Source organism: Streptomyces sp. NPDC051286 (assembly GCF_044455345.1).
Classification (GTDB): Bacteria; Actinomycetota; Actinomycetes; order Streptomycetales; family Streptomycetaceae; genus Streptomyces.
This window is the reverse complement of sequence record NZ_JBITER010000034.1, coordinates 1-55,960: the sequence shown is the minus strand read 5'-3', so window position 1 is coordinate 55,960 and position 55,960 is coordinate 1. Positions and strand designations below refer to the sequence as shown.

General features: G+C 68.8%; 51 protein-coding genes and 9 pseudogenes. 26 read left to right on the top strand and 34 right to left on the bottom strand.

The annotated features are described in order from the left end of the window. Positions 1-256: 256 nt before the first annotated feature. The 5 genes and pseudogenes from ACIBB8_RS27830 to ACIBB8_RS27810 form a co-directional block, all read right to left on the bottom strand. On the bottom strand, positions 257-862 hold the full coding sequence (locus tag ACIBB8_RS27830; RefSeq protein ID WP_398956635.1) for a GPP34 family phosphoprotein: 606 nt from the start codon (positions 860-862) through the stop codon (positions 257-259). Further along, complete coding sequence (locus tag ACIBB8_RS27825) at positions 859-2,298, bottom strand: dihydrolipoyl dehydrogenase family protein (RefSeq protein ID WP_398956633.1); 1,440 nt, start codon at positions 2,296-2,298, stop codon at positions 859-861. Before ACIBB8_RS27825 ends, ACIBB8_RS27830 begins: the two co-directional genes overlap by 4 nt. Before the next feature lie 108 nt (positions 2,299-2,406). Continuing rightward, positions 2,407-2,853 (bottom strand): VOC family protein, encoded by a 447-nt coding sequence (locus ACIBB8_RS27820; RefSeq protein ID WP_398956631.1) that lies wholly within the window; start codon positions 2,851-2,853, stop codon positions 2,407-2,409. 627 nt (positions 2,854-3,480) lie between these two features. After that, positions 3,481-3,696 carry a hypothetical protein gene (locus ACIBB8_RS27815; protein WP_398956629.1) on the bottom strand — a complete coding sequence of 72 codons (216 nt, stop codon included), beginning with the start codon at positions 3,694-3,696 and terminating at the stop codon, positions 3,481-3,483. 99 nt (positions 3,697-3,795) lie between these two features. Further along, positions 3,796-4,223 (bottom strand): annotated as a pseudogene (locus tag ACIBB8_RS27810) (Ohr family peroxiredoxin). A 314-nt stretch (positions 4,224-4,537) separates the two neighbouring features. Here ACIBB8_RS27810 and ACIBB8_RS27805 point away from each other — a divergent pair. Then, a pseudogene (locus ACIBB8_RS27805) lies at positions 4,538-4,711 on the top strand (TrmB family transcriptional regulator); the annotation flags it as partial. Between the two features lie 570 nt (positions 4,712-5,281). Here ACIBB8_RS27805 and ACIBB8_RS27800 read toward each other — a convergent pair. From ACIBB8_RS27800 to ACIBB8_RS27790, 3 genes are all read right to left on the bottom strand, one after another. Further along, entirely contained in the window at positions 5,282-6,505 is a 1,224-nt protein-coding gene (locus ACIBB8_RS27800; protein WP_398956627.1) for a ParB/RepB/Spo0J family partition protein, read from the bottom strand. Further along, positions 6,502-7,761, bottom strand: coding sequence for a ParA family protein (locus tag ACIBB8_RS27795; protein WP_398956625.1), 1,260 nt, complete (start codon positions 7,759-7,761; stop codon positions 6,502-6,504). Before ACIBB8_RS27795 ends, ACIBB8_RS27800 begins: the two co-directional genes overlap by 4 nt. 483 nt (positions 7,762-8,244) lie before the next feature. Beyond that, positions 8,245-9,132, bottom strand: coding sequence for a hypothetical protein (locus ACIBB8_RS27790; protein WP_398956623.1), 888 nt, complete (start codon positions 9,130-9,132; stop codon positions 8,245-8,247). 149 nt (positions 9,133-9,281) lie between these two features. Between ACIBB8_RS27790 and ACIBB8_RS27785 the strand changes: the two genes are divergently transcribed. Continuing rightward, positions 9,282-9,467 (top strand): hypothetical protein, encoded by a 186-nt coding sequence (locus tag ACIBB8_RS27785; protein ID WP_398956661.1) that lies wholly within the window; start codon positions 9,282-9,284, stop codon positions 9,465-9,467. A 34-nt stretch (positions 9,468-9,501) separates the two neighbouring features. On the opposite strand, the pseudogene ACIBB8_RS27780 reads toward ACIBB8_RS27785, so the two are convergent. The 3 genes and pseudogenes from ACIBB8_RS27780 to ACIBB8_RS27770 form a co-directional block, all read right to left on the bottom strand. Beyond that, a pseudogene (locus ACIBB8_RS27780) lies at positions 9,502-9,693 on the bottom strand (transposase); the annotation flags it as partial. 50 nt (positions 9,694-9,743) lie between these two features. Continuing rightward, a complete protein-coding gene (locus ACIBB8_RS27775) occupies positions 9,744-10,022 on the bottom strand; it encodes a hypothetical protein (RefSeq protein WP_398956622.1) in 279 nt (92 codons plus the stop codon). A 13-nt stretch (positions 10,023-10,035) separates the two neighbouring features. Then, positions 10,036-10,527: pseudogene (locus tag ACIBB8_RS27770) on the bottom strand (IS110 family transposase); the annotation flags it as partial. 830 nt (positions 10,528-11,357) lie between these two features. On the opposite strand from ACIBB8_RS27770, the gene ACIBB8_RS27765 reads away from it, so the two are divergent. Beyond that, on the top strand, positions 11,358-11,483 hold the full coding sequence (locus tag ACIBB8_RS27765) for a hypothetical protein (RefSeq protein ID WP_398956621.1): 126 nt from the start codon (positions 11,358-11,360) through the stop codon (positions 11,481-11,483). Between the two features lie 299 nt (positions 11,484-11,782). Here the strand turns inward: ACIBB8_RS27765 and ACIBB8_RS27760 are convergent, their stop codons facing one another. The 4 genes from ACIBB8_RS27760 to ACIBB8_RS27745 form a co-directional block, all read right to left on the bottom strand. Further along, the gene (locus tag ACIBB8_RS27760; RefSeq protein ID WP_398956620.1) at positions 11,783-13,156 is read right to left on the bottom strand and encodes an MFS transporter; all 1,374 of its coding nucleotides are present in this window, start codon (positions 13,154-13,156) and stop codon (positions 11,783-11,785) included. Further along, entirely contained in the window at positions 13,153-13,797 is a 645-nt protein-coding gene (locus tag ACIBB8_RS27755) for an ArsR/SmtB family transcription factor (protein ID WP_398956618.1), read from the bottom strand. Before ACIBB8_RS27755 ends, ACIBB8_RS27760 begins: the two co-directional genes overlap by 4 nt. A gap of 260 nt (positions 13,798-14,057) precedes the next feature. After that, the gene (locus ACIBB8_RS27750; RefSeq protein WP_398956617.1) at positions 14,058-14,249 is read right to left on the bottom strand and encodes a Tn3 family transposase; all 192 of its coding nucleotides are present in this window, start codon (positions 14,247-14,249) and stop codon (positions 14,058-14,060) included. Between the two features lie 245 nt (positions 14,250-14,494). Next, a complete protein-coding gene (locus ACIBB8_RS27745) occupies positions 14,495-14,698 on the bottom strand; it encodes a hypothetical protein (RefSeq protein WP_398956616.1) in 204 nt (67 codons plus the stop codon). Between the two features lie 1,138 nt (positions 14,699-15,836). Here ACIBB8_RS27745 and ACIBB8_RS27740 point away from each other — a divergent pair. From ACIBB8_RS27740 to ACIBB8_RS27730, 3 genes are all read left to right on the top strand, one after another. Next, the gene (locus tag ACIBB8_RS27740; RefSeq protein ID WP_398956615.1) at positions 15,837-16,967 is read left to right on the top strand and encodes a bifunctional DNA primase/polymerase; all 1,131 of its coding nucleotides are present in this window, start codon (positions 15,837-15,839) and stop codon (positions 16,965-16,967) included. Continuing rightward, positions 16,964-18,538: a phage/plasmid primase, P4 family gene (locus ACIBB8_RS27735; RefSeq protein ID WP_398956613.1), complete on the top strand. Its 1,575-nt coding sequence runs from the start codon at positions 16,964-16,966 to the stop codon at positions 18,536-18,538. The genes ACIBB8_RS27740 and ACIBB8_RS27735 overlap by 4 nt, the downstream gene beginning before the upstream one ends. A gap of 198 nt (positions 18,539-18,736) precedes the next feature. Beyond that, positions 18,737-19,120 carry a DUF6009 family protein gene (locus ACIBB8_RS27730; RefSeq protein ID WP_398956612.1) on the top strand — a complete coding sequence of 128 codons (384 nt, stop codon included), beginning with the start codon at positions 18,737-18,739 and terminating at the stop codon, positions 19,118-19,120. 190 nt (positions 19,121-19,310) lie between these two features. Here the strand turns inward: ACIBB8_RS27730 and ACIBB8_RS27725 are convergent, their stop codons facing one another. Together ACIBB8_RS27725 and ACIBB8_RS27720 are read right to left on the bottom strand one after the other, a co-directional pair. Beyond that, positions 19,311-20,252, bottom strand: coding sequence for an alpha/beta fold hydrolase (locus tag ACIBB8_RS27725; RefSeq protein ID WP_398956659.1), 942 nt, complete (start codon positions 20,250-20,252; stop codon positions 19,311-19,313). Positions 20,253-20,340: 88 nt separating this feature from the next. After that, positions 20,341-20,562 (bottom strand): hypothetical protein, encoded by a 222-nt coding sequence (locus ACIBB8_RS27720; protein ID WP_398956610.1) that lies wholly within the window; start codon positions 20,560-20,562, stop codon positions 20,341-20,343. Positions 20,563-20,617: 55 nt separating this feature from the next. Here ACIBB8_RS27720 and ACIBB8_RS27715 point away from each other — a divergent pair, with 55 nt between their 5' ends. The 4 genes from ACIBB8_RS27715 to ACIBB8_RS27700 all read left to right on the top strand — a co-directional run bounded on the left by ACIBB8_RS27715 (position 20,618) and on the right by ACIBB8_RS27700 (position 23,799). Then, the gene (locus ACIBB8_RS27715; RefSeq protein ID WP_398956608.1) at positions 20,618-21,133 is read left to right on the top strand and encodes a Tn3 family transposase; all 516 of its coding nucleotides are present in this window, start codon (positions 20,618-20,620) and stop codon (positions 21,131-21,133) included. Positions 21,134-21,382: 249 nt separating this feature from the next. Beyond that, positions 21,383-22,072, top strand: coding sequence for a helix-turn-helix domain-containing protein (locus ACIBB8_RS27710; RefSeq protein WP_398956605.1), 690 nt, complete (start codon positions 21,383-21,385; stop codon positions 22,070-22,072). A 117-nt stretch (positions 22,073-22,189) separates the two neighbouring features. After that, positions 22,190-23,080 carry a hypothetical protein gene (locus ACIBB8_RS27705; RefSeq protein WP_398956603.1) on the top strand — a complete coding sequence of 297 codons (891 nt, stop codon included), beginning with the start codon at positions 22,190-22,192 and terminating at the stop codon, positions 23,078-23,080. A gap of 65 nt (positions 23,081-23,145) precedes the next feature. After that, positions 23,146-23,799: a site-specific integrase gene (locus ACIBB8_RS27700; protein WP_398956657.1), complete on the top strand. Its 654-nt coding sequence runs from the start codon at positions 23,146-23,148 to the stop codon at positions 23,797-23,799. A gap of 96 nt (positions 23,800-23,895) precedes the next feature. Here ACIBB8_RS27700 and ACIBB8_RS27695 read toward each other — a convergent pair whose 3' ends face one another. From ACIBB8_RS27695 to ACIBB8_RS27680, 4 genes and pseudogenes are all read right to left on the bottom strand, one after another. Further along, positions 23,896-24,270 (bottom strand): DUF6193 family natural product biosynthesis protein, encoded by a 375-nt coding sequence (locus tag ACIBB8_RS27695; RefSeq protein WP_398956602.1) that lies wholly within the window; start codon positions 24,268-24,270, stop codon positions 23,896-23,898. An 85-nt stretch (positions 24,271-24,355) separates the two neighbouring features. Continuing rightward, a pseudogene (locus ACIBB8_RS27690) lies at positions 24,356-24,679 on the bottom strand (helix-turn-helix domain-containing protein); the annotation flags it as partial. 63 nt (positions 24,680-24,742) lie between these two features. Continuing rightward, complete coding sequence (locus ACIBB8_RS27685) at positions 24,743-25,555, bottom strand: phytanoyl-CoA dioxygenase family protein (protein WP_398956599.1); 813 nt, start codon at positions 25,553-25,555, stop codon at positions 24,743-24,745. Positions 25,556-25,828: 273 nt separating this feature from the next. Beyond that, positions 25,829-26,098: pseudogene (locus tag ACIBB8_RS27680) on the bottom strand (Tn3 family transposase); the annotation flags it as partial. A 580-nt stretch (positions 26,099-26,678) separates the two neighbouring features. On the opposite strand from ACIBB8_RS27680, the gene ACIBB8_RS27675 reads away from it, so the two are divergent. The 3 genes and pseudogenes from ACIBB8_RS27675 to ACIBB8_RS27665 all read left to right on the top strand — a co-directional run. Beyond that, complete coding sequence (locus ACIBB8_RS27675) at positions 26,679-26,969, top strand: ATP-binding protein (RefSeq protein ID WP_398956598.1); 291 nt, start codon at positions 26,679-26,681, stop codon at positions 26,967-26,969. After that, positions 26,966-27,100, top strand: coding sequence for a hypothetical protein (locus ACIBB8_RS27670; protein WP_398956596.1), 135 nt, complete (start codon positions 26,966-26,968; stop codon positions 27,098-27,100). Before ACIBB8_RS27675 ends, ACIBB8_RS27670 begins: the two co-directional genes overlap by 4 nt. A 57-nt stretch (positions 27,101-27,157) precedes the next feature. Continuing rightward, positions 27,158-27,241: pseudogene (locus ACIBB8_RS27665) on the top strand (response regulator transcription factor); the annotation flags it as partial. Here ACIBB8_RS27665 and ACIBB8_RS27660 read toward each other — a convergent pair. After that, on the bottom strand, positions 27,212-27,457 hold the full coding sequence (locus ACIBB8_RS27660; RefSeq protein ID WP_398956594.1) for a hypothetical protein: 246 nt from the start codon (positions 27,455-27,457) through the stop codon (positions 27,212-27,214). The pseudogene ACIBB8_RS27665 and the gene ACIBB8_RS27660 sit on opposite strands and share 30 nt — an antisense overlap. A 73-nt stretch (positions 27,458-27,530) precedes the next feature. Here ACIBB8_RS27660 and ACIBB8_RS27655 point away from each other — a divergent pair, with 73 nt between their 5' ends. After that, the gene (locus ACIBB8_RS27655) at positions 27,531-28,517 is read left to right on the top strand and encodes a class I SAM-dependent methyltransferase (RefSeq protein ID WP_398956591.1); all 987 of its coding nucleotides are present in this window, start codon (positions 27,531-27,533) and stop codon (positions 28,515-28,517) included. 507 nt (positions 28,518-29,024) lie between these two features. On the opposite strand, the gene ACIBB8_RS27650 is transcribed toward ACIBB8_RS27655, so the two are convergent. Then, positions 29,025-29,495, bottom strand: coding sequence for an SsgA family sporulation/cell division regulator (locus tag ACIBB8_RS27650; protein WP_398956588.1), 471 nt, complete (start codon positions 29,493-29,495; stop codon positions 29,025-29,027). A gap of 320 nt (positions 29,496-29,815) precedes the next feature. Here ACIBB8_RS27650 and ACIBB8_RS27645 point away from each other — a divergent pair, with 320 nt between their 5' ends. After that, positions 29,816-30,622 (top strand): alpha/beta hydrolase, encoded by an 807-nt coding sequence (locus ACIBB8_RS27645; protein WP_398956586.1) that lies wholly within the window; start codon positions 29,816-29,818, stop codon positions 30,620-30,622. Positions 30,623-30,634: 12 nt separating this feature from the next. On the opposite strand, the gene ACIBB8_RS27640 is transcribed toward ACIBB8_RS27645, so the two are convergent. After that, positions 30,635-33,400: an AAA family ATPase gene (locus ACIBB8_RS27640; RefSeq protein ID WP_398956655.1), complete on the bottom strand. Its 2,766-nt coding sequence runs from the start codon at positions 33,398-33,400 to the stop codon at positions 30,635-30,637. 472 nt (positions 33,401-33,872) lie between these two features. Here ACIBB8_RS27640 and ACIBB8_RS27635 point away from each other — a divergent pair. From ACIBB8_RS27635 to ACIBB8_RS27595, 9 genes and pseudogenes are all read left to right on the top strand, one after another. Beyond that, positions 33,873-34,024: pseudogene (locus ACIBB8_RS27635) on the top strand (dehydrogenase); the annotation flags it as partial. A 203-nt stretch (positions 34,025-34,227) separates the two neighbouring features. Continuing rightward, on the top strand, positions 34,228-34,590 hold the full coding sequence (locus tag ACIBB8_RS27630; RefSeq protein WP_398956584.1) for a WhiB family transcriptional regulator: 363 nt from the start codon (positions 34,228-34,230) through the stop codon (positions 34,588-34,590). Between the two features lie 533 nt (positions 34,591-35,123). Further along, complete coding sequence (locus ACIBB8_RS27625) at positions 35,124-35,774, top strand: HAD-IA family hydrolase (RefSeq protein ID WP_398956582.1); 651 nt, start codon at positions 35,124-35,126, stop codon at positions 35,772-35,774. 81 nt (positions 35,775-35,855) lie between these two features. Beyond that, positions 35,856-36,266 carry a transposase gene (locus tag ACIBB8_RS27620; protein WP_398956580.1) on the top strand — a complete coding sequence of 137 codons (411 nt, stop codon included), beginning with the start codon at positions 35,856-35,858 and terminating at the stop codon, positions 36,264-36,266. Positions 36,267-36,952: 686 nt separating this feature from the next. Beyond that, positions 36,953-37,669 (top strand): annotated as a pseudogene (locus tag ACIBB8_RS27615) (reverse transcriptase N-terminal domain-containing protein); the annotation flags it as partial. A 110-nt stretch (positions 37,670-37,779) separates the two neighbouring features. Continuing rightward, entirely contained in the window at positions 37,780-38,127 is a 348-nt protein-coding gene (locus ACIBB8_RS27610) for a hypothetical protein (protein WP_398956578.1), read from the top strand. 132 nt (positions 38,128-38,259) lie between these two features. Then, entirely contained in the window at positions 38,260-40,008 is a 1,749-nt protein-coding gene (locus tag ACIBB8_RS27605) for a recombinase family protein (protein WP_398956576.1), read from the top strand. Next, on the top strand, positions 39,929-40,903 hold the full coding sequence (locus ACIBB8_RS27600) for a group II intron maturase-specific domain-containing protein (protein WP_398956574.1): 975 nt from the start codon (positions 39,929-39,931) through the stop codon (positions 40,901-40,903). Before ACIBB8_RS27605 ends, ACIBB8_RS27600 begins: the two co-directional genes overlap by 80 nt. Before the next feature lie 15 nt (positions 40,904-40,918). After that, on the top strand, positions 40,919-41,479 hold the full coding sequence (locus ACIBB8_RS27595; protein ID WP_398956572.1) for a transposase: 561 nt from the start codon (positions 40,919-40,921) through the stop codon (positions 41,477-41,479). A 178-nt stretch (positions 41,480-41,657) separates the two neighbouring features. On the opposite strand, the gene ACIBB8_RS27590 is transcribed toward ACIBB8_RS27595, so the two are convergent. From ACIBB8_RS27590 to ACIBB8_RS27565, 6 genes are all read right to left on the bottom strand, one after another. Next, positions 41,658-41,960 (bottom strand): hypothetical protein, encoded by a 303-nt coding sequence (locus ACIBB8_RS27590; RefSeq protein WP_398956570.1) that lies wholly within the window; start codon positions 41,958-41,960, stop codon positions 41,658-41,660. Positions 41,961-42,110: 150 nt separating this feature from the next. Then, complete coding sequence (locus ACIBB8_RS27585; RefSeq protein ID WP_398956569.1) at positions 42,111-44,903, bottom strand: ATP-binding protein; 2,793 nt, start codon at positions 44,901-44,903, stop codon at positions 42,111-42,113. A gap of 354 nt (positions 44,904-45,257) precedes the next feature. Continuing rightward, positions 45,258-45,752, bottom strand: coding sequence for a GMC oxidoreductase (locus ACIBB8_RS27580; protein WP_398956567.1), 495 nt, complete (start codon positions 45,750-45,752; stop codon positions 45,258-45,260). Positions 45,753-45,909: 157 nt separating this feature from the next. Further along, entirely contained in the window at positions 45,910-46,209 is a 300-nt protein-coding gene (locus ACIBB8_RS27575) for a hypothetical protein (RefSeq protein WP_398956565.1), read from the bottom strand. A gap of 342 nt (positions 46,210-46,551) precedes the next feature. Further along, a complete protein-coding gene (locus tag ACIBB8_RS27570) occupies positions 46,552-47,427 on the bottom strand; it encodes a helix-turn-helix domain-containing protein (RefSeq protein WP_398956563.1) in 876 nt (291 codons plus the stop codon). Between the two features lie 119 nt (positions 47,428-47,546). Next, positions 47,547-48,407, bottom strand: coding sequence for an alpha/beta fold hydrolase (locus ACIBB8_RS27565; RefSeq protein WP_398956561.1), 861 nt, complete (start codon positions 48,405-48,407; stop codon positions 47,547-47,549). Between the two features lie 190 nt (positions 48,408-48,597). Here ACIBB8_RS27565 and msrA point away from each other — a divergent pair, with 190 nt between their 5' ends. Further along, positions 48,598-49,113 carry a peptide-methionine (S)-S-oxide reductase MsrA gene (gene msrA, locus ACIBB8_RS27560; protein WP_189282452.1) on the top strand — a complete coding sequence of 172 codons (516 nt, stop codon included), beginning with the start codon at positions 48,598-48,600 and terminating at the stop codon, positions 49,111-49,113. Between the two features lie 204 nt (positions 49,114-49,317). Here the strand turns inward: msrA and ACIBB8_RS27555 are convergent, their stop codons facing one another. From ACIBB8_RS27555 to ACIBB8_RS27540, 4 genes are all read right to left on the bottom strand, one after another. After that, positions 49,318-49,812: a creatininase family protein gene (locus tag ACIBB8_RS27555; protein ID WP_398956652.1), complete on the bottom strand. Its 495-nt coding sequence runs from the start codon at positions 49,810-49,812 to the stop codon at positions 49,318-49,320. Continuing rightward, complete coding sequence (locus ACIBB8_RS27550) at positions 49,767-50,075, bottom strand: creatininase family protein (protein WP_398956559.1); 309 nt, start codon at positions 50,073-50,075, stop codon at positions 49,767-49,769. The genes ACIBB8_RS27555 and ACIBB8_RS27550 overlap by 46 nt, the downstream gene beginning before the upstream one ends. A 76-nt stretch (positions 50,076-50,151) precedes the next feature. Then, positions 50,152-51,222, bottom strand: coding sequence for an alpha/beta fold hydrolase (locus ACIBB8_RS27545; RefSeq protein WP_398956557.1), 1,071 nt, complete (start codon positions 51,220-51,222; stop codon positions 50,152-50,154). 460 nt (positions 51,223-51,682) lie between these two features. After that, positions 51,683-54,454 (bottom strand): AAA family ATPase, encoded by a 2,772-nt coding sequence (locus ACIBB8_RS27540; RefSeq protein ID WP_398956554.1) that lies wholly within the window; start codon positions 54,452-54,454, stop codon positions 51,683-51,685. Between the two features lie 934 nt (positions 54,455-55,388). On the opposite strand from ACIBB8_RS27540, the gene ACIBB8_RS27535 reads away from it, so the two are divergent. Beyond that, positions 55,389-55,868 (top strand): hypothetical protein, encoded by a 480-nt coding sequence (locus tag ACIBB8_RS27535; protein WP_398956552.1) that lies wholly within the window; start codon positions 55,389-55,391, stop codon positions 55,866-55,868. Positions 55,869-55,960: the final 92 nt, after the last annotated feature.

Genomic DNA, 55,960 nt, shown 5'->3' with positions numbered 1-55,960 from the left:
AAAGTCCCCCGCCTCGCCTCGTACGCAGCCACCGCCACGGCGAGAACCGAATGCGGCACACCGTTGCGCACGACGGCGTCCGCACGGTCCCGATGGCCCGCTCCGGCCAACACCCTCCTTCTTCCGTTAGGCAGGTGCGAGCACCTCACTCACATGTGTGGTGATCCCACCTACCCGGAACGATGTGTTCGGCTGTCAAACACTCTCACGTGTGATGCTGTCTGTACGCACGTCCTGGGCGCGTCCGCCGAGCGGTCTAGCCCCGCCACATGTTGTCGAACGCGGCGCTTTCGACGTCCCGTCGCAGCTGTGCGGCCTCCAGCTCCGTCACCGCGCCGCCGACAGCGGCCAGTACCGTCGTGACCGCGTCCCCGATGAGGTTCTCACCGGCCGGCGACGGCTCGTTCCCGAGCCCCAGAGCGGCCAGCAGAGCGGCGAGGACGGGCTCTCCAGACGCCCTGCGTTCCTCGGCACGGACATGTTCCGGCGAGTCGGCCGGTACGGCCCGCGCGGACCGCAGCCGGAACACATGCCCCCGAGGGTGCGCGACGAGCCCGGCCTTCTCCAGGTCCTCGACGTAGGCCGCGGCGAGTTCGCCGCCGCGCCGCCACAGCCAGCCCTCGACCGTCTCGTACCGCTCCCCCCGCCGAACGAGCGAGGCGAGGGCCTCGTCCAGCAGACGGTCGCCTGTCGCCACCCGCGGGCCGGGCACCATGCGGTCGCCGTCCAGGGTCAGCGCCCCGCTCTCCAGGAGATCGACCGCCTCGGCCCCCGCGAGCGCGAGGGACAGGCCGCCCTGCTCCACGGTCCGGTCGGGCGGCAGGCCCAGGGCGATGAGCGCGAGGTCTTGTGCGGTGGTCATGAGTCCCGCCTCGTCTCCAGCAGGCGCAGCCACACCTCACTGATGGTGGGGAAGGCTGGTACGGCGTGCCAGAGACGCTCGACCGGCACCTGCGCAGTGATGGCGACGGTGGCCGAGTACAGCAGTTCACCGACACCCGGTCCGACGAAGGTGGCGCCGACGACGACCTCACGGTCCCGGTCGATGAGGATCCGGGCCTTGCCCCGGTAGTCGGGACGGTACTGGAGGGCGCCGGCGAGGTGGCCGATCTCGTAGTCGACGACCTCGACGGAGCGACCGGTGCGCTCTGCCTCACGGACGGTCAGGCCCACGGAGGCGACCTCGGGGTCGGTGAAGACGACGCCCGGGACGGCCTCGATGTCGGCCGTGCCGGTATGCGCGGACCAGCGGCCGGTGTCGAGCTCCTCGCCTCGGGCCCGGGTGGCGATCACGGCGCCGGCGATCCGCGCCTGGTACTTGCCCTGGTGAGTGAAGAGTGCCCGGCGGTTGACGTCGCCGACGGCGTACAGCCAGTTCCCGGGGACGGCGGTAACGGTCAGGCTGTCATCGGTGGCGAGCCAGTCACCTGGGCTCAGTCCCACGGTGTCGAGCCCGATGTCCGCCGAGCGCGGGGCGCGGCCGGTGGCGAAGAGGATCTCGTCGGCGGTGAGTTCATCGCCGTCCGAGAGGGTGATCCGGACCTCGCCGTCGGACCCCCGCTTCGCAGCGACGACCGAGGTGTTGAACCGTACGTCCGCACCGGACTCCCGCAGGCGCTCGTTGACCAGCTCGCCCGCGAAGGGCTCCATGCGCGGCAGGAGCCCCTCCTCCCGGGCGAGCAGGGTCACCCGGCTGCCCAGGGCCTGCCAGGCGGTGGCCATCTCGACGCCCACCACACCGGCGCCGACGATCACCAGACGCCCAGGCACCGCCTGGGCGCTGGTCGCCTCCCGGCTGGTCCATGGCCGCAGGGTCTCGATCCCGGGCAGCGGGGGCAGGGCCGCGCGGCTGCCGGTGCACACGGCGACGGCGTGTCGGGCGCGCAGGCGGACGGTGTCGCCGTCGGAGGTCTCCACGGACACCTCGCGCTCCCCCGTCAGCCGTCCGTGGCCGCGCAGCAGGTCGATGCCGACCGACTTGATCCACTCGACCTGGCCGTCGTCCTTCCAGTCCGCGGACATGCGGTTGCGGTGCGCGAGGACGGCCTCTGCGTCCAACGGGCCCTTGACGGCGGGGTCGAGCCCGGGAACGTGTATGGCGTCGGCGCGGAGCAGGGCGGGGCGCAGCAGTGCCTTACTGGGTTCGCAGGCCCAGTACGAGCATTCGCCGCCGGCCAGTTCGCTCTCCACGATGACGGTGCTCAGGCCCGCGGCGGTGGTGCGGTCCGCAACATTCTCGCCGACCGGTCCTGCGCCGATCACTATGACGTCGTATGTGCGGATGTTCTCGGTCGTCATGTGTCCTCCGGTGAACGGGTGCCCATTGGATGGTGTCGGGTGGGTGTCGTGGCCTCCGGGGTGGGCGGTCCCGGCGCGGCAGGGGGTCGGTCGCGCCGGGACCGGGCCTCAGCGGCCGGGGGCGCGCTCGGTGACTTCCTGGAGGAACCACTCGTTGCCGTCGAGGTCCTTGAAGGCGGCGAAGGTGCCGTAGCTGGACCGCTCGGGGTGCAGACCGGGCACCCGGTGGGTGCCACCGGCGTGGTGGAAGGCGCCGGTCTCGTCGCGGAACGGGCCGGAGACCTCCACACCGCGGGACTTCAGCTCCTCCTGCGCCTTGACGATGTCGGTGACGGTCAGCTGGAGGCCGTGGAGCGTGCCCGCCTCCTGCTGGGTGAGGCCCTCGCCGAAGATGATCGAGCACTCGGAGCCGGGCGGGGTCACCTGCACGATCCGGTAGCCGTCGTTGATCGGGAAGTCGGCGTCGAGGCGCCAGCCGAGCTGCTCCACGTAGAAGCCCTTGGCGCCGTCCACATCGGACACCGGCAGAATGACGACTTCGAGCTTCATGTCCATGGCTGTGATCTCGCTTTCGATGGTTCCGATAGTTCGGTCATGGGGTGGGTCGGTGCGCGTCGGGTCTCACTGTCGGCCGCGGTCGACATGTCCCGCATCAGTCACCTGACTGTGTGTCCCGGCCAGGACCCGATGTCAGGCCCTTAAGCCATCCGGCTCGTCCGCGTTGACCCATTCGTTACGTGGCCACCAGCACCTGGCGGCCTTCGGATACGTGTGAATCTCGGGTGCTCCGCCCTCAACCAGGTGTGCACGCACGACAGTCCACGGCATTGACCAGATGTGCCATGCGGCTGCGGCCGCGCCCCGGGCGGAGACCTTCGACCGATCACGGAAGGACAGATCTTGAGAAGACTGAACACGTACACGCCGACCGTCGGACACGACCTCGGCAAGCCGACCGGCGAGCGGTGAATCGAGACCTTCGCCCCTGAGACGCCCGCGGCGCCGGTGCACCCCGACGCCGCGGGTGAGAGCGTGATGGCCACCGCCGTCGAAAGCACCCTCGCGCGTCACGGATGGCACCATCGACGGTCCCGTCGTGTGGCCCCGGTCGGCCCGGCACGAACCCGTGCGAGCCGACCTTTTCATGCGATCTCCGCTCGTACCGGCCCATCGGCCCGCCCGTCAGAGGAAGTTCGCGGTCGTCGGGCCGTAACCCGAGAACACCACGCTCTCCGCCCAGTTCCACACCTGTGTGTCGGCAGGCAGGTCAAGCTCCTCAGAGCTTGCCGCGCCCCGGGACGGCTGCGCGCCGGAGACGGGGGAAACGGCGGGAATACGGCCGGGGGCGGAGCGAAGATGCCCAGCGGTCCGTACATGTGTGTGCGTCATGGAGGTCATGTCCTGCCCTCGCTCCTCGGTCGGGGGGTGGCTGAGGGGGTAGCGGGTCCCATGCGAGGGGCGTGGAGGGGAGCACGGGACCCGCGGTCAGGGGGCGGCTCAGGCAGCGGTGCCGGCGTTGATGGTGACGGGGATGTTGTCGCGCGTGGCCTTGGAGTACGGGCAGATCTGGTGGGCGGCGTGGGCGAGTTCCTCGGCGGTGGCCTGGTCGACGCCGCCGAGGACGGGGCTGAGAACCGCCGAGAGGGAGAACTCGCCGTCGTCGCCGTGGGTCAGGGTGATCTCGGCCGTGATGGTGGTGCTGGTCAGCCGGACCTTGCGCAGGGTGGCGGCACGGCGGAGGGCGCCGAGGAAGCAGGCGGCCCAGCAGCGGCCAGCAGCTGCTCGGGGTTGGTCGCGGTGCCGGCGCCACCGAGCTCCTTCGGGAGAGCGAGACCGGTCTCCAGCAGACCGTCGGAGGAGCGGACGCGACCGCCGTTGCGGCCCTCTCCGTCGACGTCGACAACGGCGGTGTAGCTGACTGCCATGACTGATGCTCCCCATCTGGGTCGAAAGGACTTCGTGGCCTCCTGACCGGAACACTCCTCGTGTCACCGGTTGAGGTGGTGACTACATCATGGCAGTCATACGCGTCACCCGTCAAGATGGTGATGAATGTTTCCGTGGGTCCATGGGTGTGTCGCCGCAGGTGTGTTTCCGTGGGAGTCTCACCGCAGGTTGCAGGCCCTCTGTCGCCGTTGCGACATGTCCCAGCTGTCTTGCCGCCGTCCCCCTGCACCTCTAGGAGACGGGCGGCCTGGCCACCGACGACACCGAGACGCATCCATCGCTGCCACAGGCCGACGGCAAGCTGCTGTCCCTGCTGGTCGCGAGCGTCGCCGGCAACGCGATCGCCTCACAGATGGGCCCGAGCCGAAGAACTGTCCAGCGCCGCATCCAGAACCTGATGGAGCGTGCCGGCGCCGGGACATGCATGCAGCTGGCCTGGCAGGCCGCCCGGCGCGGCTGGCTGTGAGACGGCTGCGAGGTAACCGCCCTACTATTACGGCCCGTTATGGCAGCAAAAACCAAGCTGCTTGGCGGCGGCCGCCAGTCCGGCGGTGCTCCACCGGTCCACCACCTGCTCCTTCGTGGCTAGGGACCCCAGCTCGACGTGGTCGAGGTAGAGCGTCCCGCCGAAATGGTCGGTCGCATGCTGCACGATCCAGGCCTTCGGACGTGTTCCTGTGGAGCGAGCCGTCTTCGACGGGGCGCGTCGCACCTCACGTCCGCACAACCGGAGCAGGGACGGTGGGATTCATCCTGGCCCTGAAGGAGCGAGGAAGGACACATACTCGCGCCTCTGGAGAACCCCTTGAGCGCGAAGAACGCTCCGTCGGCGCCGGACCCACTTTCGGGAGAATCGTTCTGAGCGAAGAATCGAACTGTTCGATTCAAGGGAAGTTATCGATGGATATAACCGATATGGGCACCCAGGCAGGCGAAAACGCCTGCGGCCGGCACGAGATGGTGCTCGCGTCAGCCGCAGGCGCGGTATGAACAATCAACGATGAGCAATGAATGACGAGCGATCACTGATGAGTGATCACTGATCAGTGGGCGTCCGCGCCCCGACCCGCTCGCTCTGATGCTTGTTCAGGATGTTCAACATCCTGTCGAACTCGGTGTCACTCATTTTCCGGATGAGGTGCATCGCGAGGAGGGCACCGTCGTCGTACGGAAGCCGTCGAGCAGTCTTCGCTTCAGCCTTGTCCTGGTCGGCGTCGCCGGGCAAGCTGTCGGCGGCCCGGGGGTCGGGCACGGTCTCCGCCTGCTCGGCCGGTCCGTCCTGCGGCTCGCGCCGGTGAGTGCGGGTCGGCGGAACGATCGCCTGCGGCTGCCGAATGGGCACGACGCCATGGTCTTCCGCCTCCTCCCCCTCCCCCGCGTCGACGGCCCGGGAGGAGGCGGCGAAGGAGGCGGCGGAGGCGGAGCCCGTCGGCACGGTCTCTTCGTGGGACACGGTCTCTTCGTAGGGCGCAATCGGTTTGACCGACGCAGCCGTTGGGACCGGTGCAGCCGGTGTGGCGACCGGTGCAGGCGTCGACATCCGCCGCTCGGCTTCTTTGCTCGCCCGCTCGGCCTTGAGCTCCTGGAGGACGGCCTCCTGACGGTCCTGCGGTACCTTCGCGACCGAACGCAGAAGTTCGACGGGCTCTTCCCCGACGGCAGCTTGGAGCTCGGGACTCAGGTTGAGGAGAGCGAGACGCTGGGACACCCAACCCTGCGACTTCCGCAGCCGCTTGGCGAGCTTGACCTGCGATCCGTGAATGGCGAGCAGGCGTTGCAGTGCACGAGCCTCGTCCAACGGGTCGAGGTCGTGGCGATGAATGTTGGCGACAAGAGCGGACTCAAGGATGGCGTCGCCGTCACTCCCCTGCTCGTCGTCGACCATGACGTTGAGATGGGTGAGGCCCGCCTCGCGGGCGGCCGCCAGTCGGCTGCTGCCGTCCACGACCACATGGGTGGTGTCGGGTTCCAGATCGCTTGCACGCGCCGGATTGGCCTTGATGTAGGCGTCGCGGTTCATGACCGTGACGGCCTGCTTCTGGCCGTGTTCCTTGAGGCTGCCCACGAGCTCGGTCAGATCTCCCAGGGCGGTACGCGGGTTCTCGGGGTTGGGGCTGATGAGCTTGACCGGGAGTCGGGTCGGCGGGGCCATGCCTTCGGTCGGCACACCGGTGGCGGCACCGATCGCGGCTCGGCGAGCGCTGACGGGCCGGGCGCTGCCTCCGAAACGTCCGGCTCCCAGTTGGTCGGCCTTGCTCATGAGATCTCCCGGGCCAATGCGCGCATGGCGACGGCCTGCTGTGAGGCGGGCGCGTAACTCAGCAGAGGCTTCTTCATACGGACGGCTTCCTTCTGCTCCTTGAGGTCGTTGATGAGGCCGACGACCCTCGGATCCTTTATGTCGATCCATCCCTGCAGAGACGACGTAGCGATGTATCCACGTCGGCCGTCGTAGAGGTTGACGACGATGCCCAGGTAGTCGATGTCGAGGGCGAGGTCGTTACGGAGATCTTCCATCTGGTTCGTCAACAGGTCGTAGGCATCAGCGGAGCTGTCCTCGGCCTGGACAACGATGAGGGTTCCGGACTGGCCCGGTCCCTCGCTCTCGCGCCGACGCCCGTAGTAGGCAGCCGCGTCCATGCTGAGGCCCAGGCTGGGCGGGCAGTCCACGATGATGACGTCGTAATCGGCTTCGAGCGGCATCAAGGCCCGCTCCAGGGCCGCCTCACGAGCGCGCACCGCGGACAGGCGCACATCCAGAAGGAAGGCATCATGGCAGGCGGGCAGCAGGTGCAGCCGCCCTCCGAAGTTCTCCTCGTCGACAGAGACGATGAGGTCTCGCAACTCCCCCTTGGGGTCGCCCGCCATGTGATTGGTGAGGCTGTCGCCGTTCATCGCGAGTGGTGCCGCACCCAGTTGGTTGGTGAGGTGGCACTGGGGGTCGAAGTCGACGAGCAGTACCCGCAGTCCGTGTCCGGGCAACTTCTCGATGTCGAGTGGATCGTTGTCGGCTGCGTCGGCCTGGCCGTCACCAGCCCGGAGAGCGGCGGTCAGAGCCTTGGCCACACGCACGGGGTACAAGCAGGTGGGGTCCTCCGACAAGGCCTCCCCCACTCCTGCGGTGATGGCGGTCTTGCCCACGCCACCCTTCTGGTTGCAGACGACGATGCGGCGGGTGATGTCCGAACGCTGGATCTCGGGCGCCGGATTCGTGTCGAGCCACAATTGGACGGACCGGGCGAGACCTTGGATGAGGGAAACGCGCCGTTCTTCCGCCATCGTTCGGAACTCCTCCCACTGCCCCGGCGGCAAGAAGGTGGAGAAGGACTCGGCCCCAGCGGTGTCGACCGTGGCGGTGGCGGAGGCGAGATCGCACCAAGCGGCGATGCCCTGCTCGACAGCGGTCTGGATCTCGATGCCGAGTTGAGCGGTTCTGACCTTGAGGTTCTGCCGGAGCCATCCCGGCAGTTTGGAGACGACCTTGACCCGGTCGCTGGAGGTGGCTGGCATACTCATGACGCTACCTTACTAACGTCCTAGATCATTTGCTGCCTCGACACGTTAGTTAATTCTTCCTGGACTTGTGAAGAGGCCCTCCTCTACCTATTACGGCGTAATAGGTCGGCTGGGTTCAGTCGGCCGGGTTGGTCCCACTCTGTATGAAGCCATCCCGCCCGTCGGCGCCGGTTGGTGGCTCGCTACCGCTCCCCCACTCACGACGCCGATCGCATCCGACATCCGACCCACAGCAGCACGCTCGTACTGCCCGTGGGTGTCCAGGCTGGACCATGTCGAGCGCTCGGACCTATTACGGCGTAATAGGTCTGCCGTTCTGCCGTATGGCCATGCCGTGCGACAGACCATCTCGGACACGGAATCAAGCCTCGCGCTCCATCGCTCCGCAGGCCTGGTTCCTGCGCTCTGCCTATTACGGCGTAATAGGCAGAGCGCAGAGAGAGGAGGGGCAGCCGGAACCAACCATCCCGCGGGCTGGCGCAGTCACGTGCACGCGCCCGACACACCCGACACGCTCGACACCACAGAGTCGGTGGAACCGGGTTCATGGCGCGCGCCGCCCTCCCCGTGTTGGAGTTCCACCGCCGCGGCCAGAGCCAGCCGAGCCTCATCGGTAAGTCCGACGGGACGGGCGGTCCGCTTCTCCACTTTGGAGAGAGCCCGCAGGGCGGCATCGAGATAGCGACTGAGGCTGACCATTTGCAGCGGCGTCTGACAGTAGGGGAGTACCGCCTCGATCTCCTCCAGCCAGTAGTCGACATCGTCGTCCCGCTGCATGAACTCGCGCTGCTCCAGCAGCCGAGTGGCAACCGGCACCAGGAGCTCGTGCCGTCGCATTGCCGCTTCCCGTGCACGGCGTTCGGCGGCCTGCTCCAGGACAAGCCGCCGCTCAGCTTTGAGAACAGCCTCAGGCGTCCGGCGGACGGGGAGCGACTGGGGAGTCTCGTCGATGAGCTCGACGGCCTTCAGTCGCTTCGCCTTGTTGTAGGCACCGCTCGGTGCGCCCACCGCCATCACCGGAGCCAACTCGATCCACTGGGCACCCGCTCGGCGGGCGTCGTCCACCGCACGCACCTGGTGGACCTCAGTCTGCTCACGCAGGTACTCCCACAGCTGCACGCGCTTCAGCGCCGCAGCACGCTGGACTTCAGGCGGTTGCCTCCGCAGCGCCTGAACGTGCTTCTCCGCGTACAGCAGCGCACCGAACAATTCGTCATCGGCAGGCATCCGTTCCACGTCTGGGTCTTCAGCGTCCTCGTGCATCTGGCGCAGTTCACCAACGACGGCTGGAGCATCGAGGGAGCCGATCCGCATCGGCGCTTTGAGCAGCGGTTTCGTGGGGCGGCTCGCACTCCGCGCACGCTTCGTCATATCGACATCCTGCCCCCAACGAACCTTGTTTCACAGACTGTGAATCGGCTTCGGGGGGACGGGGGAGTGAGGTGACTGATTCCCAATCATCGTTGTCAAACAACCGGAGTAGGTGCTGTAGGCCCAGCTCGCGGTCAGGGAAGTGCCTCATGGTGATCCTCTGTACCAACACCAAGAACGGCTCGGGCCGCCGCGAGACGCTCCCTGGACTCGGCTATTCACTGCTCGCCCATGTCGAGAGGCACCGAGACGACGATCTGAGTGCTGGTCCCGTCCTGGACTTCGACCACGTAGGGATCTTCGGCGATGAAGCGGAGGTAGGCATTGCGGCCTGATTGGGGCCAGTCCGCCGGGGCAGAAGCGGGCGGCGATCTGGGCGGATGGGTAGAACACGCGCAGGAGTCGTCGATGGTAGCGGTGTGGTCGGCGCATGTTCCCGCTGATCCGGCCCAGTGCGAGACCGGCGACTCCAACAAGGCGCCCCGTACCCCCGAACGCGTCCATGTGCACGCCGGTGCAGGCGATGAACTCCGCCCCCAGCAACGGGCCCATGCCCGGCATGCTGACGATCACGTCCGCGTCGCGATGCTCACGGAATCGGTCCGCGATCTTCAGGCGATGCCGGCGATCTCCTCGTTCAGCGCCAGCACGGTCTTGGCCAGGGTGCTGGCCACGGCCGCGGCCGTGGCCTCCCCTGCGACACCTGTGTGCTGGGCCTGCGCAGCGGCAACTGCCGCGTCCGCCAGAGCCTGGGCGCCGCGGACTTCGCGGTTCTTCAACCAGGTCGCCAGCCGGTTCGGGCCGACCCGGCGCAGGGCAGCCGGCGTCCGGTAACCGGTCAGCATGATCACGGCGGCCTTGGAGGCGGCGTAGTCGAACGCCCGCTCCAAGGGGGAAGTACTCCAGCAGCTGGGCCCGCAATCGATTGATGGCACGAGTACGGTCGGCTGCGAGGACGTAGCGGCGGGCAGTGAGGATCTTCAGATCCACCGCGATCTCGTCCCAGTCCTGCAGAGGCTGCAGGACTGGGTGCATCCGTGCCTGGTCGGCGATGACGTAGGCGTCTTTGGCATCGGTCTTGCCGTTGCCTCGATAGCTGCGGGAGGCATGGTGAACGGTGCGGCCGGGGATATGGAGGAGCCGTTGACCGTGACTGGCGAGCAAAACGATCAGCAGCACGGCTCCGCCCGCGTTCAGGTCGGCTGCCCAGGTCACCCGGTCGTCCTCGGTCAGTGCAAGGACGTCGCCTATCAGCTCCAGCAGCTCAGCCTCGTTGTTGGGAACGCGGCGCGAGAGCACCTTCGTCCCGTCTGTGTCGATCAACGTGCAGTGGTGCGCGGCCTTGCCGGGATCCGTCCCCGCCCAGAGCTCGGGCGCCCGAGCTTCCCTCGTCAGTCGCCCGCCGCCAAGGTAAGGAGCGCTTCACATGGCGCGTGAGCGCTTGAGCTGGCCACTTGAGTGTCCCCTGCGCAGTCGACGGCACGGCCTATGTCGATGTTCAGCAGCGGGCCGTCCCGGTCGAGTGGGCCCAAGGAGGTGGCACAGATGGAGGCCACTCGCGTACCTGGGTGTCGGGTACGGGTTTGGAAGTGCTTGGCGGCGAGCCCGGCATCGGAGTTGCAGTGTGGGGGATCGGCCCAGACCTATTACGACGTAATAGGTCTGGGGTCGACGTGAGACAGGGACGGCAGGAGGACAGGGAGCAGCCGTCGCTTCGGAGCAGCAGGTCTTCACCTATTACGGCGTAATAGGTCTGGGGTCGACGTGAGACAGGGACGGCAGGAGGACAGGGAGCAGCCGTCGCTTCGGAGCAGCAGGTCTTCACCTATTACGCCGTAATAGCCTCGCCGATCAGTCAACCCTCGTTCCCCTTGGGCAGGGGAGTAGGAAGAGAGCTCGACCACCGTACGTCCACCATCGGATGGTGGGACAGCGGGCAGTTCTTCGCACATGTCAGCGGTGTCTTCGCAGCGCTCGATGAGAAGGGCCGAGTGCCGTGTCGCTGGCACTCCGTGCTTCACGAGTTCGATGCCGCAGGTCATCAAACTCAGTCCCGCATCCCGTCGGCGGTTGGTCGCGGCCGGGCCGGCGAAGGCGCCCGAGAGCGAGGAGCCCGACGGCTGGGAGGGGTTCTCTCCGGACCAACTCAGCTTCGGTGCGCCCTGGGATGGTTCTTACGACACGTGACTCGGTCTTCGTTCTGTCCAAACGGCCGACGAGGGGAGATGGACCGCCCTGAGCGTGGACGAGGCCGTGCCATCGAGCAGACCGATCCGCTGAGCTTCTTCAACCCGGACTTGATGGGGTCGCTGCCGAACGTGGTCGTTCCTGACACCTCGGTGGAGGACTGACAGGAGGTTTTGAATGTCGTCAGCGTGAGCGGCTGGGTTTTTCAGTACTCCGAAGGCGAGACGGTACCGCCGTTGCCTCGAACGGAAGCAGTTCTGTCTCGCCCAGCTGACGCTGAGTTCGCAGAACTGAGGGTCTGACCAGCTGCCGATGTGCTGGCGGTTCTGGGCGGTGGAGGAGATCGACTTCGATGTCGATCTGCGGGAGCTCCAGGGCCAGGAGCGACTGGATGTCTTCTGCGGCTTCTTGCGGGGGATCGGGCGGCGGCTGGGGTGGGGTCTTCGGGTTGTTGGTCCCGGTGCTACTGATCGACGTGTTGCTGATGGGGGTCGGAGCCGGCGGTGCTGGGGGAGGACGACGCAGTGTGTGGCTGAGGCGTTGCCGCCGGAGCGGGGGGTGTGGGCCGGCTGCGGTGATTCCACAGGAGGGCTCCTGCAAGCAGCACGGTGCCTCCCAACATCCAGGGCAGCGGGCCTGGCGGAAGGACACCGATGATCAAGCCGGTTAGAGCTCCCATCAGTTGCAGGGCGAGAGACTGGACGGACAGCGCGGTGGCCCGCCCCGAACTTGCGACACGGCGGTGCAGGATCTCGTTCTCGCTCGGTCCCGCCGCGCCGAGCCCGAGGTAGACCAGGCCGTAGCCAATGGCCGCGAGGACCATGGAGCCCACTCCCGTGGACACTGTGGTGGCGCCGAGCAGAAGCAGGCCGCTCGCGCTCGCGCCGAGGCTCACCATGACTGCGCGCTCGCCGCTACCCGCGATCCGGGCGGTCAGCGGTGAGAGGTGGCTGCCGATGCCGGAGCAGATGAATCCGGCACAGGCGAGTGCGGCGTAGAGCACCGCGCCTGACTCCGGTGCGCCCGTGAGGGCCGCGGCACGGCCTGGCGTGAGCAGTTCGATCACGGCCAGGGCGCTGCCGGCGGCCGCTGCGCTGAGGAGGATCTGGCGGACCAGCACGTCGCGGCCGCCCAGGCGCAGTCCGCCCGCGACTGTGGCCGGGATGCCTCGGAGCACGTCGCGCAGGGTGACCTTCGGCCGGGGCGCCTCCTGCAGGGCCGTCAGGACGTACAGCACGAAGGCGATCTCGACCGCTGCGCCCAGGAGCAGAGGGGTGGAAAGGGGCAGTACCAGTCCGGAGGTTGCTTCGCTCAGTCGGGCGCCGAGGTCGGGTCCGAGCGCGAGCAGCCAGGGAAGGGTGCCGCCGAGCAGGGTGCCGGTTGCGAGTGCGGCGGATGTTGCGGAGGTGCCGCGGGCCAGTCCGGTGCGCAGTTCGGCGTCGGGGCCGGAGTGTGCGTGGACGGTATCGACGTACCAGGCTTCGGCCGGCCCGCTGGACAGCGCACGACCCGCGCCCATCAGGACCATGCCGAGTGCGAGCAGCCAGCCGGTGGTGCCCAGGGCCTGAAGGGTGAGGGCGGTTAGGTTCAGCAAGCCGGCGGCCGCCAGGACCGCGCGGCGTCCAAGGACGTCGGACAGTCCTCCGGTGGGCAGTTCCAGTGCGGCGGCGGTGAGGGAGTGTGCCGCGAAGAAACCCGCGATGGCTGCCATAGCCATGCCACGTTCGGTGAACAGCAGGATCAGGGGAGCGATGGTCAGTCCCAGCGGCAGCCAGAACAGAACGCAGACGGTGACGTAGCGGCGGCGTGCGGTACGTATGTCCAGCGGCCCGGTCATGACGCGTCCTCGGCCTTTGTCCCGGCAGGGACAGAGGCGTCCGGTTCTGCGCCGGGGTCGCGCGGAGCCAGGGGAAGCCCGGCAACGAGGAGGACGACCTGCGCAGCGCGAGGGTCTTCCGCATCGCGGGTGGTCAGTTCCTCCAGCTTACGGTCGAGCACCTCCCAGAGTTCGGTGAGCGACTCGGGTGTCAGACGGGGTATCAGGTCGCTGATGCCAGAAGGCTCCACCCACTCCTGGCCCAGCTGCCCGTCGGCGATGTCGGCCTCGTGCCGGACGAGAGAAGCCTCCAAGTGCTGGATCTGGGCCTTGCGCGACAAGCTGACGTAGGCGCGGCTGCCCGATGTGGCTTCCATTGCCTTGCTGCTCCAGGAGGTCACGGCGTGCACCGCCTGCCAGCGGCGCTCCCGCCCGTCACGGGGCTGGGCCTCGGCGACGAACGCGTACTTCGCCAGAACCCGCAGGTGATAGCTGGTGGAGGCGGATGACTCCCTGGTCCTGGCCGCGAGTTCACTCGCGGTGGCCGGGCCGTCCTGTCGCAGCATCCCGAGCAGCCGGATACGCAGAGGGTGTGTGAGAGCCTTCAGGGCTGCTGCGTCCTGCTCGGGATCGAGTACGCGTTTCTGCTCATCGCTGACCATGACGGGAGACTAGAACGCCTCGAAGACTTTCCAAAGGTATTTTTGCAGAAATTCTTTTGGGAAGTTGGCTGGTAGCCCGGGCGGGGCGGCGCCGGTCGGTGACGGGACCGGACAGTCTCACGCGTCCGCACGTTCCTCGGCCGACACCTCATCGCCCGCTGTACGGGAACTGGGCACCGTGACCGCGGTGAGGTTGAGGCGAGCGGCCATGTCGAGGTGTACCTCGCCGTACGGTTGCACGTGGGACCAGAACAGCGGGGTCAGGCCGCGCGGTCGGCGGGGGTGGGCAGGTCCGTCCACTCCGGTTCGTCCAGGACGTCTTGGAGCATCAGGGTGTTCACATAGACCAGGGCCGATTGCAGGATCCGCAGGCACAACACGAACATCTCCTGCTCGTCGCGGCGGTTGGAAGAGATCTCCCCGCCCTTGCCTCGCCAACCGGATCGGCGCACCGGCATCCTCGGTGTCGCTGCGCCGCCGCAGCTACGAGGAGGCGATCGTACGGCCTGACCTGCGACAGCCTCACCTCGGCAACGCTAGGCGATGACAGAGTTCGCGCCGTTGGAGGACTCCATGACGTTCAGGCCTCCTCGATCTCCCACTGGAGGTCGCGCAGCCGAAAATGGCGGGCCACGAAGATGCTCTTCTGGGCGCGGCCGACCTCCAGCATCGCCGCGTAGCGGTGTACGACCTCCGCCTAGTCACCGCCCATCGCCTTGTGGACCGGCGCCGTCTCGCCCAGCGGGTAGTACGTCGTGTTCCCGGCGCTGGCGTACCGCGCCACGTCGATGAACAGGTCCGGCGGCAGGCCGATTGCCCGCACCGCCAGGAGCTTGTCGATCTCGGTGAGCATCGTCTCCAGGCTCACGTTGCCCAGCGCTTCCTTGATCTTCCCCAGCACCGCGGACCGTCCTTGCCGCGGCTGCCTCCGCCACTGGGTCCGGCCACGTCGTTCCGGGCGATGCCGCCGGCCCTGGCCTTGGCTCCATGGGCGTCCACACCACATGTTCGCAGTTTCTCGATCACCGTCAGCGGCATGTTGTGTATAACGGGGCGCGAGTGCAGGAAGTCCCCGGTGCGAACACAGGAAGTCGTCGAGATCTTCGGTGAGGGGCCGTTCACCCGGGTACACGCTTCATGATCCCTCACACCCTCGGCTCCCGTGAGCGCATACCCGCAAAGCAGCCGTCGCCATGAATGGTCCAACGGTCGGCTGACGTTGGAAGTGCCCTTGCCCGGGGGAGCCTCCAAGTCTGCAGAAACCTTCCGGCAAAAACCTCTAAGGGACAGGTGACAACTCCTGCCCGGTAGCCGGCAATGGGTCGGTCTGCGGAGAACATGTCACCCAGCAGGAAAACTCGTGCGCTCACACCCACGTAACGAGGCCAGGGACTGAACAGGTTCAGGCTCCTGGTCTCTGACCGCGCACGGGAGAGACAGTCCCTGCAGCCTCCAGTGCCTTCGGCGGGGCCTCAGGGGCTGAACAGAGCTGACCGCGGGACCGAAGGGACTGGGTCCCTTTCGGTCCCTGAGCTTCGGTCCCTGGTGTTTGTGCAGGTCAGAGGCTTTTCCCAGGAACTTGCAGGGACTGTAGGGACCGAAACTCGCAATTATGACGTAGACAAGAGAGTTATTCGTACACGCGCGCATACCAAAACATATCTACTACAGCTCATAATGGCGACGTTCAGTCCCTACAGTCCCTGTTTTCTTGTGCCTCAAGGCTCTGACCTGCATAGATCCCTTCCCCCCTGCCAGGGACTGCTTGAGTGCCCAGACCCTGCGCCTGGTCCCTGGCCCCTTTCGGTCCCTACGCCGCTCCAGTGGACCGCCGCATGGCAGGCGAAGTGCACTGTGCTCTTCGGTCCCTTCAGCCCCTTGGGTGGGAGAGAACCTCACACCCAAGGGACCCAAGGGACCCAAAGAACTGATAGAAATGGCACGCGGGGCAGACAGACTCCGTTTTCCGAAGGTGGGCCTTACACTCTTTTCGCATCAGAGTCCCTTCGGTCCCTGGCGGGGGACAGCCCCCACGTCAGGTGTGTGAAGTGATCGAGCAGGCAGAAGTGACGAGGACGATTCCTGTGCCGCGCGAAGGTGAGAGCCGCGACAGCGCAGCCAGAGTCACGCCCGGATCCTCGTGGGCGGTTGCCCGGTGGTGTGCCGCCCAGGGCTGGCCGGTCCATCCGCTGGCCCCTGGGAGGAAGACTCCGGTCAAGAACTGTGCCGCCTGCTCGGCGGGCAGGCACGACCCGGCGTCGTGCCCCTGCCCCCTTGCAGGACGTCCTTGTCACGGCTTCCACGCTGCGACGACCGATTCCGGCCTGATCGAACGCTGGTGGACCGACAGCCCCTCCGCAGGAGTGGGTGTCGCCTGCGGCCCCGCGGGGCTCGTGGTCATCGATGTGGACGCCCACCAGGTATCCGTTCCTGATCGGGGACACCTGCTTCCTGGAATCCCCATCCCCGACCAGGTGCAGCTCGACGGTCTGGCCTCGGGTTTCGACACTTTGGCCCTGTTGGCCGCCTACCGGGGAGAAACCTCCCCGGCCGAGGACACACACACGTTGCGGGTGCGTACCCCGTCAGGCGGACTGCATGTCTGGTACCGCAATCCCCATACGTCCATCCGCTACAGGTGTTCGACCGGATCCGCCCGGCACACGGCCCTCGCCTGGCAGGTCGATGTGCGTGCTGATGGCGGCTACATCGTCGCCCCCGGGACCCGTACGCCACGGGGCGTCTATCGTGCGGAGGGGGTGGCGCGCCATCCGGCCGTGCTACCCGAGTGGCTCCAGCGTGAACTCCGCCGTACGGGACATGTGGTCGAGCCCCAGGCTCCTGCCGTCGTCACTGCTGCCCCGGCCCGGGAACGGACCCCCCGCCGTGGAGCCTCCGCCGAACAGCTCATGGAGCTCCTGATCGCGCAGATCGCGCAGTGCGCCAAGGCCCCGGAGGGGACCGGGTTCTCGGAGAAGCTCAACCGAGCGGCCTACACCGCCGGCGGTCTGGTCGGGGCGGGGCACCTTGACCACGCCGCCATTCGAGACCGACTTATCCGTATTGCCCACTACGCCCGCCCTTGGCAGCAGTCCCGGAATGAAAAGATCGTCGACGACGCCCTTGCCGTAGGGTCCGTCCGCCCTCTCCGCCTCAAAGGACGTCCATGAGCAGCAGCGCCGAAGGCTCACCGCGTTTCGATCCGCAGGCCGCCGCGCAGCAGATGCTCGACCTGCAGTCGGCGCCCCCGGTCGTAGGTTCCGCCCGGCTGCCCACCCAGGGCTCTGCGGGTGCTCCCGCGCAGCCTGCCGCCGCCCCCGGTGGAGGTGTCGTGGCCGGCGGAGGTGCCGAGCCGTCACTGCTGCCTCCTTCGCTCTCCGACCGGGGAAACGCTCGCCTGTTCGTACAGCTCCATCACGATCAGTTCCGCCATGTCGAGGGCCTGGGCTGGTTCGCCTGGGACGGCTACCGGTGGAAGCGCGGGGGAGGGGAGAAGGCCGCGTTGTGGGCCGCGGGAGAGATGGCCGAGGACATGTCGGCCACCGACCCGCGAGGAGTCTTCAGCGACCGTGAGCTCGCGCAGCACAGGCGGCGCACGTTGTCCACCACCGGTCTGAAGGCCCTGCTGACCCAGGCGAAGGCGTCACCGAACATCTCCCTGGACCCGGACGGGCTCGACGGGGATCCCTACGCCCTGTGCACCCCGATCGGGGTGGTCGACCTCAACAACGGGCATCTGCGCAAGCCCGACCCCACCCGTGACTTCCACTCCCGGGCCACCAGCGTCGCCCCGCAGGCCATGGAGACCCCTCGCTGGCACCGTTTCCTCGCGGACACCTTCGGTGACGACGACGAGGGCCGGGAGATGATCGACTTCCTGCATCTGCTGTTGGGGTACTCGATCACGGGCGACGTGGGAGCCCAGGTCCTGCCCTTTCTCCACGGTGAGGGCAAGAACGGCAAGTCCGTGCTGCTCGACATCATGATTCAGATCCTTGGCGACTACGCGGACGCCGCCCCGCCGGGCTTTCTGATGGACCGTGGCGCCTTCTCGGAGCACTCCACCGAGCTGACCGAACTGCACGGGCGCCGCCTGATCGTGTGCAGCGAACTGAAGCCGAACGACAAGTTTGACGAGGCGCGCGTCCGGCTTCTGACGGGTGGTGACAAGATCAAGGCCCGCCGTATGCGGCAGGACTACTTCTCGTTCACCCCCACCCACCACCTGTGGCTGCTGGGCAACCACCGTCCCGAGGTTTCCACGGGCGGCTTCGCGTTCTGGCGGCGCATCCGCCTGTTGCCCTTCACGCGCACGGTCCCGGCGCACCGCAGGATCGACAACCTCGCCTTTGAGCTCGTCCGCGACGAGGGCCCGGGAATCCTCCACTGGCTGATCGAGGGGGCGCAGCGCTATCTGCGTACCAGGGACCCGCTGGAGGGCCCTGACAGGGTTCGTATCGCCACGACGGCCTACGCCACCACCGAGGACCACATCGGCCGCTTCCTGGCCGAATGCTGCACGCGCGACGGCGATTCCGGGAAGGACCTGCGGGTGGAGCAGGGGCTGCTCTACTCGGAGTACAGCTCCTGGTGCAACGCGGGCGAGGGGATCCGGCCCGCGACGCCCCGGGCCTTCGCCAACCGCGTACGCCAGGAAGTGGGCGTGGCTTCGCCGACCGACATGTTTAAGTCGAATGGGCGGAAATACTATCCGGGCATCGCACTGCTGGAGCACCCATGACGGCTGGGGTAGGTCGGCTCTCTCCACCACGTGGCCTACACCGTTGTCGGCGTGCGCTCTACGATGGTCATCAGGCCCCGCGTGCGGTGGCCTCAGAGCGGTCCGCCACCTGGCGGTGAGCGGGCCGGAGCGATACGGACAGATACCGTGCCATGCCCCATGGCAGGGGAGCACGCTGACGAAGGAGGGGCTGCAGCCATGAGTTCGCTGTTGACCGAGAGCGACCTCATCCACGAGGCCGAGGTGGTGTGGCTGGAGAACCTCGAACGGCTCGACTACGTCCGTCAGGCACTGGACAAGACCAGGCGACGCAACACCAAGCCGCCGTACGCCCGTGACGGGCGCATGGTGGGATACGCGCTGCTGGACGAGGACGCCTCCCCGGACCCCGACAGCGGCCTGTACAAGCGCCGGGTGTTCTTCCTGCTGCCCCATGACCGTGACAGCCTGCCCGCCGGCCTGTACCGCGAGGGGGCCCCGGGTGAGGCGGTCGACCCGCGCACGATCACCCCGAGGAAGCCGGGAGTGAAGACGCCCAGGTCCCAGAGCGGCTCGGTGGCCGTAGCGACGTCGGCGCCCTGACACCGCGACCGTCGAGAAAGCGCCCGAGCAGACCTTCCTCCCCGGCCAGGCCGGGCCGACAGCCCTCCGTTACTAGGACGAGCGAAGTCCTCGCGGAGTTCATGTGCGTCGGTCCGGAAAGCATCCGTCCGCCCGGGAACGTGCGTCCGCCCGGGAAGAGCCGACGCACGTCACGAGGTGTCGTGCCGTCCTACGCGGCGCTGTCCCGCGAGGCGGCGGTCTCGAAGACGAAGCCGCGGACGGCGTCCGCGAACAGGTCGGGCTCCTCGATGTGTCCCATGTGACCGCTGTTCTCCAGCACCAGCAGTCGTGAGTCGGGGATCAGTTCGTCGAGTTCGAGTCCCCAGCGCACTCCGCAGATCACGTCGTGCCGGCCCACGACGACCAGGGCCGGTACCTCCAGTCCCTTGAGTGCGACGCGGTCGTCGATGACGTCGGGCGTGAGGTCCTCGTCCAGCCCCGAGATGTACGTGGCCCGGATCGCGTCCCGGAAGGGGGCCAGCCGCTCCTCGTCACCCCAGTAGTCGGCGAAGTACGACGGCAGCACACCCCGGGCGACCGCCACGGTCTGCTCGTCGCTGGAGATGCTCGACATCGCGCCGAACGCGGCCATCACACCGGCCAGCCCCGGATGGCCGGCGTGCTTCGCGGCGAACGCCTCCACCATGCGGCCCGCCTCCGCGCCGTGCTCGGCCCCGGTGACGGGTGCGCCCTCGTACAGCACGACGCCCGCCAGCCGGTCGGGGCGGTGCAGGGCGTGGTAGGCGGCCACGAACGCGCCGTGCGAGTGCCCCAGCAGGTGCACCTTGGGTGCGCCCAGCCGGTTGATCAGAATCTCCAGGAAGCTGCTGTACCGCTCCCGCGTGTACCCGTGCGGGTGCGAGGGGAGACGGCTGTCCTCGGCGATGCCGACGGGCTCGATATACACCATGGTCAGGTGTTCTTCGAGGGCCGGCATGCGCATGTACTCCCAGTTGATGCCCGGGCCGCCTGAGTGGGCGACGCACACGGGGCCGCTGCCGTGGACGTGGTAGCGCTGGACGAGCCCGGCCAGCCGGTAGGAGTGGGTGCCGGGGGAGAGCGGGCCCATGTCGGGCGTCGAGCCGTCGGTGTGCTGGGTGGGCCGGTTCATCGGGACCTCCGTCTGGTGTGCAGGTGTCTGTGACACCGACACGACGCTGCGGGGGGCGAGAAGTTCGATCGTCATGATGTGATCTGAGTCATGGAGGCGGTGCGGTGGGGGAGCGGTGCGGATTCAGACCGCGGCCTCGGGCGTGGTGGAGGGAGACCCGGTCGGAGCGACCGCCGTCCGGCGTCGTGATCCAGGCGACCCCGGGCGGGCGGTGGTCGGGTCTGTCCGGCGGGTTGATCAGTTCCATCTCCCAGACGAACAGGGACCGGCCGGCCACCACGTGCAGGCCCTGGAGTCCTAGCCCGGACACCAGCGGCAAAGTAGCCGGGTGATCACGTGCTCACCGCAATGGCGGCCTGCTCGTCGTGTTCAAGCGGCTGCGCTCGGGATCGCGGAAGAACGCCACCTACACCGCGTTCCGCGAAGTCGGCCGCGTCATCCGCACCGTGCAACTGCTGCGCTACCTCTCGGACGCCCCACTGCGGCGGCGGGTGACCGCGGCGACGAACAAGGTCGAGGCGTTCAACGGCTTCTCCCAGTGGCTCGGGTTCGGCAACCGCGGCGTCATCGCCGACAACGACCCCGTCGAGCAGGAGAAGGCGATGAAGTTCAACGCGCTGCTCACGAACACCGTGGTGTTCCATAACGCCCTGGACATGGCCGAGATCGTCCGCCAACTGCTGGAGGAGGGGTGGGAGATCGACCCGGAGGACCTGGCCCACATCTCGCCATACCTGACCGAACACATCAACCGGTTCGGCGAGTACTCCATTCACGAACTCGGCATCCAGCCCGAGGCGTACGACCCGAAACTCGACGTCGACTTCACTCCGCTCCGCGACGAGGGCCCGACCGCAGCGGGCTTCAGCCGGGCCGCCTGACCGGCCCACCAGCGCACGCTGAGCGTGTCGGGGGAGTCGAGGTGGCGTCCGAGGCCCTGTTCTCGCATGGCTTGGCTACAGCCAGGTGACGTGTACCGCTCCGTGACGTCCTGCGGGCGGTCGCTGTAAGGGCCAGCGGTGCAGCGGATAGCGGTAGCGAGGTCCGGGGCCTGCGAACCCCGGATATTCCAAAGTCGTCTGCACTACAGTCGGCCGCAGTTGTGTGCGTGGTGCGGAGGTGGACGATACGTGGGGAGCTATACGACACGACGAGGCGTCCGAACCGGCGCGACGATGTGGCGGGCGCTCTCAGATGGTCCCGAGAAGCGCATCGCCCCCGACGGCGTGATGGATCTGATGTGGTTCCAGGACCGTCTCGTCGTGGCAGGCCCCGACACTCGGACGGTCATCGTGCCGACGCATGCCGGCAAGGTGACCTGGGGTCTCCAACTCGCTCCGGGCGTGGCGTACGCACTTCTCGGTGTGCCCGCACACGAACTGACGGAGCGGCGCGTCGAGTTGTCGGAACTCGTCGTACTCCCCAGGCACGACGGCTGGTCGTTCGAGGACAACGCGGCCGACGCGCTCGAACGGGTTTTCATCGCCCTATGGACGCGGGCGGACCCGGAGCGCTCCGTCCTTCGTCTGGCGACATCTCTCGACCGCGCTGCTCGCGAAGGCCTGAGCGTGCGTGAGACAGCAGAGCTCCACGACCTATCGGAGCGATCATTGCGTCGGCTCAGCAACCGGCTCTTCGGCTACGGCCCCAAGACGCTCATGCGGATTCACCGTTTCCAGCATGCACTCCACTTGGCACGAGCAGGCCTGCCGTTGAGTAGTGCAGCGGCGACAGCCGGCTACGCCGACCAAGCCCACTTCAACCGTGAGAGCAAACGGCTCACCGGCCAGACACCCACCACGCTCACACGCGTCGCTTAGCTGTTTTCAACAGGATGACGCCCTCTCAAATGCTCGCCTTTCTGGCTTCGTGTTCGTTCCCCTCGGCTGGCCGTTTCGTCCAAGCCTGACGTAGCCAACGGATGACAGGGTCCTCGTATGAGCATCAACCTGGGTCGCGCGAGAGCGTTCATGGCCTCGCACGCGCGAGTTCTCGATCAGCGGCGCTTCGAGGCCGTCACCACCGACAGCGACGCGGCTCGTAAGGCCATCATCCACGGACTCGACGCCTACCGAAACCCCGACGGCGGCTACGGATGGGGACTCGAACCGGACCTTCGTGCACCAGAGAGCCAGCCAGGAGGCGCCCAGCACGCGCTCGAGGCGCTCGCCGACGCCGGCCCTGCGACCTCGCCGCACACTGCAGCCCTACTCGACTGGCTGGACTCCGTGACTCTGCCTGATGGCGGGCTGCCGTTCGCGCTTCCGATCGGCGACCCCGCGGCGTGCGCCCCGTTCTGGGTACAAGCGGATCCCTCGGAGTCATCGCTGCAAATCACGGCCGCAGTCGCGACGCAGGCGTATCGCACCGCGTGCTGGGATGAAGCCGTACGAGACCATCCATGGCTGGCGATGGCGACGCGGTACTGCTTCGACGCGATCCGTAAGATCGACGAAGGGCCCTTCGCGTACGTGCTCTCCTTCGCGCTCCAGTTCCTCGACATCGCAGCCGACACCCACCCGGAGGCGCGTGACCTCCTCGACCACCTTGGACGGTTCGTCCCAAAGAACGGGGCACTCGCCGTCGTCGGCGGGACCGAGGGCGAGACGCTTCATCTTCTCGACTACGCGCCCGAGCCCGGGCGACCGATCCGCGGCCTGCTCGACCCCCAGGCTGTGTCGGACGACCTCGACCGCCTGGAACTCGGGCAGCGACAGGACGGCGGGTGGGTGGTCGACTTCACCGGCTATTCGGCCGCCGCATCACTCGAATGGCGTGGCTACACGACGGTCGGCGCCATCACTGTGCTGCGCATGAACGGACGCTGATCCCGGCTCGCTCTGGGCCACAGAGTGCGATTCGGCCCTGCTCTACAGCTGCCGGCGACCCGACGATCGGCATCGGGCGGCGGCCGGCACCGCCCGACCGCACCAAAGCCCTCGCGGAGAACCAGATCGCCGCCCTGTGGCGCCTGGACATCACCCTGCGAGAGAAGACGTTCTGGAAGATGCTCTACGAGTCCGCTGCACGGGCCGACGAGGTGCTGTGCCTGAACGTGGAAGACCTGTACCTGCAGGACAAACGCGGCAGGATCACCGCCAAGGGCGGGGCAACGGAGTGGATCCACTGGCAGTCCGGCACGGCCCAGCTCCTGCCCCGCCTCATCGCCCGCCGCACCCGCGGCCCGCTGTTCCTCACCGACCGCAAGGCCCCGGCCGGAACGCCGACGCTCGACGTCTGCCCGGAGATCGGCCGGGCCCGGCTCTCCTACCGCCGAGCCGAGGAGATCTTCGAGGAGAACACCCGGCTCCTGGCCAACCCCCTCGCCTCACCCGAGGACATCGAGGACCTGGACGGCTGGACACTCCACCGGCTACGCCACAGTGCCCTGACACACGATGCCGAGGACGGCACCTCAACACCGATGCTGCTGGCCCGCTCCCGCCACGCCTCCCTACGCTCCCTGGAGCGATACGCCCGCCCCGGCGTCGACGCGGTCGCCCGGCACGTCGCCGAGCGCGACCCCGCCGCCCGCCGCCGTCGCTGAACCTCCAGAACCTACCGGCGGGTTACTTGCTCTTTGGCGTCCGAGCTGGGACTACAGGGCCTTGACCGGCACGGCGGCTGCTGCTCTGCGGCTGGTTCAGTCGGTGGAGCTCTCCGCTGGGGGCCACGGCCCCTCGAAGGCCGGCCCGCAGTCGTGCGGCAGGTGGGCCACCACCAACGCGGCCGCCTCATTCGGTGTGAGTGACTCGCCCAGGACACGCGACGACGCGCCCAGTGGCGCGTACACGATGCACGATTGCGCGTCGCCCACGATGAACGGCAGGTCGTTGCTCCACGGGAACTGCGTGTTGCGGTGAAAAGTGAGCGCCCCGTGGCCCGGAAACGGGAACAAGGCCCGCAGCCGAGGTTCGGCGTAGGCGGCCTCTATGACTGCGGGCTCTCCCCGTCGCGCCGTGGGATGCCCCTCCAGCATGAGCCGCCAGGTCTTCTCGACAACCGTCTCCTCAGCCATCCCGCGATCATGACGTCTGCACTCGGCCAGGACAACCCGCTCCACCCTGATGGTCAAACTTCGATGAGACTCACCAAACTTCGCTGAGACCGGTCCTGGTACGCCGGGCCTCGCCCGGTCCGATGCCGTGCATGGCACGGAACGCCCACGCGAGCGCCTCGCCGGAGCCGTAGCCATAACGCACCACGATCTCCAGCAGCGTCTCACGCCCCGCGAGTACTTCGGCGCCCGCGAGGGTGAGCCGGCGGCGCCGGACGTACTCCGACAGCGGCATTCCCGCGAGCGCGGAGAACATCCGGCGCAGGTGGTGCTCCGAGGTGGCCGCGATGCGTGCCAGTTCCTCCACGTCGAGGTCCTGGTCGAGATGGCCCTCGATGTGCTCCATGGCCTGATTCAGCCGCTCCAGCATGCCCGGCCTCCTTTCTTTTTCCCTTTTCACGACCACCTTGCCAGCGATGATCGTGAAGCACGTCTACCCGGCGCTGCGGCCGGTGCCGTCTCCGTCCGGACCGGGGGTGCCCTGTCCCAGACCCCGGCGGATCGCAATCTCCACGGGTGAGTACGCGCCGTCGGCCCGTTCCAGTTCGTACGGTGCGGCCGGCATCAGCGGCGGCTGTGCCATAAAGCGCGGCCGCACCCCATGGTGCGGTTGAGCCGCGTGCACCAGGAACGGATGGCACAGGAAGACGTCGCCCGGGGACCCGGTGGCAAGGGCGAGTGGCCGGTGGTCGGACGCCGCCACCAGATCGGGGGCGAGGGTCAGCCCGCTCGCCCCGTCCTCCCCGTACTTCTCCAGCACCTTTGGCACGTCGAGGTGCGAGCCGACCCGGATCCGGGTCGGGGCGTCCTCCTCACCGACCTCGCTGAACAGGAACAGCATCAGCAGCGCCCGGCCCTGGGAGCGCAGATTCGTGAAGTACCAGCTCTCGCCTTCCGGCAGATAGCTCCCCTCGATGTGCCAGCCCGCGTCGTCCGGCTCCTCCTCGTGCGGGAAGCGCAGCGGGAAAGTGCCCAGCGAGTAGCGCGGCTCCCAGCGTCCCGCGCCGACGAGCAGGTCGTACGCGCGCTGCAGCGACGGGGAGTTGGGTGCGGCGGCGAACGGCCCCTGCGCCATGCCGCCCACCCAGTGCACGGGCTGCGTCCACGTCGACGGGTCGTCCGGGGCGCAGCCCGTCTCTCGCCACAGCAGCCGCGCGCAGTCCGCGGCCACGCGCGGCGCGACAGTGCCCTCCAACTTCACGAAGCCGTCGCGGAGGAAACGGGATACCAAGGTCGTGTCATCCATGCCCCCATCGTGCGGCGACACCGGCACCGATTACCCGACATTCTCCGCACCGCCTTTGTCGGGTGATCACCGGAGCGCGGTCAGGCGGTGCGCGCTGACTAGTCGACCATGATCAACCTCAGCGGCACTTTCTTGTACCGCAACTTTTCACACCCGAACCCGCTGGGGGCTTCTCGCCAGTCCGTCTGGGAGAAGTGCCAGTACGCCGGGACCACCGAGTTCCCCGAGGCCGCTTACTCGAAGGCCGGACCGCCGACCTCCGGAAGCGTCGACTCAGTCCTCGCTGCCGTCGTCGTCCTTGTCCGGCTCCGGCGCGTCCGGATCACGCAACGGCCGCAGGGCGCTGGCGGCCGGGGTCGAGACGGTGAAGCTGTAGCGGCCGAGCAGGTTCAGGTTGCGGTGCTTGAGCGGGGAGAGCCGGGCGATGTCCTCCTCGCGGATCTCGTGGCCCTCGGCCTGGAGCTGGGCGACGGCGGCGTCGATGTAGCGGGTCGTCCAGAGCACGATGGCGTTGAGGACCAGACCGAGTGAGCCGAGCTGGTCTTATCCGAACTAGTCCAGCTCAGGGACAGGTCCGCCTGCGAGCCGAATTCACGACAGAAAGTAGTCGTGAAGAAGTTGAGTGGGCGCGTTCCATCGGGCGTGTCGATCGCGTCGACCCCGTGCGCTTCGCGGTCTTACTGGGAGAACGCGTAAGTCCGGACGGGGTCGAGGTGCAGTTCGTAGGGCCCGAAGCAGTCGGCCGCGAGCGTAGCGACCGGAGCACCGCAGGGGCAGGCTCGGTTGAGTCCCTCGTCGCCGGTCGGTCCGCAGCACCCAGTGCTGTTCTCCCAGTTGGGCAGTGGCTGAAGGCCGGCGTCGTCGTCGGGGGTGCACCAGCACTGTCTGCCGGCTGCCCGCTGAAATGACGAAGCCTTCTTCGCGGCAGATCCGAGGTCCCCGCGGCTGAGCCGGCTTCGGGTTCTTCTGATCCTCCTGCACGACGTAGGGGGTCCCCAGGGCTCGGGATCGATCGCGTAGCGACCCCGCGGAATGGTGGAGGGTGCCCGACGTGTCTTCTTGTCCCGGTCACGCTCGCCGATGGAGACGTCAGGGATGGCGGCAAGCTCGGCCAGCTCCGGGCGTGATCGCGGCAGTGTCCCTCGTCGTCGAGTCCAGCGGACCGGTCCTCGACCAGCGGCGGGTGGCGGACCTCGCGCAGCCTTTCCGCCGTCTTGGCGCCGACCGGACCGGCTCCGGCCAGGGCAGCGGCCTCGGCCTCTCCATCGTCGCGGCCATCACCCAGGCCCACCACGGCACCCTGGACCTGCGCGCCCGCCCCGGCGGCGGCCTGCGCGTCACCATTACCCTCCCCCGTACGGACGGCGGGGCGACAGCGGAAGCTCCCAACACGGAGACGGGCGGGGTGCGTTGAGAGTCCTGGTGGTCGAGGACGCCCACTCCCTCGCCGAAGTCATTGCCGAGGGACTGCGCGACCAGGGCATGGCCGTGGACATGGCTCACGACGGGCTCGACGCCGCGGTCAAGCTGGACGTCAACGCGTAGGACGTCGTTGTGCTCGACCGCGACCTGCCAGGCATCCACGGCGACACCCTCTGTCAGATGATCACCGAGCGGGACGGCCGGGTGATGGTCCTGATGCTGACCGCCGCCGACTCACCTGGCGACCGCGTCAGCGGCCTGACCCTGGGCGCCGACGACTACCTCGCCAAGCCCTTCCACTTTCCCGAACTCGTTCTGCGCATCCGCGCCCTGGCCCGCCGTCGCCCCGCCGCCCGGTCCCGCGCCTTGAGCACGGTGGGCATCGAACTCGACCCGATGCGCCGCACCGCCAGCCGCGACGGCCACCAACTCGACCTCTCCGTCAAGGAATTCGCTGTCGCCGGGGTACGCGGAACTCACACCTGCTATGGCAGCATGTGTCTGTACGAGCGCGCGACACATGTGTCGCCGCAGCACTCCTCCGGAGGCTCCCATGTCCACACCGTCCGAATCCGCGGGCCGTTCCCCGGACCTCTCCCCGCCGCTCGGCGAGAACCCGGTGGCAGTCCTGGAGGCGGCCGTGTGGGCCATGGCCGCGATCGTGAGCACCCTGCGGCAGGCACTGTCGGAGCCCCTCGCGGACGTACTCGCGCGCGATCCGCGGCGCACCGCGGTCCTGGAGAGCGTGGGCCTGGTCCGTCAGGGCCCCGACGGGTACGTCGTCCATACCTCGCTCGACCAGGCGGACTCCGCGACGGCACGCAGCGCGGTGGAGGCGAAGCTCGGTTCGCTGCGTCAGGCCGTCTCGGCCGCCGCCTCCGACGAGACGGGGGCGGCGGAGGGTGGTTGGGGCGCGCAGAGCGACGAGGTGCTGCTCAGCCAGGGGCGAGCCTCCACCGCGACCGGTCGCGCGCTCGCCGGGAAGGTTGTACCGCGGCTTCCCGGGTGTGCCGAGCGGCTGGAGGCCGCGGGCAGCCGCATCCTCGACGTGGGCACCGGCGTCGGGGCACTGGCCCTGGCGCTGGCCGAGGGCTTCCCTGAGGCGCGGGTGGAAGGCATCGACGTACTGGAGCGGGCCCTGGGCCTGGGGCGGGCGGAGCTGGCCGCGGCGGATCCGGCCGTGGCCGCTCGGGTGTCCCTGCGCCGTGGGGACGCGGCGGACGTAAACGAAGAGGAGGCCTACCAGCTCATCTGGCTGCCGGCGCCGTTCCTGTCGGAGGAGGCGCTGCGGGCTGCCCTGCCCCGACTCGTCGCGGCACTGGCGCCGGGCGCGTGGCTGGTGGCGGGGACCAACCCCGCCGTCGATGACGCGCTGCGCCGCTCCGTCGGCCAGTGGACCGCGGTGCGCGGCGGCGGCAACGCCTTCGACACGGCGCGCATGAGCGAGGAACTCGTAGCGCTCGGGCTGGGGGAGGCGAGGACCTTCCCCACGGTGCCGGGCGGCCCTGTCCTCGTCGCGGCCCGACGCCCCGCGTGCTGAACCGCGGGCTCGGGATCCAGGGGGTGTTCGACGCCGAGGTGGCCCTCTCAAGCGCTCGGTTCTGCGCCTGCGGCACCGGTGGGGTGTCGCACGACCCCCGTAAGGCGTCGCACGGCGCCGCGAGTCCCGCTCGCGGACCGTTCGGCGGGCACCGTGGTGCGGGCGCCAGGTGACCGTTTCTCAGTGGGCGTTTGATGTTGATTCACGCTGGCTGTTTCAGAGTGTTTTGTCGCATTCGCCGCTAGCGTGCATGGCCTGAAATGCCTGGAGGCTCCCTATGGATAGGGAGCCTCCAGGCCATTGCCAAACCAGACGGAATCTGAGCGCCATATGTGAACTAAACGGGCTCACCGATCATCGCCTCGGAGTGCACGAATAGGCTGCTAAGGGGCGAAGTATTCCAAAAATCACTGACCTCAAAGAGGGTGGATCGCTGCTTAACATGCCTAAACGCCCTCTCAGGGGTCGTCACTTGTCGCGCGGGATGATGCGGAGCGTTCCCCGTGATCAGTCGGAGTCCATTTCGGGGGTCTGGAGCAGGTCCGCGGTGGCGACGTCCCAGTCGATCCCGGACAGCTCGTGACCTGCGGGAACGAGTTCATAGGTGCACTGCAGCCATTCCGCGAGCGGTGGCACGGGGAGCTCGAACAGGGCCGCCATGTCACCGGAGGTCAGCTGGAGCCACGCGGTCTCCCGCGCCTCCAGGTTCGACGGCCAGATCTGGACGTCCCCGAGTCCGCTCATCGAGTACAGCCCCTGCTGGAGGAGGTCTCGCCCGATACGCCACAGGACGCGCGGCCCGCCTTCGATGAGGAACTCCACGCACACGATCAAGGGGGACTCCGGGGCGAACCGGAAGTCCGCTCTGATCGCCTGCCGGGCGGAGACGTCCAGCACGCGCTCGATGTCCAGGATCAGCTCGGGACCACCGTGCGATGCCGTTCGGCGGGCCTGTACCCGTGATTGCTTACCGCTCATGTCGGGTGGATCCTTTTCTGTGGCTGGAGGCTGGCCCGACCTACTGTTGTCGCCGCGGGGGCGTCGTACATAAGTAACTTGACCGTTCTACATCACCTGCTGCGACGGTGGTGGCCGTGACGGCCGCCCGCCAAGTGGACACTTGTCCCCTTGGGGTGTCCTTCCGGGGGAGTCTTTCCGCGGGTCCCGTCCGGGCCCGTGCGCCGACGGTCGTGAACATTAAGTCATTCGACTGTCGCCGCTGACCCGTGCCTGAACGATCCTGAAACAGTCGCCCGCGTGCCGGTGCCGGGTGGTCGTCATGCTCGGAGGAACCAGCCGTGAACCGTACTCCCGTTGTCTTCATCCATGGCGCGTGGCTGCACGCGCTTTCCTGGGAGTCGTGGGCCGAGCGCTTCGCCAGCCGTGGGTTCCTCGCCCTCACGCCCGGGTGGCCGGGGGAGGCCGCGGCCGCTGGGGAAGTGCGCAAGTCCCCCGAGACGCTCGGCGGCATCGGCCTGGACGCGCTGACGGACCACTACGCCAGAATCGTACGTTCGTTCGATATCTCGCCGGTGATCGTCGGCCACTCGGTCGGCGGGCTCATCGCGCAGCATCTCATCGGAGCCAATGTCGGCCGCGCCGCGGTGGCCATCGCATCCGCCCCGATCAACGACATCCCGCTGCCCGCCTCCCCGGGGCGGCTGTGGACTCCCGCCCAGGCCGACGCCGCCGACCGGCTGGTGTCCCTGTCTCCGGAACAGTTCCATCACGTCTTTGCGAACACCGTCGGAGCGGAGGAGTCCGACCGGCTCTTCGAGCGCTATGTGGTGCCGGCACCGCGGCGCCTGCTCACCGACCTCGGATGCGCGGGTGCGGTTCGCAGCCCGCGTGCCGTGGCGGACATCGGCAACGCGGGCCGTGGCCCGCTTCTGCTGATCTCCGGACAGGGGGACCGGCTGGTGCCCGACTCCGTCACCCGCGCGGTGTATAAGCAGTACGGCGACTCCACGGCGGTCACCGACCTGAAGCAGTTCGCGGACCGCGCCCACTCGCTGGTCATCGACAGCGGATGGCGCTTCGTCGCCGACTATGTGCTCGGCTGGCTGGACGAACGCGGCATCCGCGCACATCTCGCCGAGAGCTGAACGCAGTCCAGGTCACACGTTCTGGTCGCCGGGAAGCTTGCCCAGCGCGTCGCGCAGTGCGGCGCGCGAGGTGATGTCCAGCTTGGGGAACACCCGGTAGAGGTGGGAGCTGACCGTACGCGGTGACAGGTGCATCCGTTCGCCGATCTCCTTGTTGGTCAGACCGCCCGCCGCGAGATCGGCGATCCGGCGTTCCTGCCAGGTCAGCGCGGCGAGGTGCGCCGAGGAGGCGACGGTGGATGCGCCGGTGGCTCGGAGCTCAGCCCGGGCCCGCTCGGTCCAGGTGGGTGCGCCGAGCCGCTCGAAAGTCTCGGCGGCCAGGGTCAGCGAATGCCGTGCCGACTTCCTCCCCTGGGTGTGTCGTAGGCGGATGCCGTGGGCGAGGCGGATGCGGGCGAGTTCGAAGGGGAAGTTCGCGGCGGCGGGGTGGGTTTCGGCGTGTTCGTACATCTGGTCGGCTTCGGTGGGGTCGGTGGCGGTCATGGCGAGGGCGCCGTAGGTGATGAGGGCGAGGCGGGGGGAGATGTCGGGCAGGCCGGCCTGGTGGGCGGCGAGGGCGTGGCGGCGGGCTTGTTCGGAGCGGCCGGTGTGGACGGCTGCTTCGACGAGGTCGAGGAGGGTGCGGGAGGCTTGGTGGGCGTAGGGCTCGAAGGAGCCGGGGGGTGTGATGCCGATGGCGTGGAGGTAGGCGGCTTCGTAGTCGCCTTCGCTGAGGGCGGCGGTGGTGCCGACGGCGTCGGCGATCTGGGTGAGGAAGCCGACGCCGCGGGGGCGGGACCAGGCGTCGACCATGGCCTGGAGCTCCCGGGCGCGTTCGACCTGGCCGCGCAGGGCGGCCAGTTGGGCCAGATACGCACGCGTGTGATGCGCGAACAGCGCATGCCGGTGGGAGGTCGTGAGGTCCAGGCAGCGCTGTCCGGTGCGCTCGGCCTCGTCCCACTCACCGACCGTGATCTGGTCGAGCATGATCAGATGCAGCATCGTCATGCCGGAGCCCATGGCCCCGGTCTCCACCTCGCGGTCCACGGTGCGCTGGAGATGCGGCCGGTACGGGCTGAGTGTGTCCACGTGGTAGGCGGCCACCCCCAGCCGGCTGATGTCCCACGGTTCGAGCTCGCGGAGGTCGGCGAAGGCACCTTCCACCCGCCCGTGCACACCCGCGCCGTGCCGCACCACATCGCCCCAGGCGTCCTTGTAGACGTGTGAATGCGGGGACACCAGGTCGCCAAGGGAACCGAGCAGCTCATGGGTGCGCTCCCACGCGGCCTCGTCACTCGCGTACTGGTTGATGGCCAGCAGCAGGTTGACCAGCCGTGTGAGCACCTCGTTCGGCTGCCGCTCCCCGCCGTCACGCATGTTCTCGATGTCGTCACGCAAGTTCTCGATCGCCGCGACGACCTGGCGCTGCGAGGACCGTACGTCCCCGTCCTCGTACAGCGCCACATAGGCCGAGGTGACCACCGAGATCGGAGACTCGGTCCTTCCGGACGGCGTGTCGGAGCGGACCAAGTGCTGGGCCCGGTCCAGCAGGCCCGCGTGGCCGGCGATGAACGCGGCGTCGCCCAGCCGCCGGGACCGTTGCTCGTGACTCTCGCTGAGCTCCGCGGCACGGGTCAGCCAGGCGACGGCGGCCAGCGCGCCGCCACGTCGGGTGGCGGAGTCGGCCGCCGTCTCCAGCGCGGCCGCGACCTCCTCGTCCGGGTCGATCGTCGAGGCCCCCAGGTGTGTGGCGCGCCGTTCCACGTCATCACGGTGTACGTGGGTGAGGGCGGCGTGCGCCGCGCGCCGCTCGTTGGGGGTCGCCGTCTGGACAACGGTCGACCGCACCAGCGGGTGCCGGAAGACGAAGTCACCGCTGAGCGGGTCGATGTCCAGCAGGCCGCAGGCCGCAGCCTCGTCGGCGTTCACCATGCGATAGCGCGTGCCCCGTGTGCGGCCGGCCGCCGTACCGGCTCCGACGCCGTCCAGGGCGCCGCGCAGCAGCTCAGCGCGCACGGTGTCACTGAGGGCCTCGATACGAGAGCCGTACACGTGCTGAAGGCGCAGGGGCAGCGGGACGCCGGCGTATCCAAACAGTTCCTCGGCGTCGTATCCCGCCCGGTCGCCGCGCACATAGGGCGGCAGCTCCAGCAGGGCCAGCGGGTTTCCCTGGGCCTCGTCCAGGACCAGACGGCGGATCCGGGGATCGAGTCCGGGATGGCGCATGTCCAGGAGCTGTTCGGAGGCCTTCTCCGACAGCGTGGTCACCGGCAGTTCGGGCAGCGCGGCCGTGTCGAAACCCGAGGGCACTTCGGAGCGCAGGCCGACGACGAGTTTCACCGAGCTGCCCGTGAGTCGGCGCCCCACGAACCCGCACACCTCCGTGCTGGAGGTATCGAGCCACTGGCCGTCGTCGAGAACCAGCAGGAGGGGTTGCTGCGAGGCCGTGAGGGAGAGCAGGTCGAGGACGGCGATGCCGAGGGTCATGACCGAGGGAGGTGTGCCCTCGCTCCTGCCGAAGACGACGTCGAAGACGCCTCGGTGGCTGTCGTCCAGCTGGCCGATGTAGGGGAGCAGCGGATACAGGAACTGGTGCAGACCGGCGAACGGCAGCTCCGACTCGGCCTCGACCCCGGCCGCTCTGATCACCCTGTGTTTCTCGCCGGTCGCGAGTACGGCGGCGTGGTCCAGCAGAGCGCTCTTGCCCACACCTGTGTCACCCCGCAGGACGAGAGCCCGGCCCCCGGAGGCCACCACGAGTGCCGACAGCACCTCCTGCTCGCTCTCGCGGCCGACCATGGTCCCGACGATCGACTCCACTGTCCCCCACTCCCTTCACTGCTGAACCAGCGCCCGGCCGGGGCTGCCCGTGCGTACGGATCGCGCCAGGCGGCAGGGCGAGGGTACGTCGTTGTTCCTCGTCGCCGTGGCGACGACCACCTGCGCGGTTCGTCTCCGGACCTCGGGTGGGTGGTGCGCTCCGGAAGCCGCCGACACGGTCGCGGTCGTGCCCCCGTACGGCCGGTGAGCGCATCACACATGGGGTGCGCTCACCTGGAATGGCGGCTGCGCCCATGATGTCCCGCCGCCTGTCCCACTCCTCCCGGGACAGAAGACTAAGTGTCTCCTGGGGTTTCCGTCACCTGTTATGGCTGAAAAGTTTCTTGTGCGGCTTCCGAGCGGTTGGAACGGCCCTGTGCGCCGGGTGTGTACTTTCTCCTGCGAGACATGTGTCATCGACCCGAAGCACCGATCCTTCAGGAGGACCATGATGGGTCACTCCGCCCGCGCGTTCTGGCTGCGCTCGCCGGGGCACGGCGAGCTCCGGGACGTGACGTGCCGGAGCCGAAGGACGGCGAGTTCCTGGTGCGCACGCTGTGGTCGGGGGTCAGCCGTGGCACCGAGATGCCGATGTTCCGCGGCCTCGCCGCGGGCGACCTCCCCGCGCTGTGCCACCGCATCCGGTACGAGGACTGACACCGCCGCACCGGGCGGCACGCCGCGGCGACCCGGCGCGCGGGCAGTGCCGCCACAGGTGAGCTAATGTCATACGTATCTACTTCACACATGTGTAAGGATGCGACAGGCGGGGCCCGGCAGGCGCACCGCTGGGGAGCGAGGTGGGCATGGACTGGGTCGACCGAGGGCTGTGCCGGACGCGGCCGGAGCGGATGTTCGCCGAAGGCGCTCAGAACGAGGCCAAGGCCGTCTGTGCCGACTGCCCGGTCCGGCTTGACTGCCTGGCCTATGCCCTGGACAACCGCGAGGAATACGGCGTGTGGGGCGCGATGACCGAACGGGAACGCCGTGCGCTGCTGCGCCGCCGTCCGGCCGTGACCTCCTGGGCGGAGATCTTCGAGGCGGCCCGGACGCACGAGGACAGGGTGCTGAACAGCATTCCTCTGCAGGCCCGCCGTACGCCGTCCCGGGCCGTCGGCCGCGCAGCGAGACGGCGGCCGGGCACGGCGCGGAAGGGACTCGACCGCTGACCGATCCCGATCGCTGGGGGCCGAACTCGACCGCTGTAGACCGAACCCCACCGCTGAGGACGGGGCTGGACCGCTGAAAACGAGGCCACCGTTCCAGCTGTTCCTGCTGCGCCCGCCATTCCCGCCGAGTCCGAACTCGTCGAAGACCTCGAGCGCGGCGGTCAGCCCCATGGTCTGAGGCACGGCGCCGTACCGCTCCGGCGTGTCACGTTTGGTGTGCACGTCACGTGGGGCCGCTTCCGCTCCGGCTCCTGAGACATCGAGTCGATCCGGAGCGGTCCGGGAGAGAGAGCGGCTTTCCGGTACCGTACGACCCGTCGGCCGCGACCGGTCCGCCGGCGAGCCGGGTTCCCGCCGCCGTCGCCGGGGCGGCGGAGAACCCTTCACCGGGAACAATGTAGCCCGCCCGCCCCGGGTCCACCCCGCCCCGCGAGGGTCGTGCCGTCCGTCCGCCGCTCACACATGTGACCGAGCGGCGGGATACCTGACGACCTGCCGAGAGGCCGCGGCGGCCCACCTTCTAAGGTGTGAGTATGATCCAGCACCGCAAGGGCCTCGTCCTCGACTTCGGTGGTGTGCTGACCACACCTCTGCTGCCCGCCGCGCTCGCCTTCGAGCGACGCGAGGAACTGACCGAGGGGACTCTGCTCACCGGCATGTACCTGAACCCCGAGGGAATCAGGCTCACCGAGGAGCTGGAGCGCGGCACGCTCACGCAGACGCAGTGGAACGAAGCGGCCGGCCGGCTCCTCGGGATCCCGCCGGACAACCTGATGGGCCGTATCTTCGCCGATCTGCGCCCCGAGACGTCGGTGATCGCGGCGGCCGCCGCCGCGCGCCGGGCCGGAGTGAAGGTCGGGGTCCTGTCGAACTCCGTCGGCATGACTCCGTGGAACCTGTACGACGGATACGAGGTGGAGAACCTCTACGACGCCGTGGTGCTGTCCGAGGTCCACGGGACGCGCAAGCCCGAACCGGAGATCTTCCGGCTCGTGCTGAAGGAACTCGGTCTGACGGCCGAGGAGTGCGTGTTCGTCGACGACACCGAGCAGTATCTGCCGCCCGCGGCCGAACTGGGCTTCGCCACCGTCCACGCCGTGGAGCCCGCCCGGACGGTCACCGCCCTGGAGACCCTGCTCGGCATCCTCCTGACAGACAAGGGCCCCGACCGGGTCACCTCGTGAGGAGACATATATGCGACTAGTAGGGCTTTGTTAGGTACCCCGATTGATCATCTCCAGATAGGTTGTGATGTTCTTTCAGGTGTGACACCTGAGGAGATGGAGAAGGTCCGCACGCGCTTGGAGGCGTTCGCGGAGGAGATGCTCGGTTCTCTGGCCCGGCGGGATCAGCGGGCCAAGGGCGAGCTGTACCTGCGCGGGCTGATGCTGGACGGCAAGCGCAAGTCGATGCAGCCGATGGCCGAGCGCCTGGGCGTGGACCACCAGCAGCTCCAGCAGTTCGTGTCCTCCTCGACCTGGGACTGGGCCAAGGTCCGTGAGCGGCTGGCCCGTTGGGGTGCGACGAATATCGCGCCGGAGGCGTACGCCATCGACGATGTGGGCTTTCCCAAGGACGGCTATGACTCACCGGGGGTGGCGCGGATGTACTGCGGTGCGCTGGGAAAGCGCGGCAACTGCCAGATCGGCGGTGCGACGCGAGGTCGCACGCTGTGAGTGGTTACGTAGTGAGGAGGTCGGCATGACGCCGATGACGTAACCCGGGCCAGTGTCCAAGGCCCGTCCCCTCTCCGACGTGCGCCGCTGGTAACGGCGGGGTGCGAAGCTCGGGGAAGAAGCCCAAGGGCTCCCGTTCCATCCGGGGACCACAGGCAAGGGGAAGACCGGACGGGTGAAGCTCACTGAACCCTCAACGATGCTCCGTGATGGCAAGCCTCGCAGATGGGACGTATGAGCGGGGTGCAGGACTGGCCGCTGAGAAGCGGCAGGTGCCGGTCGAAGACACCGAGTCGGCCGGGAGGACACCACCGTCCCGGGGTAATGAGGGCGCCCACCCCGGTCGCATCTCACACGTGCGGAACGCGACAACCCCGTTGGGGTCCAGACCTGTCGGTCTGGTCAGCCGACCGTAAGGGAGGCCCAGCTCCCCAGCGGGTGCAGGACGGCCCAAGAAGCCAACGCCGGCCGCCGAAAGGCAGCAGGAAACCGGGACACACCGGCGCCTCCGCCGAGTCCCGCATAACTGGCCGGATACGGGCAGATGCTCGGACCCGAAAGGGTGCTGACGTGGGCCGGGTGAGCCTGTGAAGAGCGCTGTTGAACAGGAACTGGAACCGAAGGGCAAGTTAGACACCGTGACGGTCATATCCGCTGCCGATCCGGCTGCGACCAGCACCGATCCGGTGAACGGACCGGAGGGCACTCCACTCGACTGGGATGCCATCGACTGGCAGGCCCAGGAAGAGTCAGTACGGCGACTGCGGCAGAGAATCTTCACGGCATCGCAGGCAGGGGACCTCAAAAGGGTCCGCAACTTGCAGAAGCTGATGCTCCGTTCCCGGGCCAACACGCTGGTCAGCGTGCGTCGGGTGACGGAGATCAACGCAGGACGCAAGGCGGCCGGGATCGACGGTCAGGTGATTCTGACCACCTCGGGCAAATCGGAACTGGCCCACTGGGTCCAGCACCGGACCAGCCCAGGCACGGCCCGTCCCGTCAAGCGGGTGTATATCCCCAAGCCAGGCGGCAAGAGACGCCCGCTCGGCATTCCCGTGATCCTGGACCGGGTGCAGCAAGCCCGGGTCTCCCAGGCACTGGAACCGGAGTGGGAAGCGCGGTTCGAGCCGAAGTCGTACGGCTTCCGGCCTGGCCGCAGCTGTCAGGACGCGATCGCGGCGATCTACTGGACGGCCAAGGGCAGCAAAGCCCGCCGCCGGTGGGTACTGGACGCGGACCTAGCAGCGGCGTTCGACCGAATCGACCACGATCACCTTCTCCAGCAGCTCGGCACGTTCCCCGCGCGGGAACAGATCGAGCAGTGGCTGCGAGCGGGTGTGGTCGAGAAAGGCCGGTTCACGCCGACCGAGGAGGGAACTCCCCAAGGCGGCGTGATCACGCCCCCGACACAGTCGGCAACTTCCGCTTCGAGGTAACGCTGAGCTACCGACGCCTGGAGAAGCTTCCGCGCTCCGGGAGTAAGGGGCGTCACAGTGGGTAGTAGGTTTGTGACATGGTTCGTGGTGATCGTGTCGATGGCGCCGAGTACGCCCGGCGGGTCAATGCCGCCGCTGATCTGGTCGGCACCGGTGTGCCGGCGGCGGCTGCCGCCCGCGCCCTGGCGGACAGGTTCGATGTGTCGGTGCGTCAGGCACACCGGTATGTGGAGCAGGCCATGGCTGCTGGGCGCGTTGAAGTTCCCGAGGCGAGTGTGGTGTTCACCGTCAAGCTGCCGGGGTCGCTGGCCGGGCAGGTTCGTGCGCGGGCCCGCGCACGCGAGGCGACGATCTCCGCGGTGGTGGCCCAGGCGCTGGCTGAGTTCCTTCAGCGGGGCGATCCGGGGAAGCGTCCGCGCAGGTGAGCGACCGGGCGGTGGAGGTGGAGGCGGTCTTCGACCGCCATGCGGCGGCGGACCTGTCCGCGGCCTACGCACTGTTGGTACCGCAGCGCCGAGCCCGTATCCGGGCCGGCCCCGACCCGGCAGGAGAGGCCGATGACCAGCGTGGCGATCTACGCCCGGGTGTCCTCCGCCCGACAGAAGAAGGACCAGACGATCGGCTCTCAGACCGCGGCCCTGCGCGCGCACGCCGCCGGGCAGCGTCTTGAACTGCCCGAGGAATGGGTCTTCGAGGACGAGGGCCACTCCGGGGCGACCCTGGTACGGCCCGCGCTGGAGCGGCTGCGGGACCTGGTCGCGCAGGTCGGCGTGGACGTGGTGCTGTGCTACGCGCCGGACCGCCTGGCCCGCAAGTTCGCCTATCAGGCGCTGCTGATCGAGGAGTTCGCCCGCGCGGGCACTCGGGTGGAGTTCGTCAACGGGCCGCGCGGCGACACCCCGGAGGACCAGCTGCTGGTCCAGTTCCAGGGCATGTTCGCCGAGTACGAGAAGGCACAGCTGATGGAGCGCTACCGGCGCGGGAAGAACTACCGGGCCCGCTCCGGGTCGGTCAACGTCCTGGGCGGCGCCCCGTTCGGCTACCGCTACCTGCGCAAGACCCCCGAGTGCGGCGGCCGCTACGAGGTTGTCGAGTCCGAAGCGTCCCTGGTCGTGGAGCTGTTCCGCCGCTACGTCGACGACGGCGCCTCGATCGCGGACCTGACCCGCTGGCTCACCGAGTCCGGCACACCCACCCGCACCGGTAAGCACCGGTGGGACCGCAGCGTGGTCTGGGGCATGCTCCGCAACCCCGCCTACGCGGGCCAAGCGGCCTTCGGCAAGACCCAGATCCTGCACGAGTCCCCAGGCCTGAACCGCCGAGCCCGCCTGGAGGGCCGCACCACCCCGCGCGCAGTCAAGACCGCCGACCGTCCCCGCGAAGAGTGGATCACCATCCCCGTCCCCGCGCTCATCAGCACCGACACCTTCGAGCGCGCCGCCCAGCGGCTGGAGGACAACAAGCGCTTCGCCGCACGCAATACCAAGGTCCCCTCCCTGCTCCAGGGCCTGAGCGCGTGTGCCGCCTGCGGATACGGCTACTACCGCACCTCGACCACCACCACCTCGGGCAAGAAGATCTACTACTACCGGTGCCTGGGCTCGGACGCCTACCGCTACCAGGGCGGACGGGTCTGCACCAACAAGCCTGTCCGCGCCGACTACCTCGACACCCTCGTCTGGAACCACGTCACCGCACTGATCGCCGACCCGCACCTGATCCGCATCGAGATCGACAAGCGCCTGGAACAGGCCCGCACATCCGACCCGGCCACCCGCCAGCGCACCCGGCTGCAGTCCGCCCTGGCCAAGTCCACCACCGCGATCACCCGGATGATCGAGGCGTTCCAGGAACAACTGATCACCATCGACGAACTCCGCGCCCGCATCCCCGACCTGCGCGCCCGCGAGAGCAACCTACGCGGACAGCTCGACGCACTGGAGGCCCAACTCGCCGACCGCGACGCCTACCTCAAACTCGCCGACGACATCGAAGGATTCCTCGCCCAACTGCGCGGCAACGCCGCCCTGGCCGAGGTCCCCGCACGCCAGCGCGTCCTGCGACTCCTCGTCAAGGACATCCTCGTCGGCCCCGAGAAGATCACTATCCGGCATCGCATCCCCACCCGGAGAACCACTGCCCACGGTGATCCACACCAACCCGCCACTGATACGGAGGGTGACGCACGCCCAGATTGCCAATTGCGTTGGGGGCGAGACCAGCCCCGTGCTCTTGAACATCGCTCTGCACGGGATGGAGACGGCTGCGGGAGTCCAGTACCGGCAGACCGGCCGCCGTGCCGGTGACACCATGCCGGGCTCCCCGCTGCTGGTGAGATACGCCGACGATCTTGTCGCCCTGTGCCATTCACGGGAACAGGCCGAACAGGTCAAGGCCCAGCTTGCCGAGTGGCTGAGGCCGAGAGGACTGGTCTTCAACGAGGACAAGACGCGCGTCGTCCACCTCGAAGAGGGCTGCGACTTCCTCGGCTTCACCATCCGCCGCTATCACGGCAAGCTGCTGATCAAGCCAAGCCGCGAAGCCGTCAGACGGATCCGGAACAGGCTGCGCGCCGAGGTGCGGTCCCTTCGCGGGGCCAACGCCGCTGCGGTGATGCAACGGCTCAACCCGATTATCCGCGGGTGGTCAGCCTACTACCGGAGCGTGGTCGCCAGCGAGGTCTTCACCGCGCTGGATGACTACATGTGGAAGCTCACCTACAAGTGGGCAACCCGCGCTCACCCGAACAAGCCCCGGCACTGGGTCACCGCCCGGTACTACGGCACGTTCAACAAGTCCCGGCAGGACCGGTGGGTCTTCGGCGACCGCGACAGCGGCGCCTACCTGCTGAAATTCGCCTGGACAAAGATCGTCCGACACCAGATGGTCAACGGCTCGGCGTCCCCGGACGACCCTGCCCTGGCTGCCTACTGGGCCGAACGGCGCCGCACCAGCGCACCCCCGCCGATCGACCGCGCCACCCTGCGTCTGCTCCAGACGCAGAACGGACAGTGTCTGATCTGCCGGGGTCCGCTGCTGCACGTCGACAACCCGCCGTCCAGCCCCACCGAATGGGAGCAATGGCTGCGGAGAACCCGCCAGGCGATCACTGCCAGGAAGATCACCTACAGCGGGATCGACACGTCGGACGGGGTCGAGCTCCGTCTCATCCACACGTCATGCGGCACTGCACGCCTGTGAGCCTTCGGGGCTTGCTTGAGCCGAGCTGCGGGGAAAGCCCGCACGGCCGGTTCTGAGGGGGGACCGTCGCAGCAATGCGACGGTCCTACCCGACTCAGCGTCAACCTGGTCAGCGACCATGCCTCCTCGGCGGTCGACTGGCGCCTGTTCCTGCCCGAAAGCTGGGACGACACCAAGAACACCGGCGATGCGCTGCTGACCGGGGCGATCCAGCGCCGACGCGCCAAGGCGGACATCCCCGACAGCGAGCGGCACAAGGAGAAGTGGCGCCTGGCCCTGGACATGCTCGACGAGGTCCGAGGGGACTGGGAACTGCCCGGCCTGCCGGTGGTCGCCGACGCCGGATACGGCGACGCGACCGGCTTCCGCGAGGGCCTGACCGAGCGCGACCTGGCGTACGCCGTCGCGGTCAAGGGCACCACCACCGCCTACCCGGGCGACGCCGTCCCCGAGCGCCCGCCCTACAGCGGCCAGGGCCGCCGGATGCTCGACCGCGTCTTCGCGGCGGGCCTCCGCCCGTACTACCCGAAGACCACCACCCCGCAGGAAACCAACGTTCGAGTAAGCAGCGGTTGACCCCGTCTGGCTCCCGGCCACCACGGGCAGGATGAGAGCGGGCCGCTGCCGGTCAACAGACCGTGACGAAGGACGGCGGGTGCCGCATCGGCGGAGGCACCCACGTTCACCTCGTCCTCGGTGAGCTCACGCATCTCGTTATTGGCCCTCGTGATGCCGGCCTCTTCCCCGAGGCGGGTCAGGCTGCCTGGCCGAAGCCTGCCGTGGTCAGGTCTTGGTCTCGCAGCGGGGTGAAGTCGATGTCCAGCTTCGGGTTGTATGCCTCGGGCTGGATGCCGAGTTCGTGGGTGGAGTACTTCCCGAACCGCTTGATGTGCTCAGCCAGGTACGGCGAGATGTGAGCGAGGTCCTCCGGGTCACCCTGTCCGGTCCCCCGGCGCTCGTGGCGCCGGGGGACCGGCATGGCGAACGCACCGATGGGAGAGTTCTTGAAGCGCCCCCAGTCCGGCAGCGAACCGTCCCGGCTCCGGCGCGTCCACATCCCCGGAACTGTGCCGCTGCTGTCTTCGGTGGTTTCCCGGCGCCCGCATGACGAGGAGGAGAAGCAGGACCCCGCGTCCAACTCTGCGCGGGGGCCCGGGGCCGGGCATACGTCGAATGACCGAGCCAACGGCGAAGTCGTCAGCGGCCGTCAGCCGTCCTGGCTGATGTCGAGGTTCGAGAGCGCGTCCCTGAGCGCGGCCCGCGAGGTGATGCCCAGCTTGGGATAGATCTGGTAGAGATGCGTGCCGATGGTCCGATGCGACAGGAACAGCCGCTCGGCGATCTGCTTGTTGGTCAGCCCGGTCGACGCGAGCGTGGCGATCTGCAGTTCCTGCGCGGTCAGCGCCACGGGCCCCGGCCTGGCGGCGGTCGGCGCGGACTGGCCGCTCGCCCGCAGCTCGGCCGCCGCGCGCGTCACCCAGGGCCTCGCGCCCAGCCGCTGGAAGGCCTCCAGCGCCAGGGTCAGCTGCTCCCGGGCCTCCGCCGTGGCGCGCAGGCGCCGCAGCCGTTCGCCGTGGAAGAGGCGTACCCGTGCGGCGTCGAAGGGCCAGCGCTCCTGACCGGGCACGGACAGCGCCCGGTCGAAGAGGGCCACGGCCCCCTCGCCGGGCGTGGTCAGCGCCTCGCCGGCCAGTACCAGCAGCTCCAGCCGGGGCGACAGCTCGGCCATCGCGGACGCGCGCATCGCCGCCGCGTGGGCGGCGGCCTCCTCGTCCCTGCCGGTTCGCAGGGCCGCCTCGACCAGGTCCATCGTGCCCCACATGGCGATCGGGACGTAGGGGGCCACGGTCCCGGGCGGGCTGAGGGCGCAGGCGTGCTGGTAGGCGGTCTCGAAGTCGCCGCTGCCGAGGGCGGCCAGTGTCCTGGCGTGGCAGGCGAAGAACCGCGCACCGTGGGCCCTGCGGGGCGTCGCCCACCGGACGATCTCCTCGGTCAGGGCGGCACTCGTCGTCACGTCGCCCCGCGCCGCGGCCACGACCGCCTGCACATACTGGAAGTACCACGCGAAGAACCGGTAGTCGTGCTCTTCGCACAGCGCGAGTCCCTCGGCGGCCGACTGCGCGGCGTCGTCCCACTGGCCCACGTGGTAGTAGTCCAGGCCCAGGTGCATCAGCGCGCCCAGATGCCGGCGGACGGGCGCGGTACCGGCGCGGCCCTGCTCGACCAGTCGGCGCGAGGCCCACCGAAAGTCCCCGAGCCGGTCCGGGTAGACCGAGGCGGTGCCGACGCGTACCACGCGGGTGGGATCGTCGCCCACGGTGGCGATCAGCTCGGCCAGCCGGGGCAGCGCCCGGGGACCGGTGCGCGCCGGGTCGGCGAAGGTCTGGGTGACCACCCACAGCAGCTCGGGCGGTCGTGGGGTCAGCCGGTCCACGAAGTCCCGCAGCGGCTCCCACAGCTTGGGGTCACCGCCGTACCAGCACAGCAGCACCAACAGGTGCAGGGCTTCGACGAGGGCACCGTCCGAGGCGTCGTAGCCGTGCCCGCCCGCCTCGATCGCGCCGACCAGCAGCCGGTACGCGGTGTCGATGTCGCCGTCCCTGTTGATCAGCAGGAACGCGGAGGCGGCCGCCGCGTGCAGCGATTCCTGCCCGGTGGGATTGATGAGCCGGGCTCCCGCGAGCAGCCGTGAGGCGTCCTCCAGTTCACCGCCGGAGTCGACGCCGACATAGGCGGCCTCCGCCAGACGGCGGCTCGCGTCGGCCACCGCGGGGCTGAGTCCGGCGGCCCGGGTCAGCGCCGTCACCGCGCCGAGCGCGTCCCCGCGCCGCAGCAGGCGGTGCCCGGCCTCCTCCAGCAGGGCCGCGACCTCCTCGTCCGGGCCCACGGCCGCCTGTCCCAGGTGCCAGGCGCGGCGCTCCGGGTGGTCGCTGAGCACGTCGGCGAGCGCCTGGTGGGCTCTTCTGCGTTCCGAGGCGGTCACCAGCCCCACCACCGCAGAGCCGATCAGCGGATGCCGGAAGGACAGCCGTCGGTTGTCGGCCGAGATCGTCACCAGCCGGTTTCGCTCCGCCGGGGCGAGGTCGTCGACGGCGGCCCGGCCGGCCGCGGCCGCCTCGATCGAGGCCAGGTCGCCGGTTCCGTCGAGGGCGGCGATCAGCAGCAGTTCCCGGCTGCGGTCGGGCAGGCCGGCCACCCGCGAGGCGAAGAGGGCCTGCAGCCGCTCGCTCAGCGGCAGTACGCCGGGCACCGCCGACAGGGTCGCGCGCTGCTCGGCGGAGAGCGCCGTCGGCAGCTCCACCAGCGCGAGCGGGTTTCCGCGTGCCTCGGTCGCGATGCGGCGCCGTACCGCGGGGGAGACGTCGGGATGCGTGAGGGTGAGCAGCTCGGCCGACGAGGCGTCGTCCAGTGGCTGGAGCCGGTACTCGGTCAGACCGCTCGACTCGAAGAAACTGTCGGAGCCCTCGCGGGAGGCCGCGAGGAAGCCGATACGGCTACCGACGAGCCGTCGGGCCACGAAGCCGAGCACGGAGTTGGTCGCCCGGTCCAGCCACGGCAGGTCGTCGACGACGAGCAGGAGGGGCGTCTGGACAGATATCAGCCGCAGCAGCAACAGCACCGCGGTGGAAGTCAGGAGGCGGTCGGGAGCCGGCCCGCCACCGATGCCGACCGCGACCCGCAGGGCGTCGCGGTGGACGGTGTCCAGGATCTCGAAGTCGTCGAAGAGCGGTACGAGGAGCTGGTTGAGACCGGCGTAACTGATGTCCGCCTCGAACTGCACGCCCGCCGCGCGCAGCACCCGGACCCCGTTGCGCACGGCGCCCGCCGCCACCGCGTCGAGCACAGCGGTCTTGCCCACCCCCGCCTCGCCCGAGAGCAGCAGAGCCGCTCCGTGGACCTCGGAGTTGCCGCTGAAGAAGGAGTGGATGAACGCGAGGTCGCTGTCGCGTCCGACCAACCGACTCGAGGCCGGGCAGACGGTCGAGTCCAGGTCATTCATCGGGCTGCCTCCAACGGCCGACATATGGAGGCCCGGTGCCGTGAGCCGACCTGGCTGCGCCCCAACCCGGCTCCGTGCGACCCATGCAATCACTGCAGTCTAAAGGACGTCCAGATTTCGCCCTTGCCGCTCCCTGAGCTGGGCCTCCGGTGGAAGTTCGGCGGGTGTTCGGGCGGTTGTGGGACGGGGCGCCGAGGGCGTCGAAGCTATTACGGCGTAATGGGTTGGGGGCCATTACGCCGTGATGGCGGGGGCTGACGGGGCCGTGGTGGCCGGGCGTCGGGAGAAGCGCCGCGGGCCGGATCGGGTGCGGGCTGTCCGGTGCGGGCCGTTCGCGGCGCCACGGCCGGCGGATCAGGAACGGCGCAGCAGGTCGGCGGCGCGTTCGGCGATCGCGTACACGGTGGCGTTGGTGTTGTTGGAAGGGATGGAGGGGATGACGGAGGCATCGGCGACGCGCAGTCCCTCGAGGCCGCGCACCCGCAGTGCGGAGTCCACCACGGACACCTCGTCCTCGCCCATCATGCAGGTGCCGACGGGGTGGCAGTACGAGCCGAAGTACGTGCGGGCGTAGTCGGCGATCGACTCCTCGTCCACCGTGGTGAGCCCCGGGCTGACCTCCTCGATCCCCCACTCGGCCAGCGCCGACGACCCGGCGATCCTGCGTGCCGTCGCGATGCCGGACAGCACCGCCCGGACGTCCTCCTCCTCGGTGAAGTAGCGGGGGTCGATCACCGGCGGGGTGTACGGGTCGGCGGAGGTGATCCTGAGCGAGCCGCGGCTTGCGCAGGAACCCGTTGTCCGCGACGAACGCGAGTGTGCTGTTGGACTTGCGGTTGACCGAGACAAGCACGACGACCAGCGAGTTGAGGGTAAGCAGCAGGTGTAGCCTGCCGTGCGCGAGACGACCCGGTCGGGGCGCGGACCGCGGCCCGGTGTGCGGCACCTGCGTCAGGGAAGGATGACTGATCACACCCGACAGAACGTCCCGGACACCCGGGAAGGTTCACCCCGTGTTCGCGGTGACCGGCGTACACAGCCCCCGCATGAGCACGTCGACGAGCCGCTCGGCCCTGGCTCGGTCATCGTCCTGCGGGCCGACGTGCCACAAGGGGCAGAGCAGCAGAAGCACGTCGCCGGTCGTCGTCCCGGGCGCGAGGCTGCCGGCCGCCTCGTTGGCACTCACCAGCGCCGACAGGGCGTCGAGCAGCGGCCGGTACTCCTCCGTCAGCGCGCCGCTGGCTCCCCTGACCGCGCACGCGAGCTCCGATGTGGCCCTGCCGAGACCAGCAGGCGTTCCAGCCACGCCCGCAGCGCGAGCAGCGGGCAACCATGCACACGTCGACGCCGGCCGGGGGCTTGATGAAGCCGCAGCGGATGTTCAGACCGTGGCCGCGTCGACCAGCGTCCCCAGGTCTCGGTCGCGGTGCCCCCGATACCGTGCAGGAGTATCGGACCGGGCCCGCTGGCCCGGATGTCGTACGCGAGCATGTGTCACGTCTTCTCACACTTCCCTCCACAAGTATGGGAGGGGACGCCATGTGGGTTCACATGTCAGGGACGCGTGTCGGCACTCGCGACGGTGAAGCGTGGTGGGTTTCCGCGGGGCTCAGGCGGTCAGGGTGTGCTGTCCTCGGAGCTCAGGCGGTCACGAGGCCGTGTCCTTCGCCGGTTTCGGGTCCGCCTGCTTGGTGGTCCAGTTGGTGAGGATGCGCAGGGCGTCGTGGGAGGGGGTGCCGGGTTCGGCGGTGAGGACCATCAGGCGTTGTCGGGAGTCGTCGGGGCTGGCCCAGGTGTCGCAGTCGAGGGTGAGGTCGCCGACGAGGTGGTGGCGGTAGTGCTTGGTGCCGTAGCTCTCGCTGTTGACGCGGTGCTCGGCCCACCAGGTGCGGAAGTCGGGGTCCTGGATGGTCAGTTCGCCGACGAGGCGGGCGAGGTCGGGGTCGTCGGGGTCGGCCGCGGCCTCCATGCGCAGCGCGGCGACCGCGTCCCGGGCGTCATGGGCCCAGTCCAGGTGCATCGCCCGGATCACCGGGTCCTTGAACAGCAGGTGTACGTAGTTGCGGCGGGCCTGCGGGATCGACGCGAAGTCGGTGTAGAGCGCGGCGGCGGCCGGGTTCCAGGCCACGATGTCCAGGCGTTTGCCGAGAACCACGGCAGGAGCGAGCGTGAGCTGGTCGAGCAGGCGCCGCATGGCGGGCCGTACGCGTTGGGCGGGTCGGCGGCGTGGGCGCTCGTCGGTCCGGTCGGCGAGTTCGTAGAGGTATCTCTGCTGGTCGTCGTCGAGGCGCAGGGCGCGGACCAGGGTGGCGAGGACGGGCGTGGAGGCCCGGACGCGGCCCTGTTCGAGCCGGGTGTAGTAGTCCACGCTGATCGCGGCGAGCTGGGCGACCTCCTCACGGCGCAGTCCCGCGACCCTGCGGGCGGAGTCCGTCCCGGGCAGTCCGCACTCGGATGGTGTGAGCTGCGCCCGGCGGGCCTTGAGGAAGGCCCCGAGTGCGCGGTTGTCGGAGTGCGAGGTCATGCCGTCCATTCTGATGCGAACGCACACCCATGAGGTGCGCGGGTTCTGCTGGCCGTCCCACCGGCGTCGCCCGAGGGCGGCGGGAGCTGTGGTCCCGCCGCCCTTCGGTGTGGGGTAGGTCAGCGGACGGTGGCGCGGGCGGCTCGTTCGATGACGTCGGCGACGAGGCCGGGGTGGGAGACGGCGACCGAGTGGGACGCGGCGACCTCGGTGGTGTGCGCGTGGGCGCGCTTGGCCATGAAGCGCTGGACCGCGGCGGGGATGTTGAGGTCCTGGTTGGTGACGATGTCCCAGCTGGGGATGGTCTTCCACGCGGCGGTGGTGGCCTTCTCCTCAAGGGCGGCCTGCGCGATGGGGCGCTGTTCGGCGGCCATGAGGGCGGCCTGCTGCGCGGGGACGTCCGCGGCGAACTGATGGCGGAACTTGTCCTGCTGGATGTACAGGTCGGTGGCGGTGGTGCCGTCGGCCTGCTGGTAAGTGACCGGGTCGAGGGCGTCGGGGAGGGTCGAGCCCGGGTACTTGTTGGTGAGTTCCAGGGCGGTCTCGCCGGGGGCGGGCAGGAAGGCGGCGACGTAGACGAGGGCCTTGACCTCGGGGTCGTTGGTCGCGGCCTCGCTGATGACGTTGCCGCCGTAGGAGTGGCCGACGAGGATCTTCGGGCCCTTGACGTGGTCGAGGACCGTACGCAGGGCGGCGGCGTCGGAGGCCGGGCCGCGCAAGGGGTTGGCGGCGGCGACGACGGGGTAGCCGTCGGCGCGCAGATTGGCGATGACGCCGTTCCAGCTGGAGCCGTCGGCGAAGGCGCCGTGCTCCAGGACGATGGTCGGCTTGGTGTGTCTGTCGGCTCCGGCGGCCTCAGCAGTCTTGGCCGCGCCGCTGGCGGTGCCGCTGAGGGCGAACGCGCCGAGCGCGAGACCCGCCGTGACCGTCGAGACCACACCCGTCACCAGCCGCTTGCGTCCACCCTTGATGCTCACCACGACAAACCCCTTTCAGGTGTTTCGACAGTGGTCGGGCCGGCCTCACCGGCTTCGTCACTGTCCTGACTGGTGACGAATTTGTCATGCGATTCGTCACCTGTCAAGATGGTGACGAAGGATGTGGGGCTTCCTGTCAGGTGTGCGAGGCTGGAGCCCGCGCGAACGGACGCGTACAGAAAGGTGAGGTGCCATGAGCGACGTCGAGGAGAAGGCGCTGCTGGCGGGTGGCTGCTTCTGGGGGATGCAGGAGCTGATCCGGGCGCTTCCCGGTGTCGTGGACACCGGGGTCGGCTACAGCGGGGACGACGACAAGCCCCGTCCCACCTACCGCGACCACGGAAAGCACGCGGAATCGATCGAGATCACCTTCGATCGCACGGTCACCGACTACCGCACGATCCTGGAGTACTTCTTCCAGATCCACGACCCGACCACGACGAACCGGCAGGGCAACGACGTGGGCCTCAGCTACCGCTCCGCGATCTTCTACCTCGACGACGAGCAGCGCCGCGTCGCGCAGGACACCATTGCCGACGTCGAGGCGTCCGGGCTGTGGCCGGGGCCGGTGGTGACCGAGGTGGTGCCGGCCGGCCCGTTCTGGGAGGCCGAGCCGGAGCACCAGGACTACCTCCAGCGCTACCCGGACGGCTACACCTGCCACTTCCCGCGCCCGAACTGGCGCCTGCCCAGGCGCGACCAGTCCTGAACACACGCGCGGCCGGGATGGACGATGCCCTTCCCGGCCGCGCGCGTCCGGGGCCGACGCACACGTGTCACTGGTCCGGCCCCCGGGACGAACCCGGTCCGGCCGAACCTGATCCGGCCAGCCGTGATCCGGTCGGCCGTACGCCGCCCTCACCACGGCGTTTCGTACGGCGCCCTCACGCCCCGTCGGCCGTCAACCCTCGCCCTACTTCACCCACGGGCCCCGCACGAGGATGTCGGCCAGGGCCGTCGCGCAGCCCGAAAGCATCCTCTCCCCCTTCTCCGGGGTCGCCACCCGGGCGTCACCCGCGACACCGGACTCGGTGATCCGGTCGAAGGACACCGCCATGTACACCGGGTCGGTGGACTCCGCGGGCAGCGTGATGCGCGGTCCGTGCGCCTCGGCCAGGTGCTCGTCGCGGATCAGCTCGGGGTGGGCGGCCATCATCATGGACGTCTCCCCCTCACACGCGTGCATGAGGCCGTCCTGAGTCTCCAGGGTCTCCCGCACCACGTCCCGGCCGGCGCCGAAGTAGCTGGCGAACGCGATCGGCGTTGCCAGTTCCGCGGTCAGCTCGGTCGTGAGGGCGTGGAGGGCGGTCATGTTCCCGCCGTGCCCGTTGACGATCAGGATGCGTGAGAAACCCGCCCGGATCACGGAGCGGCAGATGTCACGCAGCAGCGCGTGCAGCGTGGGCAGACTGAGCGTGAGGTTCCGCCGAAGGCCATGTGGTGCTCCGACAGGCCCGTCGGGACCGACGGTGTCACCACCACGCCGATGTGCTCGGAGGCCAGCTCCGCCGCCCGGCGGCACACCTCCGCGGCCAGGAAGTCGTCCACACCGGTGGGCAGATGAGGGCCGTGCTGCTCGGTGGCTCCCACGGGCAGCAGCACCACCGCGTCCCGGGCTGCGAGGTCACGCAGTTGCGCGGCGGTCAGACGGTTCCACTGGACTTCGTTCATCTCTGGGACTCCTCCTGGAGCGACCGACACGTATGCGGGTTGCCGGGTCGGTGTCGGGTGCGGGGCTCAGGCCTGTCTAGAGGTGGTCGGCGTCGACGACGGCCTGGGCGAAGACGGTGGGCGCTTCCTGCGGCAGGTTGTGGCCGATGTTCGCGATGGTGCGGTGGTCGTAGGGGCCGGTGAAGTGGGCGCGGTAGGAAGAGCCGTCGCCGGCCGGGGTGAAGGGGTCCAGCGCCGGGTCGAGGGTGATGGTGGGAACGGCGATCGGGGGCTGCGCGGCGAGCTGCTTCTCGTAACGGTCGTAGCGTCGTTCGCCCTCGATGAGGCCGATCCGCCAGCGGTAGTTGTAGAGGACGATGGCGGCGTAGTCGGGGTTCCTGAAGGCCTCGGCGGTCCGCGCGAAGGTGGCGTCGTCGAAGTGCCAGTTGGGGGAGACGAGGGTCCACACGTAGCGGCACAGCGCGATGCGCTCTTTCTCGTTCTCCATGGCCTTCTTGCCGCGGTCGGTGGCGAAGTACCACTGGTACCACCAGTTGCGCTCGACGGCCGGGGCGGCGGGCTCCAGCTGCGACTTGAGGTTGGTGATGACATAGCCGGTGGTGGAGACCAGCGCCTTGACGCGCTCGGGCCACAGGGCGGCGATGATGTCGCCGGTGCGCGAGCCCCAGTCGAAGCCGGCGAGGACCGCCTTGTCGATCTTGAGGGCGTCCATCAGGGCGATGATGTCGAGGGCGATGGCGGACTGCTCGGCGGTGCGGGGGGTGCGGCGGGACAGGAAGCTGGTGCTGCCGTGGCCGCGGAGATAGGGAACGATGACGCGGTAGCCCAGGTCGGCGAGGAGCGGGGCGACGTCGACGAAGCTGTGGATGTCGTAGGGCCAGCCGTGCAGGCAGATGACGACGGGGCCGTGAGCGGGTCCGGCCTCGGCGTAACCGATGTCCAGGACGCCCGCCTTGACGTGCTTGAGCGTGCGGAACCCGGTGTGGGTGCCGGCGGTGATGGCGGGCACGGTGGGAACGGGTGTGCCGCTCGGCTGGGGCGAGGCGGTCGTGGCGGACGCGTTGGTCGTCAGGCCGGACAGCGAGACCGCGGCGGCCGCGCCGGCGCCCAGGCCGACGGCCTTGCTGAAGGTGCGCCTGTTGATCATGTGAAACCCTCCGTCGTGCGTTTCCGGTGACCGGCCCGAGCCTGGGAAACCTCTCATTCGCATCGGCGGTACGCGATCACCGCGGCTCTTGGCGCGACGACCCTCACACACAGCTTGTCACCTGTCAAACAGGTGACACGAGAGTGTTTCCCGTGAACCGGACAGCGGGTGGAGACTGTTTCCTCCCGCGGCCCGGACCGGCGGCACATACTCTGGTCTGCGGTGAAACCGGACACATCAGTCACATGACGGTACGATGCGGCCGACGATTGCTGCCACCCCGCGCACTCCCGGTTCCCGGCGCCCGGCCACGGAGTCGCAGGTGGCGAGGCCGGGCGGCACATCCGCCGCCTTGACAGCCGTATTTCTGCCCGCTGCCTTGGAACCCCGGGGCTTAGGTCATTCGACTGAAACAACGCTTCCCAGCCGGGCCGGGCTTGTGAGAATGACCCCTCGGGCATCAGATGTCCCGTTCGTCCTCCAGTCTGGCCAGCGCGTCGCGCAGTGCGGCGCGCGAGGTGATGCCCAGCTTGGGGAACACCCGGTAGAGGTGGGAGCTGACCGTGCGCGGCGACAGACGCATCCGCTCGCCGATCTCCTTGTTGGTCAGACCGATGGCGGCGAGATCGGCGATCCGGCGTTCCTGCCAGGTCAGTTCGGCGAGCTGTGCGGACGTGGCACGGGTGGCCAGCCCCGACGCCCTCATCTTGGCCCGGGCCCGCTCGGTCCAGGTGGGTGCGCCGAGCCGCTCAAACGTTTCCGCGGCTCGCAGGAGGAGCTGGCGTGCGTCCTTGGGCCCCTGGGTGTGTCGTAGGCGGATGCCGTGGGCGAGGCGGATGCGGGCGAGTTCGAAGGGGAAGTTCGCGGCGGCGGGGTGGGTTTCGGCGTGTTCGTACATCTGGTCGGCTTCGGTGGGGTCGGTGGCGGTCATGGCGAGGGCGCCGTAGGTGATGAGGGCGAGGCGGGGGGAGATGCCGGGCAGGCCGGCCTGGTGGGCGGCGAGGGCGTGGCGGCGGGCTTGTTCGGAGCGGCCGGTGTGGACGGCTGCTTCGACGAGGTCGAGGAGGGTGCGGGAGGCTTGGTGGGCGTAGGGCTCGAAGGAGCCGGGGGGTGTGATGCCGATGGCGTGGAGGTAGGCGGCTTCGTAGTCGCCTTCGCTGAGGGCGGCGGTGGTGCCGACGGCGTCGGCGATCTGGGTGAGGAAGCCGACGCCGCGGGGGCGGGACCAGGCGTCGACCATGGCCTGGAGCTCCCGGGCGCGTTCGACCTGGCCGCGCAGGGCGGCCAGTTGGGCCAGATACGCACGCGTGTGATGCGCGAGCAACAGGTATCCGTGGGAGGTCGTGAGGTCCAGGCAGCGCTGTCCGGTGCGCTCGGCCTCGTCCCACTCACCGACCGTGATCTGGTCGAGCATGATCAGGTGCAGCATCGTCATGCTGTTGCGTACGAAGCCCGTCTCGGCCTCGCGGTCCACGGTGCGCTGGAGATGCGGCCGGTACGGGCTGAGTGTGTCCACGTGGTAGGCGGCGACTCCCAGCCGGCTGATGTCCCAGGGCTCCATGTCCGCAAGGCCGGTGAACTCCCGCTCCACCCGTTCCCGCACACCGGCACCGTGCCGGACCACGTCGCCCCACGCGTCGCCGTAGATCATCGAGCGCGACGGGACCAGATCGCCCAGCGAGCCGAGCAGCGCGCGGGTCTCCTGCCACTGGGCCGGGTCACCGGCGTACTGGTCGATCGCCAGCAGCAGGTTCACCAGCCGCGCGAGATTTTCGGAGGCCTTGCGTGGCGGGCGGTGGCGCAGGCTCTCGATCGCCGCGACGACCTGGCGGTGCGAGTGCCGTACGTCCCCGTCCTCGAAGAGCGCCATATAGGCCGAGGTGACCACGGACGCCGGGGACTCGTCCGTGCCCGGTGACCGGTCGGAGCGGGCGAGCCGCTGCGCCTGGTCGAAGAGCCCCGCGTGGCCCGCGGCGAAGGCCGCGTCGCTGAGTCTGCGGGAGCGGTCCTCGCGGTTCTCGCTCAGCTCTGCGGCTCGGGTCAGCCAAGTCACGGCGGCCACCGCGCTGCCGCGCCGGGTGGCGGAGTCGGCCGCCGCCTCCAGTGCGGCCGCGACCTCCTCGTCCGGGTCGACCGTCGCGGCCGCCAGATGTGTGGCCCGCCGCTCGACGTTGTCGCGGTGCACCCTGGCGAGGTCGGCATGGGCGGCCCGGCGCTGGTTGGGCGTGGCCGTCTGCACCACGGTGGAACGCACCAGCGGGTGCCGGAAGACGAAGTCGCCGCTGACCGGGTCGATCTCCAGCAGGCCGGCCGCCACCGCCTCGATGGCGTCGCGCACACGGTAGCGCCCCAGACCGTGCGCGGGCACGGTTCCCGGGGTCGCTCCGACACCGTCGAGGGCACCGCGCAGCAGCTCCGCACGGACGGCGTCGCCGAGCCTCCTGATACGTGTGCCGTATACGTGCTGAAGGCGCCGGGACAGCGGCAGCGAGGCGTCGTGCAGTCCGAGGAACTCCGCCGCCGCGAGTTCCGGCTGCCCGGCGGGGACATGGGCGGGCAGTTCGAGCAGCGCCAGCGGGTTGCCCCGGGCCTGGTCCAGCACCAGACGGCGGACAGGTGTGTCCAGGCCCGGGTGGCGCAGGTCCAGAAGTCGCTGCGCGGCCTCCTCGGAGAGGGCCGTGACCGGCAGTTCCGGCAGGGCGGCGGTGTTGAAGCCCGACGCGACGTCCGAACGCAGCCCGACGACGAGCTTCACCGAGCTGCCCGTGAGCCGACGCCCCAAGAACCCGACCACCGCGACGCTGGAGGCGTCCAGCCACTGGCCGTCGTCGAGGAGCAGCAGCAGCGGCCGGGTCGAGGAGGCCCGGGACAGCAGGTCCAGGACGGCGATGCCGAGCGACATGACCGACGGTGGCTTTCCGCCGCTCCGCCCGAAGACCGTGTCGAACACCGTGCGGTGCACCTGGTCCAGGCCGTCGACGAAGGGCAGTAGAGGGTGCAGGAGCTGGTGCAGGCCGGCGAACGGAAGCCCGGACTCCGCCTCGACCCCAGCAGCCCGGACCACCTCGTTGCCCGCCCGCGCCGCCAGCTGGGCCACATGGTCGAGCAGGGCGCTCTTGCCGACCCCCGTCTCCCCCCTGAGGACGAGGGACTGCCCTTCGGCGGCCGTCACGAACGCGGACAGCTGCCCCCGTTCACCGTCCCGGCCGATCATCGTCACGAGCGATTCCATGGCGCCCCACTCCCTTCACCACCGGACCAGCCATGTGTGTCCACGGTCGAGCTTATGTGTGTGGGCTGCCGTTCTTGCGGTGAAGGAAATCGTGAAGCACATGTTCCGCCTGTTCCCCCTGAGCAGCGGGCGCCGAAAGCGGCGTATACCAGGGCAATCAGCCGAACTTCCCGCCCCCGAGCCTCGGTCGTACCGCAAACGCCGCACGCCTTCGTTACCTGCGAATCCGCCCGTGCCGCCGACACCTGACCGGGCGCAATGCCGATACCGCCGTCGACACCGGACGCCCGGCAGGTGAACGCATGATCACATGTGAGATCGAAACACACACCTGTAGTGGATCACATATGACAGGGTGCACGGTGGCGAGTCAGCTGTCGCCCCGAGGGCGTCACAGCGGATGTTCTCGCCAGGCCGAGCCTCCCGTGTCGCGAGGACCGGGGCCAGGCCATCTCACCTGCCGCACTCTGGAGAGAGCATGCAAGGTCCGAGACGCCGACGCGGCGGCAGCAGAGCGGCCACGGTCGCCGTCACCGTCGGCCTGACTCTGGCCTCCCCGTACGCCGTCGCGTCGCCCCTGGCCGCGCAAGCCGTCACGGGGCATGACCCAGATACGCCAGAAACCCGCCACGGGATGATCTTGGGGGGTTGAACGCCTCGCCCCGTCACCCGTTCGGCTCAGCGTCGTTGGTGGTGATGTTGAGTTTCGTCTGGGGCGGGGTGGGTTGTGACCTCAATCGAGAGGACCGCGTATCCGCGGTTTGTGCGACATCCCGTGAGTTCCCCTGAGCCCCGCTGAGTCCCTGGGCCCGTGGCCAGCGGGTTCTTCCTCCTTCGTGTGCTCTGCCGGCTTGTGACGTAACTTCGGGATTCTTGAAGCGTTCTCATCCCGTCCGACCGATTCGCAGTCGGGTCGAAGGTGAGGAGGCTCGGGTTGGCGGCGCTGGCAGTCGTACGGGACCTGCGTGAGCACTGGGCGCCCGCGTCGGCTGAGGAACTGGAACGGTTCGAGACCGATGTGCTGTCCGGGTTCGTCCTCGCACGGGCCTCAGCAGGGCTGGCGGACGGCACCATCCGCGGGGACGTCGGTCACCTGGATCAGATCAGGACCTGGTACGGCCGGCCCTTGTGGGACATGGAACCCGCTGACGCGGACGTGTACTTCGGGAAGGTGCTGCGGCACTCGCCCAGCGGCACCCGGCTGGGCCGCTCGCAGGCGTTGAGCACGTACTTCATGTTCCTGGAGCTGCGACACAAGGTCGAAATCCACCGGATGACCGGCCGGGTGGTCGAGTGCCCGATCGACGAGATGAACCGGCCGCGCGGGGCCAAGGACGCCCAGCTGCGGATCCCGCCGAGTGAGCCGGAGATCGGGACGTTGTTCACCGGCTGGGGCGGTGAGCTGGCCACCTGACCATCCCCTCGTAGCGTAGAGGCCGTGACTGCAGGGGAAGTTGGGGGTCATGGCAGAGAAGCGACGAAAGTTCGACGCGGAGTTCCGTGAGG

Bases quoted from the DNA above. Each gene is read 5' to 3' on its own strand.
- ACIBB8_RS27625 (WP_398956582.1), top strand. From the start codon at position 35,124: ATGATCCAGCACCGCAAGGGCCTCGTCCTCGACTTCGGTGGTGTGCTG.
- ACIBB8_RS27735 (WP_398956613.1), top strand. From the start codon at position 16,964: ATGAGCAGCAGCGCCGAAGGCTCACCGCGTTTCGATCCGCAGGCCGCC.
- ACIBB8_RS27785 (WP_398956661.1), top strand. From the start codon at position 9,282: ATGGTGATCCTCTGTACCAACACCAAGAACGGCTCGGGCCGCCGCGAG.
- ACIBB8_RS27695 (WP_398956602.1), bottom strand. From the start codon at position 24,270: ATGGCTGAGGAGACGGTTGTCGAGAAGACCTGGCGGCTCATGCTGGAG.
- ACIBB8_RS27725 (WP_398956659.1), bottom strand. From the start codon at position 20,252: ATGAACCGGCCCACCCAGCACACCGACGGCTCGACGCCCGACATGGGC.
- ACIBB8_RS27795 (WP_398956625.1), bottom strand. From the start codon at position 7,761: ATGAGTATGCCAGCCACCTCCAGCGACCGGGTCAAGGTCGTCTCCAAA.
- ACIBB8_RS27755 (WP_398956618.1), bottom strand. From the start codon at position 13,797: ATGGTCAGCGATGAGCAGAAACGCGTACTCGATCCCGAGCAGGACGCA.
- ACIBB8_RS27540 (WP_398956554.1), bottom strand. From the start codon at position 54,454: ATGGAATCGCTCGTGACGATGATCGGCCGGGACGGTGAACGGGGGCAG.
- ACIBB8_RS27830 (WP_398956635.1), bottom strand. From the start codon at position 862: ATGACCACCGCACAAGACCTCGCGCTCATCGCCCTGGGCCTGCCGCCC.
- ACIBB8_RS27760 (WP_398956620.1), bottom strand. From the start codon at position 13,156: ATGACCGGGCCGCTGGACATACGTACCGCACGCCGCCGCTACGTCACC.
- ACIBB8_RS27545 (WP_398956557.1), bottom strand. From the start codon at position 51,222: ATGATCAACAGGCGCACCTTCAGCAAGGCCGTCGGCCTGGGCGCCGGC.
- ACIBB8_RS27820 (WP_398956631.1), bottom strand. From the start codon at position 2,853: ATGGACATGAAGCTCGAAGTCGTCATTCTGCCGGTGTCCGATGTGGAC.
- ACIBB8_RS27605 (WP_398956576.1), top strand. From the start codon at position 38,260: ATGACCAGCGTGGCGATCTACGCCCGGGTGTCCTCCGCCCGACAGAAG.
- ACIBB8_RS27730 (WP_398956612.1), top strand. From the start codon at position 18,737: ATGAGTTCGCTGTTGACCGAGAGCGACCTCATCCACGAGGCCGAGGTG.
- ACIBB8_RS27655 (WP_398956591.1), top strand. From the start codon at position 27,531: ATGTCCACACCGTCCGAATCCGCGGGCCGTTCCCCGGACCTCTCCCCG.
- msrA (WP_189282452.1), top strand. From the start codon at position 48,598: ATGAGCGACGTCGAGGAGAAGGCGCTGCTGGCGGGTGGCTGCTTCTGG.
- ACIBB8_RS27765 (WP_398956621.1), top strand. From the start codon at position 11,358: ATGGACCGCCCTGAGCGTGGACGAGGCCGTGCCATCGAGCAGACCGAT.
- ACIBB8_RS27630 (WP_398956584.1), top strand. From the start codon at position 34,228: ATGGACTGGGTCGACCGAGGGCTGTGCCGGACGCGGCCGGAGCGGATG.
- ACIBB8_RS27790 (WP_398956623.1), bottom strand. From the start codon at position 9,132: ATGACGAAGCGTGCGCGGAGTGCGAGCCGCCCCACGAAACCGCTGCTC.
- ACIBB8_RS27815 (WP_398956629.1), bottom strand. From the start codon at position 3,696: ATGACCTCCATGACGCACACACATGTACGGACCGCTGGGCATCTTCGC.
- ACIBB8_RS27800 (WP_398956627.1), bottom strand. From the start codon at position 6,505: ATGAGCAAGGCCGACCAACTGGGAGCCGGACGTTTCGGAGGCAGCGCC.
- ACIBB8_RS27705 (WP_398956603.1), top strand. From the start codon at position 22,190: ATGAGCATCAACCTGGGTCGCGCGAGAGCGTTCATGGCCTCGCACGCG.
- ACIBB8_RS27585 (WP_398956569.1), bottom strand. From the start codon at position 44,903: ATGAATGACCTGGACTCGACCGTCTGCCCGGCCTCGAGTCGGTTGGTC.
- ACIBB8_RS27825 (WP_398956633.1), bottom strand. From the start codon at position 2,298: ATGACGACCGAGAACATCCGCACATACGACGTCATAGTGATCGGCGCA.
- ACIBB8_RS27570 (WP_398956563.1), bottom strand. From the start codon at position 47,427: ATGACCTCGCACTCCGACAACCGCGCACTCGGGGCCTTCCTCAAGGCC.
- ACIBB8_RS27650 (WP_398956588.1), bottom strand. From the start codon at position 29,495: ATGAGCGGTAAGCAATCACGGGTACAGGCCCGCCGAACGGCATCGCAC.
- ACIBB8_RS27590 (WP_398956570.1), bottom strand. From the start codon at position 41,960: ATGTGGACGCGCCGGAGCCGGGACGGTTCGCTGCCGGACTGGGGGCGC.
- ACIBB8_RS27610 (WP_398956578.1), top strand. From the start codon at position 37,780: ATGGTTCGTGGTGATCGTGTCGATGGCGCCGAGTACGCCCGGCGGGTC.
- ACIBB8_RS27550 (WP_398956559.1), bottom strand. From the start codon at position 50,075: ATGAACGAAGTCCAGTGGAACCGTCTGACCGCCGCGCAACTGCGTGAC.
- ACIBB8_RS27640 (WP_398956655.1), bottom strand. From the start codon at position 33,400: ATGGTCGGCCGCGAGAGCGAGCAGGAGGTGCTGTCGGCACTCGTGGTG.
- ACIBB8_RS27685 (WP_398956599.1), bottom strand. From the start codon at position 25,555: ATGGATGACACGACCTTGGTATCCCGTTTCCTCCGCGACGGCTTCGTG.